The organism is Enterobacter pseudoroggenkampii, assembly GCF_026420145.1.
Classification (GTDB): Bacteria; Pseudomonadota; Gammaproteobacteria; order Enterobacterales; family Enterobacteriaceae; genus Enterobacter; species Enterobacter pseudoroggenkampii.
In genome coordinates, this window is the sequence record NZ_JAPMLV010000001.1 from 2,113,160 (window position 1) to 2,170,830 (window position 57,671).

Genomic DNA, 57,671 nt, shown 5'->3' on the forward strand with positions numbered 1-57,671 from the left:
TCATCCATACTCCAGAAGTCTGCCAACCGGCTTCTGGAGCAAGGATGATGAAAAACCCCACCCTGTTACAATGTTTTCACTGGTATTACCCTGCTGGCGGTGAATTGTGGCGAGAGGTCACGGCGTTAGCTCCCAATCTTAACGAAATCGGCATCAACATGATCTGGCTGCCACCCGCCTACAAAGGTGCGTCCGGCGGGTATTCTGTCGGCTATGACTCTTACGACCTGTTCGATCTCGGCGAGTTTGACCAGAAAGGCAGTATTGCCACGAAATACGGCGACAAAGCGCAGCTGCTGGAGGCCATTAACGCCCTCAAAAGCAACGACATTGCCGTGCTGCTGGACGTGGTGGTCAACCACAAAATGGGTGCCGATGAGAAAGAATCTGTCCGCGTTCAGCGTGTGAATGAACAGGACCGCACGCAAATCGATGACGAGGTCATCGAGTGTGAAGCCTGGACCCGCTATACCTTCCCTGCCCGCGCCGGGCAATATTCCCGGTTTATCTGGGACTACAAATGCTTCAGCGGCGTCGACCACATTGAAAACCCCGATGAAGACGGCATCTTTAAAATCGTCAACGACTACACCGGCGAAGGCTGGAACGATCAGGTTGATGATGAGATGGGTAACTTCGATTACCTGATGGGCGAAAATATCGACTTTCGCAATCACGCCGTGACCGAGGAGATCAAATACTGGGCCCGCTGGGTCATGGAACAGACGCGCTGCGACGGTTTTCGTCTGGACGCCGTTAAGCATATTCCCGCCTGGTTTTACAAAGAGTGGATTGAGCACGTCCAGGAAGTCGCCGACCAGCCGCTGTTTATCGTGGCGGAATACTGGTCCCACGAGGTGGATAAACTTCAGGCCTATATTGACCAGGTCGAAGGCAAAACCATGCTGTTTGATGCTCCCCTGCAGATGAAATTCCACGAGGCGTCACGTCAGGGTCGGGATTACGACATGAGCCAAATCTTCACCGGTACCCTGGTGGAAGCCGATCCATTTCATGCGGTGACCCTCGTCGCGAACCATGACACCCAGCCTTTACAGGCACTCGAAGCGCCGGTCGAAGCCTGGTTCAAGCCGCTGGCCTACGCGCTAATCCTGCTGCGGGAAAATGGCGTGCCGAGCGTCTTTTATCCGGATCTCTTCGGCGCCAGCTATGACGACACGGGAGGAGACGGTGAAACGTACCATATTGATATGCCGGTCATTGAGCAGCTTCACGAGCTGATCCTCGCGCGTCAGCGTTTTGCCCACGGCGTGCAGACGCTGTTTTTCGACCATCCTAACTGCATTGCCTTCAGCCGCAGCGGCACGGATGACGATCCCGGCTGCGTGGTGGTGATGTCAAACGGGGACGACGGTGAAAAAGTGATTTGTCTTGGGGAAAACTACGGCAACAAAACGTGGCGGGATTTTCTCGGCAATCGCGAAGAAACCATCACTACGGCGGCGGATGGCGAAGGCACTTTTACCTGCAAAGGCGGAAGCGTGAGCGTGTGGGTAATAGAGGATGCGCTTTAGAACAGGAAACGTGCGGCCTGATGCCCTCACCCCGTCCCTCTCCCACAGGGAGAGGGCGCAAACACCAAAAACGGCAACGAGGTTGCCGTTTTGCGTTTACCTTTAGGGCAGTTTACTCGCCAGCGGATTCTTGCTCAGGTAATCGGCACACTCAACCGTTGGACGATCGACCTTCTGCAGCTCCAGCCCGTCGTACTCAAGCGTCAAGCCATCGCGCTCCAGCGGATAGATATCGAGCTTACGCGTCACGTTGTAATAACTGTCTGAACGCAGCATGATTTTACCCGGCACGGCAATCACGCGCTGCCACTGACGGCAGTCCAGCGTATCGCCCTCCTCCGTCACCACCAGCGTGGCAATCGCATTCGGGCTGACCATGTTGCTCTGCGGCCCTTTCGACTGCCAGTATCCCGCCAGATGCGCCGGGACAGGATGCTTAATCACGTCGTTATAGTTATCGACCTGAACGCACCCGGTCAGTGCCAGCAGCGCGCCAGCAATTGCTATTTTTTTCATCATCTTTCCTGCATTCGAAGAAAAAAATATTGTGGCATTAAAGCGCTGCGGCTGCCAGCGAAGATCGACAGGTCTTAAACCTGCATTCCCATGACCTCTTGATAGGCCGACACCAGCTTGTTACGCACCTGGATCCCCATCTGCAGGGAAACCGAGGCTTTTTGCAAATCGGTCATCACATCATTCAGCGCCACGCCCGGCTCACCGAGGGTGAACTTTTCTGCCTGAGTGCGCGCTGCGGTCTGGGTATCACTGATACGGTCAAGAGCGGCATGCAGTTGCCCTGCGAAGCTGATGCTCGGCTGCTGATCTGCCACATTCTGATTACGGGCCGTCATCGCCGTTGCCTGCAACTGACTGATTACCCCTTCAATGCCCTGTATAGCCATGACTTTCCCCTGGATGGTTTTTTACGCGGTCAAGACTAACAGCTTGTCAATAAGATAATGGCGGTAAATAGCATGAAAAAACCAGGTTATTTGACCCATAGAAAATCACGAATCATCAAATAATGGCAGGGCCATCAATATGGAACTTTTGTCGTGTTTGCCGACCCGGGAGTCAGTTTTGTTTCTCTACACGAATAACGTAAACCACCAGGATTTAAGAGGTGCGCAATGAGTGCAACAGCATCGACAGCGCCGCAGAATAAATCACTCGAGTGGATGAACCGCCTTCGCGCGAATCCTAAAATCCCGTTGATCGTGGCAGGCGCTGCCGCAATTGCGATCCTTGTAGCGATGGTCCTGTGGGCGAAAAGCCCTGATTACCGGACACTCTACAGTAACCTTTCCGATCAGGATGGCGGCGCCATCGTCACCCAGCTTACCCAGATGAACATCCCTTATCGCTTTGCCGATAATGGCGGTGCGCTTGAGGTACCGGCAGATAAGGTGCACGAACTGCGTCTGCGTCTGGCTCAGCAGGGGCTGCCGAAGGGCGGTGCGGTTGGCTTTGAGCTGCTGGATCAGGAAAAATTCGGTATCAGCCAGTTCAGCGAGCAGGTGAACTACCAGCGTGCGCTGGAAGGTGAACTGGCCCGCACCATTGAAACATTAGGCCCGGTGAAGAGTGCCCGCGTGCACCTGGCGATGCCTAAACCTTCTTTATTTGTCCGTGAACAGAAATCACCTTCGGCTTCCGTTACCGTGAACCTCGAACCTGGCCGCGCGCTGGACGAAGGGCAAATCAGCGCGGTGACGCATCTCGTCTCCAGCGCCGTCGCCGGTCTGCCACCGGGTAACGTAACGCTGGTTGACCAGAGCGGTCACCTGCTGACGCAATCCAACACCGCCGGTCGCGATCTCAATGACGCGCAGCTGAAATATGCCGCCGATGTCGAAAGCCGTCTCCAGCGTCGTATTGAAGCGATCCTCGGCCCGGTTGTGGGTAACAGCAACGTGCACGCGCAGGTTACCGCGCAGATCGACTTCGCGAATAAAGAACAAACTGAAGAACAATACAGCCCGAACGGCGATGCGGCTCAGGCGGTAATGCGTTCACGCCAGATCAATTCGAACGAACAGGTCGGCGGTGCATACCCAGGCGGCGTGCCGGGTGCGTTGTCTAACCAGCCGGCCCCGGCTAACGCGGCGCCGATCTCTACGCCTCCGGCCAATCAGCAGAACGGTCAGCAAAATAATCAGCAGACCACCTCAACGGCCAGTAACGCCGGTCCGCGTACCAGCAGTCGTAACGAAACCACGAACTATGAAGTGGACCGGACGATTCGCCACACTAAACTGAACGTGGGCGATATTCAGCGTCTTTCCGTTGCGGTAGTGGTGAACTACAAAACGCTGGCGGATGGCAAACCGTTGCCGCTGACCGCCGAGCAGATGAAGCAGATTGAAAACCTGACCCGTGAAGCGATGGGTTACTCCGAGAAGCGCGGCGATACCCTCAACGTGGTGAACTCACCGTTCAACTCGGTTGAAGAGACCGGCGGTGAACTGCCGTTCTGGCAACAGCAGGCGTTTATCGACCAGCTGATGTCCGCAGGCCGCTGGCTGCTGGTGCTGATTGTCGCGTGGCTGCTGTGGCGTAAGGGCGTTCGTCCGCAGCTCCAGCGCCGCGCTGAAGCCGAAAAAGCGGCTCGCGAGCAGATGAATGCGCGTCAGGAAACCGAAGAAGCGGTTGAAGTGCGTCTCAGCAAAGATGAACAGATGCAGCAGCGTCGTGCTAACCAGCGCATGGGCGCTGAGGTCATGAGCCAGCGCATTCGCGAAATGTCAGATAACGATCCGCGCGTCGTGGCGCTGGTCATTCGCCAGTGGATGGGTAACGAACATGAGTAATACGCTTACGGGCACCGATAAAAGCGTCATCCTGCTGATGACCATTGGCGAAGATCGCGCGGCAGAGGTGTTTAAACACCTCTCCCAGCGAGAAGTGCAAATTCTCAGTGCGGCCATGGCCAACGTGCGTCAGATCTCCAACAAGCAGTTGACTGAAGTGCTGGCAGAGTTTGAACAGGAAGCCGAACAGTTTGCCGCGCTGAACATCAACGCCAACGACTACCTCCGTTCCGTGCTGGTCAAGGCGCTGGGCGAAGAGCGTGCCTCCAGCCTGCTGGAAGACATTCTGGAAACCCGCGATACCGCCAGCGGTATCGAAACGCTCAACTTTATGGAACCACAGAGTGCCGCCGACCTTATTCGCGACGAGCACCCGCAGATTATCGCCACCATCCTTGTCCACCTTAAACGTGGTCAGGCGGCCGATATTCTGGCGCTGTTCGAAGAGCGCCTGCGTCACGACGTGATGCTGCGTATCGCCACCTTCGGTGGCGTCCAGCCTGCCGCGCTGGCGGAGCTGACCGAGGTGCTGAACAACCTGCTCGACGGCCAGAACCTCAAGCGCAGCAAAATGGGCGGCGTGAGAACGGCGGCGGAAATCATCAACCTGATGAAAACGCAGCAGGAAGAGGCTGTCATTACGGCGGTTCGCGAATTCGACGGCGAGCTGGCCCAGAAAATCATCGACGAGATGTTCCTGTTCGAGAACCTCGTCGAAGTGGACGACCGCAGCATCCAGCGCCTGCTCCAGGAAGTGGATTCCGAGTCGCTGCTTATCGCCCTCAAAGGCGCCGAGCAGCCGCTGCGCGAGAAATTCCTGCGCAACATGTCTCAGCGTGCGGCCGATATCCTGCGCGACGATCTTGCCAACCGCGGCCCGGTTCGTCTGTCTCAGGTGGAAAACGAACAGAAAGCCATTCTGCTTATTGTTCGTCGTCTGGCGGAAACCGGCGAGATGGTGATTGGCAGCGGAGACGACACCTATGTCTAATGAGCTGCCGTGGAAGCGCTGGACGCCGGACGATCTGGCTCCTCCCCTCTCCGAGTTCACGCCAGCCGCGCTCCCGACAGAGGAGCTTGACCCGGACGTCGAGCAGCCCGAGCTGAGCGAAGAAGAGCAGCAAGCTCAAATGCTGGCTCAGCTGCAAATGCAGGCGCACGAGCAGGGCTACAATGCCGGTCTGAACGAAGGCCGGCAGAAAGGCCATGAGCTGGGGTATCAGGAAGGCCTGTCGAAAGGGTTAGAGCACGGTATCGATCAGGCGCGCCAGCAGCAGGCGCCGATCCATGCCCGCATGCAGCAGCTGGTCAGCGAGTTTCAGCACACGCTGGACGCGCTGGACAGCGTGATTGCCTCGCGACTGATGCAGATGGCGCTGGAAGCCGCGCGTCAGGTGATCGGCCAGACGCCCGTGGTGGATAACACGGCGCTTATCAAACAAATTCAGGGCCTGCTGCAGCAGGAGCCGCTGTTCAGCGGGAAGCCGCAGCTGCGCGTCCATCCGGACGATCTGCAGCGTGTGGAAGAGAGCCTGGGCGCGACGCTAAACCTGCACGGCTGGCGCCTGCGTGGTGACCCGTCGTTACATCACGGCGGCTGCAAAGTCTCTGCCGATGAAGGTGACCTGGATGCCAGCGTCGCCACCCGCTGGCAGGAACTGTGCCGCCTGGCGGCACCGGGAGTCGTCTGATGACTGCGCGCCTCACCCGCTGGCTCACCACGCTCGACAACTTTGAGACGAAGATGGCGCAACTGCCATCTGTTCGTCGTTATGGGCGACTGACGCGCGCCACCGGTCTGGTACTGGAGGCCACCGGCCTGCAGCTGCCGCTGGGCGCGACCTGCGTGATCGAGCGTCAGGACGGTCTGGAAACGCGTGAAGTGGAAAGCGAAGTAGTCGGGTTCAACGGCCAGCGCCTGTTCCTGATGCCGCTTGAAGAGGTGGAAGGCATTCTGCCCGGCGCGCGCGTGTATGCCAAAAACACGTCTGGCGACGGGCTGCAAAGCGGGAAGCAGCTGCCGCTTGGCCCTGCCCTGCTGGGCCGCGTGCTGGACGGCAGCGGGAAGCCGCTCGACGGACTGCCCTCCCCGGACACCACCGAAACCGGCGCGCTGATCACCCAACCGTTTAACCCCCTGCAGCGAACCCCTATCGAGCATGTGCTCGACACCGGCGTGCGCCCGATTAACGCCCTGCTGACCGTGGGACGCGGACAACGTATGGGCCTGTTCGCCGGGTCAGGCGTGGGTAAATCCGTCCTGCTCGGCATGATGGCGCGCTACACGCAGGCTGATGTGATCGTTGTAGGTCTGATTGGCGAACGTGGTCGTGAAGTAAAAGACTTTATTGAAAACATTCTGGGAGCGGAAGGCCGCGCCCGCTCGGTGGTCATCGCCGCGCCGGCGGACGTGTCGCCGCTGCTGCGTATGCAGGGTGCCGCGTATGCCACCCGTATTGCCGAAGATTTCCGCGACCGCGGCAAGCACGTGCTGCTGATCATGGATTCCCTGACCCGCTACGCGATGGCACAGCGTGAAATCGCGCTGGCCATCGGTGAGCCACCGGCGACCAAAGGCTATCCGCCTTCGGTCTTCGCCAAACTCCCTGCCCTCGTTGAGCGCGCGGGGAACGGCATCAGCGGCGGCGGTTCCATCACCGCGTTCTATACGGTACTGACCGAAGGCGATGACCAGCAGGACCCGATTGCCGACTCCGCGCGCGCGATCCTTGACGGCCATATTGTGCTGTCGCGTCGTCTCGCCGAAGCCGGACACTATCCGGCCATTGATATTGAAGCCTCTATCAGCCGCGCAATGACGGCGCTGATAACCGAGAAGCACTACGCCCGCGTGCGTAACTTTAAACAACTCCTCTCCAGCTTCCAGCGCAACCGCGATCTGGTCAGCGTGGGGGCGTATGCCAAAGGCAGCGACCCGATGCTCGACAAAGCGATTACCCTGTGGCCGCAGCTGGAGGCATTTTTGCAACAAGGCATTTTTGAACGCGCCGACTGGGAAGATTCAATTCAGGCACTGGAGCTGATTTTCCCGCAGGTGTAACACAGGTGGAGGGCGAAGGTCATGGCGCAAAACAGCGCGTTATCAACGCTGAAAGATCTGGCTGAAAAAGAAGTTGATGATGCCGCATTGCAGCTTGGCGCAATGCGACGCGGGTGCCAGCAGGCTGAAGAACAGTTGAAGATGTTGATCGACTATCAGCATGAATATCGCACCAACCTCAATACCGATATGACACAGGGCATTGGAAGCCAGCGCTGGATTAACTATCAGCAGTTTATCCAGACGCTGGAGAAGGCGATAGATCAGCATCGCCAGCAGCTTAACCAGTGGACCCAGAAAGTCGATACCGCGCTGAATTTCTGGCGTGAGAAGAAGCAGCGGCTGCAGGCCTGGCAGACTTTACAGGACCGACAGATCGCGGCAACTACCCTGGCGGAAAACCGTCTGGATCAGAAGAAAATGGATGAGTTTGCCCAGCGCGCATCAATGAGGAAACCGGAATGATCACACTGCAACAACTGCTGATGAGCGACAGCGACCTGTCAGGCGGCACGCAGACAGGGAAAGGCACCGACGGTGCACAGGACTTTCTCTCTCTGCTGGCGGGCGCCCTATCGGACGCAACGGGCAAGGGCAAAGATGCGCCGCTGACCCTGGCTGACCTGAAAGCCGCCGGCAGTAAGCTGTCAAAAGTGGCTCAGGACGCCAAAGGGGATACCACCCTGCAGGACAAAATTGCCGACCTGCTCTCGCGCCAAACCGCGTTGAATGGCAATGAAACGTCGCCCATCAACTCGCTTGATACGCTGGTTTCCGGGCTGGTTCCGCTGTCTAAAGGTGACGCACTGAAGACGCTCAATGCGGCAAACAGCAAGGATGACGGTAAAAGCGAGCTGAGCGAAGAAGAACTGGCCGGATTGAGCGCCCTGATGGCGATGCTGCCGCACCAGCAAACTACCGCCTCTCGCGTGGCGGGCAGTGACGGCGTTTCGGTCACCGCAACGCTGAATTCCGCGACGCTTTCGCACAATGGTGCGGACCAACCGTCCCTGAACGCGCCTGCAGGAAGCCATGATAAAGCGCAGAATTCTACGCCTTATCAGAGCCAGGTTAAAAATCACGAACCTGCCCTGTCGGGCAACGCGCCGACAACCCCGGCCCTGGCCGCAGCGGCAGAGAAGCAGGAGCTCGCCAGTTCCTCCTCCTCAGCCTCCCCAACGGCTACCCTGGCACCGATTATGTCCAGCCATGTGACCAGTCAGACGGCCGCCACCGTCGCCACCGCGCCGGTGTTAAGCCAGCCTCTGGGCACCCACGAATGGCAGCAATCCCTGAGCCAGCACATCACCCTGTTCACTAAGCAGGGCCAGCAGACAGCCGAGCTGCGTCTGCACCCGGAAGATCTGGGTCAGGTGCAAATTTCGCTTAAGCTGGATGATAACCAGGCGCAGCTGCAGATGGTCTCTGCGCACAGCCATGTTCGTGCGGCGCTGGAAGCCGCGCTGCCGGTACTGCGGACCTCACTGGCGGAGAACGGCATTCAGCTTGCGCAGAGCAGCGTCAGCAGCGAGAGCTTTGCCGGGCAGCAGCAGTCCTCATCCCAGCAGCAGCACCAGGCTTCGCGTTCCGGCAACGCCGGCGGTTTTAATGAAGAGAGCGATGAACTACTGCCTGTTCCTGCTGCCCTGCAATCCGCCGCACGCGGTAACAGTGCCGTAGACATCTTCGCCTAAACGCCAGAGGTAGCGTGATTATCCCCGTCTTTTCCACGCTTTGACGACAGCAGGACACGGGATAATCACCTTATTAAGCTGTACCGAAACAGGAAGCTCGTATCAGATGACTGACTCCGCTATCACCAAAAAAAGTAAGCGCTCCATCTGGATCCCGCTGCTGGTGTTGATTACGCTCGCCGCCTGCGCCACCGCGGGCTATAGTTACTGGCGTATGCAGCAGAAACCTACCACCGCTGCAGCCAAAGCTGAAGCGCCTCCTCCGCCGGCTCCAGTTTTCTTCCCGCTGGATACCTTCACCGTCAATCTGGGTGATGCGGATCGTGTGCTTTATGTTGGCATTACGCTGCGCCTGAAAGATGAAGCCACTCGTTCACGTCTGAACGATTACCTTCCGGAAGTGCGCAGCCGCCTTCTGCTGCTGTTCTCTCGTCAGGACGCTTCGACGCTGGCCACCGATGTGGGTAAGCAAAAGCTGGTCGACGCCATTAAACAAACGCTGGCGACCCCGCTGGTAAACGGCCAACCTAAGCAGGAAGTCACTGACGTTCTGTATACAGCATTCATTCTGCGGTAACGACATGGGCGACAGTATTCTTTCTCAGGCAGAAATCGATGCGCTGCTCAACGGCGACAGCGATAACAATGATGATCCTAAACCGGGTATTGGCGGCGATAGCGATATTCGTCCCTATGACCCGAATACCCAGCGTCGCGTGGTACGTGAACGTCTGCAGGCGCTGGAGATCATTAACGAACGTTTTGCACGTCAGTTCCGTATGGGGCTGTTTAACCTGCTGCGTCGTAGCCCGGATATCACGGTCGGTGCGATCCGCATTCAGCCGTATCATGAGTTTGCCCGCAACCTGCCGGTGCCAACCAACCTTAACCTGATTCATCTGAAGCCGCTGCGCGGCACCGGTCTGGTGGTGTTTTCCCCAAGCCTGGTGTTCATCGCGGTGGATAACCTGTTCGGCGGCGACGGGCGTTTCCCGACCAAAGTAGAAGGTCGTGAATTCACCCACACCGAACAGCGCGTCATTAACCGCATGCTGAAGCTGGCGCTGGAGTCTTACAGCGACGCGTGGAAAGCGATTAACCCGCTGGAAGTGGAGTACGTCCGTTCTGAGATGCAGGTGAAATTTACCAATATCACCACCTCCCCGAACGATATCGTCGTTAACACCCCGTTCCACGTGGAGATCGGTAACCTGACCGGCGAGTTCAACATCTGCCTGCCGTTCAGCATGATCGAACCGCTGCGCGAGCTGCTGGTTAACCCGCCGCTGGAGAACTCCCGCAACGAGGACCAGAACTGGCGTGAGAACCTGGTCCGCCAGGTCCAGCATTCGCAGCTTGAGCTGGTGGCGAGCTTCGCCGATATCCCGCTGCGGTTATCTCAGATCCTGAAATTACAACCCGGTGATGTTTTGCCGATAGAAAAACCCGACCGCATTATTGCCCATGTGGATGGTGTCCCCGTGCTGACAAGCCAGTACGGCACGATTAACGGTCAGTATGCGTTACGCGTTGAGCACTTGATCAACCCGATTTTGAATTCGCTGAATGAGGAACAGCCCAAATGAGTGACATGAACAATCCGTCCGATGAAAACAGCGGAGCACTGGACGATCTGTGGGCTGACGCGTTAAACGAGCAAAAAGCGACCCCGGCCAAAAGCGCAGCGGATGCCGTATTCCAGCAGCTCGGCGGCGGTGATGTCAGCGGCACGCTGCAGGACATCGACCTGATTATGGATATCCCGGTTAAGCTGACCGTTGAACTGGGACGCACCCGCATGACCATTAAAGAGCTGCTGCGCCTGACGCAGGGCTCCGTGGTAGCCCTTGACGGTCTGGCCGGTGAGCCGCTGGATATTCTGATCAACGGCTATCTGATTGCTCAGGGTGAAGTGGTGGTGGTGGCCGATAAATACGGCGTACGTATCACCGATATCATTACCCCGTCTGAACGTATGCGTCGTCTGAGCCGTTAAGCATGAAAACCCAGGCAACACTATCGCAACCTTCTGCCGTTCCCGGCTCGCCTCTGCTCCAGGTGAGCGGGGCGTTGTTCGGTATTATTGCCTTTATTCTCATCGCCGCCTGGCTGGCGAAGCGCTTTGGCCTGGCGGGTAAAACCGCCGGTGCCCGCGGTCTGAAGGTCAGCGCCAGCACCACGCTGGGGCCACGCGAACGCGTGGTCATCGTCGAGGTGGACGACGCGCGTCTGGTTCTGGGCGTAACGGCCTCAAACATCAGCGTATTACATAAACTGCCGCCCGCCCCTGCTGTGGTGGACGAGCGCGCAGACGCCCCTGCGGATTTTCAGTCCGTCATGAAGAGTTTGCTTAAGCGTTCCGGGAGATCCTGATGCGCCGTTTGTTATCCCTGACGCTTGCGGGCGTTGGCCTGTTTGCTCCCGCGGTTTATGCACAGCTGCCCGGTCTGGTCTCCACCCCTCTCGCGGGCGGCGGACAAAGCTGGTCCCTTCCGGTCCAGACGCTGGTATTCATCACCTCGCTGACGTTTATTCCGGCCATCCTGCTGATGATGACCAGCTTCACCCGCATTATCATCGTCTTTGGTCTGCTGCGAAACGCGCTGGGCACCCCTTCCGCACCGCCAAACCAGGTTCTGCTTGGGCTGGCACTGTTTTTGACCTTCTTCATTATGTCGCCGGTGATCGATAAGATTTATACCGACGCCTACCAGCCGTTCAGCGAAGATAAAATATCCATGCAGGAGGCGCTGGATAAAGGCGCGCAGCCGCTGCGAGAATTTATGCTGCGCCAGACGCGCGAAGCCGACCTGGCCCTCTTTGCCCGCCTGTCCAACACCGGTGAGCTGCAGGGACCGGAATCAGTGCCAATGCGTATTCTTCTGCCTGCCTATGTCACCAGCGAGCTGAAAACCGCGTTCCAGATTGGCTTTACCATCTTTATTCCGTTCCTGATTATCGACCTGGTGATCGCCAGCGTCCTGATGGCGCTCGGGATGATGATGGTGCCGCCCGCGACCATTGCCCTGCCCTTTAAGATCATGCTTTTTGTACTGGTCGACGGCTGGCAGCTTTTGGTCAGCTCGCTGGCGCAGAGTTTCTACAGTTAAGGAACGGCAATGACACCCGAATCGGTCATGATGATGGGCACGGAGGCGATGAAAATCGCGATTGCCGTTGCCGCTCCGCTGCTGCTTGTCGCGCTGGTTACCGGTCTGATTATCAGTATTCTGCAGGCCGCCACGCAGATTAACGAAATGACGCTGTCGTTCATCCCGAAAATCATCGCCGTGTTCGTGGCGATTATCGTGGCCGGACCGTGGATGCTGAACCTGCTGCTGGACTATATGCGCAACCTGTTTACCAATCTGCCGTACATCATCGGCTGACCTGACGATGCTGCACTTCACCAGCGACCAGTGGGTTCAGTGGCTCGGCGTCTATTTCTGGCCGATGCTGCGCATCATGGCACTGATCTCTACCGCCCCCATTCTTAGCGAGAAATCGATACCCAAGCGCGTCAAGGTGGGGCTGGGCATTATCATCTCCATTATCGTCGCGCCCTCTCTCCCCCCTGTGGATATTCCGATCTTCTCGGCGAACGCGGTGTGGGTCGCCCTGCAGCAGGTGATGATTGGCGTCGCCGTCGGCTTTACCATGCAGCTCGCCTTCGCCGCGGTGCGTACCGCAGGGGAACTGATCGGTCTGCAGATGGGGTTATCGTTCGCCACGTTTGTTGATCCCGGTAGTCATCTCAACATGCCCGTGCTGGCGCGCATTATCGATCTGCTCGCCATGCTGCTGTTCCTGTCGTTCAACGGCCATCTGTGGCTTATCTCCATGCTGGTGGATACGTTCCATACGCTGCCGATTGGCGAAAATCCGGTGAACAGCAACGCTTTCCTGGCGCTCACCCGCGCGGCGGGGCTGATCTTCCTGAACGGGCTGATGCTGGCGCTGCCGATCATCACCCTGCTGCTGACCGTCAACCTGGCATTAGGTTTACTGAACCGAATGGCGCCGCAGCTTTCGGTGTTTGTCATTGGTTTTCCGCTGACGCTGACGGTTGGAATTTTATTAATGTCATTACTGATGCCACTTATCGCTCCCTTCTGTGAACATTTATTCGGCGAGATATTCAACTTGTTAGCGGATATTGTCAGCGAACTGCCTCGTAAATAATAGCCCGCACTGTTGCTACTGTCTTTCTGAGGATATTCCTAAAATAAAACACGAAAAACATCTTCCAGGATATATCTGACGCGGTTTAATTGTTTCTAACCATCTCACAATACTTAATATTTACTTTACTTTAAGAAGATTCCTGGCAAATTATACGTAACTTTACGGGATAGTGAGTCCGCCTGAAAGTCTTTGTCATGCTCACAGGTTTATTATTTTTTTCCATCCCGTATGGCTGTTTTGAGCTCTCAGGCAGATGGTGAATTATCGTTACGCATTGAGTGAGGGTATGCCATGTCAACGATCATTATGGATTTATGCAGCTACACCCGGCTAGGGTTAACCGGGTACCTGGCAAGCAGAGGGGTAAGAAAGAGAGACATCAACGATGCACACACCGTTGACGAACTCGCAGCCGCTTGTGACGAACTAAAACCAGGCGTGGTGTTTATTAATGAGGACTGTTTCATTCACGATCCAGCCAACAGTCAGCACATTAAGCAAATCATTAATCAGCATCCTAAAACCCTGTTTATTGTTTTTATGGCGATCGCGAATATCCATTTCGATGAGTATTTGTTGGTCCGTAAAAATTTATTGATCAGTTCTAAATCGATTAAACCCGAGTCGCTGGATGACATTCTGGGTGATTATTTGAATAAAGAAGTTAAGAATGTAGGAGCGGTTAACTTACCCACCCTATCATTAAGCAGGACTGAATCAAGTATGCTGCGAATGTGGATGGCGGGACAAGGAACTATTCAGATCTCGGACCAGATGAATATTAAAGCGAAAACCGTTTCGTCACACAAAGGAAATATTAAACGGAAAATTAAAACGCATAATAAGCAAGTGATCTACCACGTGGTACGCCTGACCGATAATGTGACGAACGGGATTTTCGTCAACATGCGTTAGTCGCTTAAGACCCTGTGCACCCTACCTTTGATCTCTGGCCTGGCCAGAGATTTTTGCTTCTATGAGGTTGTCGGGCACGCGCTGTGCTACCCGACGCCGTGCTAGTCAGCTTTCTCAACAAAAATGCCGTCCGGATGCCCCAGTTCGTTAAAAAACCAGATGCCGAGCGGGTAGTCTTCCAGTGATACCAGGTACATTGTACCTTCGCTAAACTCTTCAATTGCCAGCACCACGCCCGGGCGGCGTGGCCCACCGTCCGTTTTAACCGTTACCCGATCGTTGACCTTCATACATTCCTCCTCTGGTTTTGAGCCAGTGTAGAACAAAACGCAAAAACGCACATCGCCGCCCGGCGTGAATGGCGTTTTTATCTACAGTCTATACTTAGCGATGGACCCGGCTGAATGAGGAACCCCGCAATGAAGACCGATAAAGAGTACAGCGACACCATCAAGCGCGAAGTCGAGGTGGATGTCGATGCCCTGCTGGCCGCCATCAATGAGATCAGTGAGTCAGAAGTCCGCAGGACGGACGACAATTCGGACCACGTCATTGTTAACGGAAGGGATTATCACACCTATCGTGAGCTGGCCGAGGCCTTCGAGCTTGATATTCACGACTTTAGCGTGTCTGAAGCCAATCGGTAAGGCGAAAAAAATCCCGGTCATGGGGATGACCGGGATCAAAACTTGCTTATGCAAGAAGCACTTGAAAATTCGTTACACCAGGAAATCTGATGTACACGCCACACTATCCCCAACGAATTTGTCTGACAAGCATATATTCTTATGATGAATATAATATTTTTAACATAATGCTTTTTGTTATGAGCAATAACATACGCCGAATGCGGGTTTGCCAGGGACTGTTCCCATTTCTCCTGTTAACACTTCGGTCATTTTTTAGGAATTTTCTTAGAGCGCAACGCAGCTATCACGGGAGTCACTATGCCTTCACTGCGGGATACCTTGCTGATTTTTTCTGACCTGGATGGCTCGTTGCTGGATATTCATACCTATGAGTGGCAGCCAGCAATGCCCTGGCTGGACAGGCTACTGGATGATCAGATACCGGTTATTCTCTGCAGCAGCAAGACCGCGGCAGAGATGCTGGATATCCAGCAGGATCTGGGCCTGGAAGGCTTGCCGTTTATTGCCGAGAACGGCGCGGTAATTCAGCCTGACGTGCGTTGGGAGAAGGTTCAGCGCCAGATCAGGGGGATGACGCACCGGGATATTCGCCCGCGGGTCGAACACATTCGCCTGCAGACGGGCTTTAAGTTCACCACCTTTGACGACGTGGACGATCGCGTTATTAGCGAGTGGACCGGACTGACGCGCTACCGTTCGGCGCTTGCCCGCAAGCATGAAGCATCCGTCACGCTCATCTGGCGCGATACCGACGAGAAACTGGTTCAGTTTGAAGAGCAGCTGGCGCACAGCGGTCTGAAATGTCTGCAGGGAGCGCGCTTCTGGCATATTCTGGACGCCCGCTGCGGTAAGGACGTGGCGGTTAACTGGCTGATTGCGCAGTACCGCGAGCAGGAAGAGATCGAACCCACCACGCTGGGGCTCGGCGACGGCCCTAATGATGCACCGTTGCTCGACAGCGTTGACTTCGCGGTGGTCATCAAGGGTATTAACCGCCAGGGCATCACGCTACGGGACGATAACCCCGGGCGGGTTTATCACACCCGGCAGCCCGGCCCCGCGGGCTGGCAGGAGGGACTGGATCACTTCCTGTCCTAATCCCGCCAGACGACCCGGTTACGGCCGCACTGTTTGGCCTGATACAGCCGGGCATCCGCCACGGACTGCAGCTGTTCGAACTCGTAGTTACCCGCTTCATCCGCGCTGCTGACCCCCAGCGATGCGCTGATGCGCAGAGTCGTGCTCTTCTTCACCAGGATCTCCTTGCTGTCGATCCGGCAGCGAATGCGCTCGGCGACGCCTCTCGCCTCTTCCAGACCAATCCCTGGCAGGACGATGCAAAACTCTTCCCCGCCTACACGCCCTGCCACATCATTTTTGCGTAGCGCGCTGGCAATCAGTCCTGCTGTATGCGATAGCACCTTATCACCGGCCTGATGGCCGAAACGGTCGTTGATGTTCTTAAAATGGTCGAGATCGATCTGAATCACCGAGAACGGCAGCGACTGCTGGCGACAGGTTTCCGCCAGCAATTTGGCGCGATCGAACAGCGCGCCGCGGTTATTCAGCCGGGTAAGCGGGTCATGCCAGGCCTGCCACTGGAGCGAGTGCTGAAGCGTGTACATGTTACTCACCATCCGACGGATCACCAGCCATGAGATCAACAGCATGGCGGTAAAGAGCGCCCACAGCAGCGCCAGAACAATACTGATGCTGCCGAAGTCGTCCTGCACTCCTTCGTGCAGGGTGTGGATCCGCAGGACAACGCCATCGAAGTGATCGAGCCGCTCCCAGCTAACGAAACGGCTTCCGAGGCGGATCCCGCCGCCGGTAGCGTGCTCAATCGCCTGCGCAATCTGCGCCGTTTCGCGTTCGTCAAAATGGTTAACCGCGTTTTCCGCGTGGGCTGAGGTGGCAATCATATTGAGCCGGGTATCGTACAGCTGATACTCCCCCTCCGTTCGATCTTCCGTCGCATCGGCCAGCAGACGCTGCATCGTGCTCAACGTAAAATCCATCGCCACGACGCCATACCAGTAATGATCGAAATAGATGGGAACGCTGGCGGTGATCGTACGTTCATCATTGGTCCAGGATGAAGGGGTAGAGATAAACCAGCGCACCGCGCGAGTGCGATTGTTCCGTTCCGACTGCTGGGTAAACCAGGACTGCGTGACCAGATGATAATAGCGGGAGGTGATATCACCCGCCTGGTCAGGTGTATCCGTGGAAACGAAAAATCCGGCGCGGGACACGTAGATCACGCGCGCTTCCGTTTGCGCTCTCGATGACGCCAGCCTGAGCAGATACCCCACTTCGAGCGCGGCAGAAATTTCGTGGCTGAGGCGCTCGGCGTCACGATTCAGAAGCGTGGTTTTTTCGACGAACGCGTCCGAAACGCCATTAATGGGAAGGGTGCGTTTTTTATCAACGGCAAGCTGCCAGGTAGGGAGCGTGCGGACGGTGTTAAAGCGTGACACCGCGTTCTGTAATGCATCAAATGCCAGCGGCGTCTGGATTGCATCACGCATGCCCTGACGGAACAACAGCATCCTGTCCACGCTGTTCTGTAACTGCCTGTCCAGCGAACTGGCCACCGTATCCAGATGGTTGCGTTGGCTGGAGATATACGCCTCTTCGAGGACCACCACCTCACGCCAGGTCAGAAGCGTGGAAAACACCAAAACGACCAGAAAACAGAGATTAACAATCAACCCCGGATTGCTACGCTTATGCAGCCATTGCAAAAATGATTGTCTTACAACAAAGGTATCGCGCTGCACACACACTCCATGATGACGGCCTTACACCCGGTACGTGAGATAAAAACGCCCGGCAAAGCCGGGCGTTATGTGATTAAGCCTTGTCCCGCTGGTGCTGCCCGTCCCCCGGCTGAAGCTCATCTTCACGAAATGCTTCCCGCTTGATGCTATAGCCATCGTGCCACCGACATTCCACCATTCCGCTGGAATACCCGGTGACAATCATACGTGGGCCGCCCTTCTTAGGCTTAACTTCATCACTGACCAAAAAGACCATACCTGCCTCCTGTATCAGGGTGAAACTGTTTCAATTTAGACGAGGAATGGTCTTTTTGCATCCCACAACGGGTAACAATTAGTGCGATGTGCCGCGTATTTTTTCAACCAGCTTCACCGCCGCGACCACGATAGCGCCAATGATAAAGCCCAGCACCAGATTCAGCAGCGTGGGCAGAATCGCCGCGACAACGGCACCCTGCGTCGAGGAAAAATGTTCGATAGCATGGTGCAGCGGCGCAATGCCGTGAACCACGATCCCGCCGCCCACGAGGAACATCGCCAGCGTGCCCACTACCGACAAACTCTTCATCAGCCACGGAGCCAGCACCAGCAGGCTTTTGCCGATGCCTCTTGCCACCGCGCTCGATTTCTCCTCCAGCCAGTAGCCGATATCGTCCAGCTTCACGATCAGTCCCACCAGGCCGTACACGCCTACGGTGACCAGAATGGCGATGCCGGAAAGGATAAGAACCTGATTCAGGAGCGGAGCGTCGGACACGATGCCCAGCGTAATGGCGACAATCTCCGCGGACAGGATAAAGTCGGTCCGAATGGCGCCTTTGACCTTATCGCGTTCGAAGGTTTTCGGATCCTGCGCGGCCAGCGCTTCAAGACGCTGCTGGCGCACCTCCGGCGTATCGCTCTGCTTGCGCGCGCTAAAGGAGTGCAGAACCTTCTCAACGCCCTCGAAGCAGAGAAATGCCCCGCCAATCATCAGTAACGGCGTGATGGCCCAGGGAATGAATGCGCTGATCAGCAGCGCCAGCGGCACCAGAATCACCTTATTCAGGAAGGAGCCTTTTGCTACGCCCCACACCACCGGCAGTTCACGGTTTGCCCTTACCCCACTCACCTGCTGGGCGTTAAGCGATAAATCATCTCCCAGCACGCCTGCGGTTTTCTTCGCCGCCAGTTTTCCCATCACTGAAATGTCATCCAGTAAGGTGGCAATATCATCCAGCAATGTTAATAAGCTACTTCCTGCCAAAATCTTAATCCTTCATTTTTTGGTAATTAAGTGAATAGTATGGAGCAAAAGCGCCAACCCGGAAACAGGCACCTGACGTCAACAAAAAATTCACATCCGCTACACAATTAAAGGGCTCGCCAGCGCGATAGTTTTCGCGTTTACTATCAGCGAACTTTTTATTTCGTCGTGAGGGATTATGCGTTTCCGGCAACTGCTACCGCTCATCGGGGCACTCTTTTCGCTGTACATCATCTGGGGTTCAACCTACTTTGTCATTCGCATCGGCGTGGAAAGCTGGCCGCCGCTGATGATGGCGGGCATTCGCTTCCTCTCGGCGGGCATCCTGCTGCTGGCCTTCCTGCTGCTGCGCGGGCATAAGCTTCCCCCGCTGCGCCCGATGCTGAACGCCGCCCTGATCGGCCTGCTGCTGCTGGCGGTGGGTAACGGGTTTGTGACGATTGCCGAGCACCAGAAGGTCCCGTCCGGGATCGCCGCCGTGGTCGTTGCCACCGTACCGCTGTTTACCCTCTGCTTTAGCCGCCTTTTCGGTATCCGCACCCGCAAGCTGGAATGGCTGGGGATCGGTATTGGCCTGGCCGGCATTGTTCTGCTCAACAGCGGCGGTAACCTGAGCGGGAATCCGTGGGGCGCGGTGATTATCCTGATTGGCTCGATGAGCTGGGCGTTTGGTTCCGTCTACGGTTCGCGTATCGAACTGCCGACCGGCATGATGGCAGGCGCGATAGAGATGCTCGCCGCGGGGATTGTCCTGCTGCTAGCCTCCGCGCTGACGGGAGAAACGCTGACCGCGCTGCCGGACCTGTCGGGCTTTCTCGCGGTAGGGTATCTGGCGCTGTTTGGCTCTATCATCGCCATTAATGCCTATATGTTCCTGATCCGCAACGTCTCCCCGGCTGTCGCCACCAGCTACGCCTACGTCAACCCGGTCGTGGCCGTGCTGCTCGGGACAGGACTGGGGGGAGAAACGCTCTCACCTGTGGAATGGATTGCTCTTGGGATCATCGTGTTTGCCGTCGTGCTGGTCACGCTGGGCAAATATCTGCTGCCGGCAAAACCGGTCGTCACCCCTTGCGGGGTGGATAAACCGTAAGCAGGTGAATGCCCTGCGTGTCGATCTGCGCGGTCTGGCCGCCGCCGCAGATCCACTCTTCCAGCCGTTCGCTCAGATCGGCATCGTTCAGCTTTAATCTGCCTCTCAGCGCACACTCCCAGACGATCAGCACCCGCCAGCCCTGCGCCAGCAGCGTGGTCAGATCCCGCCTGTCGCGCTCGACGTTCTTGCCAATCTTATCCAGCCAGAAATCAGTGCGCGTCGCGGGGACTTTAAACAGGTAGCAGTCGTGGTGGTGCCAGAAACAGCCGTGGGTAAAGATGATGCACTGCCAGGCGTCGATGACGAAATCCGGCCGGCCCGCAAGCGCGGGATCCTGCACGCGGAAATCAAACCCCGCCTGCGTCAGCAGCCCGGCCAGTCGCTTTTCGATGGCGGTGTCACGCGTGCCGATGGCACGCATGTTTTTGCTGCGCGTCGCCTTATCGTGAACATCCGTCATTGACGGCCTCACCCTGACGGAGCGCCACCGCCTGTCTGATGCGCGAGGCCAGCAGTTTGGCCACAGCGGCGAACGCGGGAACCACCACCGAATTACCAAACTGGCGGTACGCCTGGGTATCCGAGACCGGAATGCGGAAGCGATAACCCTGCGGCGTTTCAAAGCCCATCAGCCGGGCGCATTCGCGGGGCGTTAAGCGTCGCGGACGGTGACGCTGATTATGCGGATCGTCAAAATCTTTTTCACCCAGCGCCTTGTCCCACCCTCTGTCGATCAGGATTTCCGCGCCGTCTTTGTAGTAGCGAGCAGACAGCGTGCGGGTCACGCTGTGCGGATCGTTCGGGTTTACCATCCCAAAACCGAAGCCGTTACCCTTTGCCTGATGTTTCTTGGCATAGCGGTAGAGGTATTTCCACAGCACCGGGGTGAGGATAAATTTCGCGTCAACGGCGGGTTCCAGCAGGTCGGCCACGGTAGGACGCCGCTCGGGATACAAAGACGGGATATCCCGCAGGGTGAAATCCCCCTTGAGATTGAGATCGCGGCGGAAACCCACCAGCACGATACGTTCGCGGTGCTGGGGCAGGAAATGTTTCCCATCAATGATTTTGGGATCGTCCGCGCCCATGTCCTGTGAATCGGCCACGTCATAACCCAGCTCATCCAGCGTTTGCATGATAATGCGGAAGGTTTTCCCGCCGTCGTGGCTTTTTAAGTTTTTGACGTTTTCCAGTACAAAAATGGCCGGACGACGGGCGTCAATAATGCGCGCCACGTCAAAAAACAGCGTTCCCTGGGTATCACAGGCGAAACCGTGGGCGCGTCCAAGCGCATTCTTTTTGGAGACGCCGGCCAGCGAGAACGGCTGACACGGGAAGCCCGCCAGCAGCACGTCATGCGCCGGGATCGTCTGGCGAATGTGCTCGGCGGCCTGCTCATCGCTCACGCCGCTTTTATGGCTCAGGGTGACATCGCGGATATCCGCGTTGAAGTGATGCTCGTGCGGATCGCAGTACCAGTTTGCCTTGTAGGTGCGCACGGCGTGCTTGTTCCACTCGCTGGTAAACACGCACTGTCCACCGATGGCTTCAAAACCGTGTCGGATGCCGCCGATACCGGCAAACAGATCGATAAACCGGAAGGCATAGTTCGGGTGCGCGGCAGAAGGACGCGGAAGCAGGTTTTGCAGATAACGAAATTCGCCTTCACTCAGGCGACGCCCTGCGCGGTCGCTGGTCAGCAGACGTTTAAGGATCGCCGGGCTCCAGTGGCTCTCGCCGTGCGCCACCAGCAGACTGGCCAGCGTTTTAGCATCATAGATATCCAACAGCTGGCGCAGTAAGGCCTGCACCGTTGCCGTTGATTTCTCAGCCTGCGCGGGCGCGGGCTCTGTCACTGATCGATTTTCCTGCATTCTTTTAACCGGAGAATAAAGACTGGGAACAGATTACCACAGTTCAGTTGCGCAAACTGCGACGGAAGCGGTTCAACACCTGGCTATCCAGCCCGATGCAGTCGCCGTGTAATTCGGCGCTGAGTTTCGCCATAAACTGGATCAGGAAATCGGCATTGTGACGTGCCAGCTCGCGGCCCATTTCCGTTTGCATTGTATCAGGCAATCTCAACAGCTTGGTCTGAAAATGGTCGAGGGCAAACGCACGGTCGTCGAGGGGACGCGCATCGGCAAAGGGATCGTCGGCGTAAAAAAGCGGCACGCCCAGCGCGCCCGAGACGGCAAAGACGCGCGCCAGGCCAATAGCGCCTAACGCTTCCAGCCGGTCAGCATCCTGCACAATTTTGGCTTCCATACTCTGCGGCGCAATCCCGGCGCTGAAGCTGTGTGCCTCAATCGCGTGCGCAACGGCGGCAGCGTGCTCTGGCGGAAAGTCCGGGAAGTCGCGGCGCAGAATGTCACCCGTCTTGCGTGCTGCCAGCTCTGATGACCGGCTGCGTTCGGGATGGTTTTTCGGCAGGCTGACAATATCGTGAAAATAGCATGCGGTCAGGATCACCAGCGGCTCCACCGTGTGGTGAACCATGATTTTTTGCGCCGTCATCCAGACCCGTCGAAAATGCGAAATGTCATGTGCGGTATCGTCGGTGCTGTGGTTTTCCTCGAGCCAGCGCTCAAATCTGTGCTGCCACCGGGCAAGTTCCATCGTCATGTCCTGTTTGTTTAATGAGAATGAAATATAAAATAGCTGAATTAAAACAATTTAAAAATAGAATTCCGAAATACTTAACAATAATTACACCATATAAATTCAATGAATTAATTCACTTGAATAATAAAGAGATTAATAGAAATATTTAGCAATATTTCATCGAATTTAATTACATTTATTTTTGAAACTAAATAACATCTTCTGGAATAGTATCGACCCTGTAATTACGGAGAGTGATTACATATATTCATATAAATTATCTTTTAAGGGAATATATAATGAAAAGAAAAGTTCTGGCAATTCTGGTACCCGCGTTATTAATGGCAGGCGCAGCAAATGCGGCTGAGATGTACAACAAAAACGGCAACAAAGTTGACCTGTACGGCAAAGTCGATGCGCGTCACACCTTCTCTGACAACCCTGGCGACGACGGTGACGAAACCTATGTGCAGATTGGTTTCAAAGGCGAAACCCAGATCGCTAACGACCTGATCGGTTACGGCCAGTGGGAATACAAAACCTACGCTAACGATACCGAAGGCGCGGGTGACAAATCCTTTAACCGTCTGGCATACGCTGGCCTGAAATATGGCGAATACGGTTCATTTGATTATGGCCGTAATTACGGCGTCGTGTACGACGTTGAAGCCTGGACCGATATGCTGCCTGTATTTGGCGGTGACTCTTACACATGGACCGATAACTTTATGAACGGTCGTGCGAACGGTCTGGCAACTTACCGTAACCAGGATTTCTTCGGCCTGGTTGAGGGGCTGAATTTCGCGCTGCAGTATCAGGGCGCGAACGAAGGCCAGGATGCAACAGAAGATCAGGAAGGCACGAAAAACGGTCATAAAGACGTACGCTTCCAGAACGGCGACGGCTTCGGCATGTCTACCTCTTATGACTTCTCTGGCGATCTCTCCGGCCTGAGCCTGGGTGCTGCGTACTCGTCTTCTGACCGTACTAACGCACAAGAAGCTGCGGGGGTGAATAATGCGCGCTTTGCCAGCGGTAAAACAGCAGAAGCATGGACCATTGGTGCGAAATATGATGCCAATAACGTCTACCTGGCGATGATGTATGCTGAAACCCGCAACATGACGCCATACGGTGATTATGGTATTGCAGATCAGACTCAGAACTTCGAAGCGGTAGCACAGTACCAGTTCGACTTCGGCCTGCGTCCATCCCTGGCATGGGTTTACTCCAGGGGCAAGGACATGACTTATCCAGGCAACGCCAGCAACCCTCAGGGTCAACATGGCGACATGGACCTGGTTAACTATATCGACCTGGGTATGACCTACAGCTTTAACAAGAATTTCTCTACCTATGTTGACTACAAAATCAACATGCTGGACAACGATGATAGCTTCTACGAAGCCAATGGTATTTCCACCGATGACATCGTTGGCGTAGGCATGACCTACCAGTTCTAATCTCCAAAAATATCAAAGGCCGCAATTGCGGCCTTTTTTATATCTTCACTTTATATTACGGCGCTTCCTGCAGCGCCACGCGGATAAACCCGTTATTCTGCGCCAGCAGTTCATGGGCTTTCCACGCATCCAGCCCAGTCAGCACCATCAATACCGCCGTTTTACAGTGATGGTTACAGCTCTCCAGCGCGGCTTTTGCCTCCGTCCTGCTGCATCCCCCCGCTTCCATCACAATCGCGATTTGTCGTTCAGCCCATTTGGTTGTGCCTGCCTCAAGATCCACCCGCAAGTTGCTGTAAACCCGTCCGGTTCGGACGGCCAGCCCGGTGGCGATCATCGAGAGGATCATTTTCTGCGCAATCCCCGCTTTGGTGTTGAGATAGCCTGCGACGACGTCGGCCCCCAGCTCCGGAGCGATAACCATGCTCGCCAGCTGTGCAGCTTCACTTTGCGCATCACCGGTAATAATGGCGACCGGTGAACCCAGCGACCACGCATGGCGCATTGCCCCCCAGACCCACGGCGTTTTTCCGCTGACGGTCACGGCCAGCATCATATCGTGTTCACCAAACTTGATGGCCTGCAAATCGGCAACGCCGCGCTCGTAGCTCCCTTCACCTTCTTGTGCCGTAACGGCCACCACCGGGGTTTTGCCCGGCGCATAATCATCGGCAACCTGTTGCGCAATGCGCCCTGACGGCCCAGCGCCAACGATGACCAGTCGACCGCCGTGGCTGAGCGTCGCGGCGGCGTTGTCCACCACGCGGGTGAGAGTAGGTAAACAGGGGGTAATCGCAGCAGAAATGAGTGCATCATCCTGGTGAATGACTTTCAGCATGTCCAGCGTGGACAATCTATCAATATTCATCGTGCTGGCGTGCCGTCTTTCCTTGACCGAACCGGTAAGCATAATGCTCATAAACAGCCTCCTTATTATGAGTACCCACACACTATAAAGTGTTTTATATAGATGACCTGCGAGGAGGGTCACGAAAAGAGGACCAAATCCACGCCTTTACATGGCTTTAAGAAAAGCGCGTCATCGGCGATAATTACCCCTTTCTTAATCATCGCGGAGTGTTGATGAGCGATTTGCAGCCTTTCCTTTCGACGCGCAAGCGCCCCATGAAACTGAACACGCTGGTCACGTTGATGGTGTGCGCGATTATTGCCTCTGTGCTGCTGGTGGTCTTTGCGCTCTACTCCGTACAAATCACCCGGGCGACCCGCGATGATGTTAAAGACACTGCGCTCGGCATTGCCCGCACCCTCGCCGACAGCCCCGAGATACAGCGCGGCCTGATGCAGGCACCGCAGGAGAATATTATTCAGCCCATCGCCCAGGCGGTGACAAAACGAAACGATCTGCTGTTCACCGTGGTCACCGATATGCGCGGGATCCGCTATTCACACCCGAACGAGGCGCTGCTGGGGCTGCATTTTATCGGCGATGATTTAACCCCCGCGCTGGAAGGCAAAGAGAACGTATCGGTTAACCGGGGCGCGCTCGCCGAAGCGCTGCGCGTTTTTACGCCCGTCTACGACGGCCAGCACGAGCAGATCGGCGTGGTGGTGGTCGGTATCTCCCTGAATAAGGTTGAAGAGCAAATTGCCCGCGGGCGGCTAAACGCCGTCTGGACCATTTTATTCAGTATTTTTATGAGCTCCATGGCAATTTGGGGCCTGGTGCGGGTACTGAAACGCATCCTGTTCGGACTCGAACCTTACGAAATTTCCGCCCTGTTCGAACAACGTCAGGCGATGCTACAGTCGCTTCGGGAGGGGGTGCTGGCCGTCGATATTCACGGACGGGTGACGATGATCAACCAGACCGCCAGAGAAATATTGCTTCTCCCCTCCGGCAAGCAGACCGAAAACGCCAGCGCGCCCCTGCTGGCCAGCCTGCGTGAAGTCTCAAAGACGGGCGTCGCGCGCCAGGATCAGGAGATCAGCTGTAACGGGCGTCTGTTGCTGTGCAATATGGTGCCCGTTAAAAGTCAGGATCGGGTGATCGGCGCCATCACCACCTTCCGTGATAAAACGGAAATCAGCCAGCTGATGCAGCGTATTGATGGCATGGTCAACTACGTCGACGCCCTGCGCAGCCATACGCACGAGTTTATGAATAAACTGCATGTGATCCTGGGCCTGCTGCACATGAAGCGCTACGACAAGCTGGAAGAGTACATCCTGCAGACGGCACAAAATTACCAGACGGATATCGGTACGATACAGAGCAAGGTAAAATCCCCGGTTATCGCCGGGTTCCTGCTGGGTAAAATCAACCGGGCGAAAGAAGCGGGCGTCACCCTGACGCTGGCAGATGAATGCCAGATACCGGATACAGCGAGTGAAGAGCAGGTCGCGGTGCTGATCACCGCGCTGGGTAACCTCATTGAAAACGCGCTTGACGCGATGGAAGGACAGCAGGAAGGTGAGATCGGCCTGCTGCTGCATTATCAGAATGGCTGGCTAAGCTGTGAAGTCAGCGACGATGGCCCCGGCATTGATCCCGCTCAGCTGGAGTCTATTTTTACCAAGGGCTTCTCAACAAAAGGTGAAAACCGCGGCGTTGGGCTGTTCCTTGCTCGCCAGCAAATCCAGAACCTCGGCGGCGATATCACCGTCGAGTCTGAGCCAGGCGTATTTACCCAATTTTTTGTTCACATCCCCTGGGATAGCGAGAGGAATATCGCGTGATAAATGTATTAATTGTCGATGATGACGCCATGGTAGCCGACCTCAACCGTCTGTATGTCAACCGTGTTGAAGGTTTTAGCTGCTGCGGCGTCGCCTCCACGCTAAACCAGGCCGAGGCCATCATTAATAACCCCGGGCAGCCTGTCGATCTGGTGCTGCTGGATGTCTATATGCAGCAGGATAACGGTCTGGATCTGCTGCCCGTTATTCGCGCATCCGGTCGCCCAATCGATGTGATTATGATCTCGTCCGCTGCCGACGCCGCCACGATCCAGACCTCCATTCATTACGGCGTGGTGGATTATCTGATCAAGCCGTTCCAGTTCCCCCGCTTTGAAGAGGCGCTGAACGGCTGGAAGGCAAAGCACAATCTGATGGGTTCGCACCAGTATTATGAGCAGGCCGACGTCGACCGGCTGATCCACGGCGGGGCGCCGGAACTGGCCGACAGTAAAAAGCTGCCGAAGGGGTTAACGCCGCAAACGCTGCGCACGATTTGCCAGTGGATTGACGCTCACCCGGAGACGGAGTTTTCTACCGATGACCTGGCAAACGCCGTCAATATTTCCCGCGTGTCCTGCCGTAAGTACCTGATTTGGCTCGCGCAAATCAATATTCTGTTCACCAGCATTCATTACGGCGCCACCGGCCGGCCGGTGTATCGCTACCGTCTCCAGCCGGAGCAAACCGGCCTGCTCAAGCAATACTGTCAGTAACGCGGTAGTCGTTATCCAGCAGAGTAAAGCGGAAGTGGTGCATCGAGGAGATCACCACTTCTTTTGTTTTGGTCACAAAGATGGCTTCAATATCGGGGCGCGCGCGCAGGACGGCACAGCCCTTCTCCACGCCCATGCCGTACATCAACGTGGTCCAGATATCACCGTCGATGGAGTCTTTCGAAATAATCGTCACGCTGTCCAGTTCGTTGTCCAGCGGATACCCGGTGCGCGGATCGAGAATGTGGTGATAGCGCCTGCCGTTTTGTTCGAAGTAGCGCTCGTACGTTCCCGACGTCACGACGGACAGGTTCTCTACGGTCATCGTGCCGATCAGCGCGTCACCGGCGAACGGTTTTTTCAGCCCCACGCCCCAGCCGCCTTCCGGCGAGCCTAACGTCTGGATGTTTCCGCCAAGGTTGATCAGCCCCAGCTCAGCCCCCTCTTTACGAAGGTAATCACGCACCCTGTCGGCGATATAGCCTTTGGCGATGGCCCCCAGATCGATCTCCATCCCCGCCCGGGTCAGAAACACGCTGCTGCTGGCCTCATCAAGGAGAACATCCTCTGGGCGGGTCATCGCCAGCAGCGACGCGATTTCATCGGCAGGCGGAACGCTGTCCCCCTGAAAACCAATCTTCCAGCGCTTCACCAGCGGACCGATCGCCAGATTAAAGGCGCTGTCCTTGAGCAGGCTTGCCGCTTTTGCACAGCGGATCAGCTCAAACACCGGTCGGCTGACGGTAACCGGATGCTGGCCGGCCGCGTGATTGATATCCATCACCTGCGAGTGCGCGCGGTTAACGGTAAGCAGGTCTTCGTACTGTTTGATCAGGCGAAACACGCGGGACGCGAGGGCTTCGTCATGGGAGAAGAGCTTCAGGAGGATGGGTGAGCCCATCAGGACGGCGGAGTAGCTGTAAACGCGATGGCTATCAGGCATGGTATGAGTCCTCAGATGTAGCCCCGGCAAGCACCGCGCCGCCGGGGAAAATGCCGGATAGCGCTGCGCGCATCCGGCCTACATAGCAGGTGCCTTACCTCTTTTTCGAACGCAGAGCCGCCTGATGTCCTGCAAGGGTACCAAAAATAATGATATCTGCCACCGCGTTACCGCCGATACGGTTGCCGCCGTGGATCCCGCCGACCACTTCACCGGCCGCAAACGCCCCTGGCAGCACGTTGTGGTTGCTGTCCAGCACGCAGGTTTCGGTGTTGATGGTCACGCCGCCCATGGTGTGGTGCACGCCCGGCGCAATCTGAATGGCGTAGAACGGCCCTTCGTTGATCGGTGCACGCAGTGCGGTGGTACGACCAAAATCGTCATCGTGCTGTTTCTCAACGAAACCGTTGTAACGTTCCAGGGTCGCGAGGAAAGCGTGGTAATCCATGCCGAGCGCTTCTGCCAGGGCTTTAGGCGAGCTGGCGCTGGTCACGAAGCCTTTGGCAATGTACTCATCCGCGGCTTTGTTTTTGGCGCGTACGTGCTCGTCAAAGACGATGTAAGCGTATTTCTCCGGCAGCGCGATGATTGATGCCGAGACTTTATCGCGGGTCGACATTTCGTTGTAGAAGCGCTCCCCTTTCTGATTGACCAGAATCGCCCCGCCGCCGCGGATGGATTCGGAAATCAGGTACGAGGTTTTCTGCTCGACGGTTGGGTGAATTTGGATTTCGCCCATATCCACAGTGCCCGCCCCGATGCGTTCCAGCAGCGCGATGCCGCCGCCGGTAGCCCCTTTGTGGTTGGTGGTGACGAACCCTTCCAGATCCGGACGGTATTTCACAACCATCTGGCTGTTGGCGCTGAAGCCGCCGGTTGCCACAATCACGCTTTTCGCTGCCACGGTGACGGTTTCGTTCTCTTCAGTGGTCAGACGTACGCCGGTCACTTCGCCGTTCTCGAAGAGAATGTCGCTGACGGAAGTATCCAGCATCACCTCGATGTTGCGTTTGTTGACGTTACGCACCAGGCCGCTAATCAGGTAACCGCCCACCGCAGAACCGTCTTTTGGACGGTGAGTACGGTCGATGCTCATCCCGCCGGTGGTAGTGATGTCGTTCAGCATAATGCCGCGGGTTGCCAGCCACTCAATTGCCTGTGGCGCGTTCTCGACAAAGCGGCGCAGCAGTTCCGGGTTGTTCTTGTTGCCGCCGCCTTTCAGGCTTTCCTGGTAGAACAGCTCTTTGCTGTCCTGAATGCCCTTCACGCGCTGGAAGCGGGTTTCGGCGGCATTCATACCGGCAGAGGCTTTAATGGTGTTCCCGCCGATGGTTGGCATTTTCTCGACAATCAGCACGCTCGCGCCTTCGTCGTGCGCCTGAATCGCCGCCGCCAGACCGGCGCCGCCGCTGCCGACAACCACCACATCCACGCTGCGGGTTTCATTCGGGTCAACGCCCTCTTCCGCTGCCAGCGCCTTGCTGGACTTCAGCATCGCTTTAGAGACCGCTTTCTTCACCGCTTCACTCTGGCTGGTTGCACCGGTGATGGCATCCACGTGCGGGGTATTAGCGTCCAGAATGCGGGTACGGATCTCTTCAAAGCTGGTCACAAACTCAACGTCTTCACTCGGGCCAGAGGCCAGCTCGATGTCCGCAATACGGTCGGTTTCCAGGCTGACGTTAATCACCAGTTCGTTAGCGTCATCCTGCACTTTCTCAGCAAAGGTACCCGGTTTGAATTTGGATTCGCCCATGCTCATGTCGCGGATCATCGCTTCTACCAGCGAGAAGCGCCACAGCGGTTCAGGAATGTTCAGCGCCTCGCGTTTGGTGCTGTCCATAAACAGCTCAAGGCTTTCGCCAGCCGCGATGCGGTCTGTCCAGTCCGGATAAGCGATGGTGGCGCGGCCCACGGCAATCAGGTCGTAACCGTGGTCAAGCGCTTCATTCACGTCTGAAGCATTCACCACGCCGCCCACGCCCATGACCGGAACCTGCGCCAGCGTTTCAGAACGCATCGCGCAGTATTTTTCGATAAGCGGCGTCGGGTCCTGGGTGTCGACAATGGAAGGACGCAGGGTCGCGCCGACGGAGAAGTGCAGGTAGTCCACGCCGCGTGCCGCCAGCTTTTCCAGCAGGTACATGGTGTCGTCAAAGCGGATGCCCGGGATTTCCATCTCTTCAGGGGAGAAGCGGTAGCCAATAATAAACGCGTCGTCCGCGTACTGGCGCACCATCTTATGGGTGATATCCAGCACCGCCAGCGGGAACTTCGCGCGGTTATCGCGGCTGCCGCCCCACTCGTCATCGCGCTGGTTTGAATTCGGTGAGTAAAACTGCTGAATCAGATAGGTATTCGCCCCGTGGATTTCCACGCCGTCGAAACCGGCCTGGATGGCGCGGCGCACGGCCTCACCAAACTTGCCGATCATGCCTTCCACTTCTTCAGCGGTCAGAGCTACTGGCGTTGCGGCACCTTCACGCGGCGCAGCTACGGCGCTCGGGCCAACCGGGGTACGGCCACCAATCAGTTTCGGGTCAACCATGCGGCCGCCGTGGTAGATCTGCAGCAGCGCCTTAGAGCCTTTGGACTTAATGGCCTCTGCGATTTTCGCCAGCCCGGCAATTTTCTCGTCATTATCAATACCGATTGCGCCCGGGAAGGCAAGGCCGAGATCGTCGACGAAGCAGCACTCCACAATGATGGTGCCGATACTGCCGGAACGGGCACGATAGTACTCCACCAGTTCACTGGTAACGGTGCCGTCGTAATAGCCGGTACAGGTGGTCATAGGGGCCATTAACAAACGGTTTTTCAGTTCAGTACCATTCGGTAATGTGAAGGGGCTAAGAATGCGTTCGTTAGTGCTCATAATAGAAACTCCAAACTTTAAAAATTAAGAATTCGTTATCGGATTGGTTTTTTAGTTCGTCGTTATTTGCCGATGTCATGATATTAATATAATGATTTTTTTAGTTTCTAAAGTTATTACGTTAGTTAAAAAACTATTTAATCCCTGCAATAACACAAATAACACATTGGTGTTAGCGGATGTAATTCAGTCATTCACAATAATTTAAAATTCGTTAAATAATCAATGGTAAAACCATTTCACCGAAACACATTAAAATCATTTAAAATCAATACAATAGAAAATAACAAAAGGTAAAAATGTTACAAGAATGATAAAATTTACTCATAAAATACGCAATACCCACATACGCCTGAGTGGTTATTAATAAAAGCATAAAAATAACGCTGCAATTCTGTTTTTTTGATCCCGATCAATAGTTATGGCATCCAAAAGCGCAATATAAAAACATCATCATTTTTTAATTTAGCGCCTCAATAAAAGCGTTAAATTGCTATTACTGAAAATACAAAACAGCATCTTTAATAACTAAAAAAAGCAAAGAAACTTAAGAAAGTGATTTTGTTTTTTCAGTACGACCGAATCTTTGACAACTTAAGACGTGAAACTATGAATACAAAAACTGCTGTAACGCCCCCTGTGGCGAACCAGGCATCAAATGGAAACGCAAAACGATTGCTGATGATGGCGTTACCCATCATCGTCGCCGTACTGCTGCTGTTTGTTCCGGTACCGGAAGGACTGCCTCCTTACGCATGGCACTACTTCGCCATCTTCGTCGGCGTGATCGTCGGTCTGATCTTCGAACCGCTGCCGGGCGCGGTGATCGGTCTGACCGGCGTGGTCGCCATTGCCCTGTGCAGCCAGTGGGTGCTGTTCAGCCCTGAGCAGCTGGCTGATCCGAAATTCAAGCTGGCAGGCGCCTCCTTTAAGTGGGCGGTGAGCGGGTTTGGTAACTCGACCGTCTGGCTGATTTTCGGTGCCTTCATGTTCGCCGCAGGCTATGACAAAACCCGCTTCGGCCGCCGTCTGGCGCTGATTCTGGTGAAATACCTTGGCCGTCGCAGCCTGACGCTCGGTTACGCGATTACGTTTGCTGACCTGCTGCTGGCACCGTTCACCCCATCCAACACCGCGCGCAGCGGCGGGACCATCTACCCGATTATCGCTAACCTGCCGCCGCTGTACGGTTCAAAACCGAACGACCCAAGCGCGCGTAAGATTGGTTCTTACCTGATGTGGGTGGCGATCACCGCGGCCTGTATCACCAGTTCAATGTTCCTCTCCGCCCTCGCGCCAAACCTGCTGGCTCTGGCACTGGTGAAAAGTACGGTTGGTATCGACATCTCCTGGGGCACCTGGTTCCTCGCCTTCCTGCCGCTGGGTATCCTGCTGATTCTGGCCATGCCGCTGCTGGCCTACTGGTTCTACCCACCAGAAGTGAAGGTGAACAACGAAGTGCCGCTGTGGGCGACCCGTGAGCTGGAAAAACTGGGCAAACTGTCCCGCAATGAAATCCTGCTGTTGGTGTTCGTGTGCTGCGCGCTGCTGATGTGGATCTTCGCCGCTGCGTGGATTGAACCCGCTATGGCTGCCCTGCTCATCGTGGGCCTGATGCTGTGGACCGGCGTGCTGGAGTGGAACGATATCACCGGTAACAAAGCCGCATGGAACACCTTCGTCTGGTTCGCGACCCTGGTTGCGCTGGCGGATGGCCTCTCCTCTACCGGCTTTATCAGCTGGTTAGGCAAAGAAGGCGGTCTGTTGATGAGCGGTATCTCTCCGGGCGTGGCGACCATCGTCCTGCTGCTGGCGTTCTACCTGCTGCACTACCTGTTTGCCAGCACCACCGCGCACACCACGGCGCTGCTGCCAGCGATGCTGACCATCGCCTCCACCATTCCGGGTATGAATATGGAAGTGTTTGTCCTGCTGATGGTCACCTCGCTGGGCGTGATGGGGATCATCACCCCGTACGGTACTGGCCCAAGCCCGATTTACTATGGTAGCGGCTACCTGCCAACCAAAGACTACTGGCGCCTCGGCACCATCTTCGGTGCCATCTTCCTGGCGGCCCTGCTGCTGATTGGTTATCCGTGGATGTCCATGATGTTCTGATTCCTGACCGCCGGACTTCTCCTCCGGCGGTTTTATTTTTGTGGAGCAATACGCTATGTCAAACAAACCGTTTATCTACCAGAACCCCTTCCCTCTTTCGCATGACGACACCGAATACTACCTGCTGACCAAAGAGCACGTCTCCGTTGCCGAGTTCGAAGGCCAGGAGATCCTGAAAGTGGAGCCGGAAGCGCTGACTCTGCTGGCGCAGCAGGCCTTCCACGACGCCGCATTTATGCTGCGTCCTTCCCACCAGAAGCAAGTTGCCGCCATCCTCAACGACCCGGAAGCCAGCCAGAACGACAAGTACGTTGCCCTGCAGTTCCTGCGCAACTCCGAAATCGCGGCCAAAGGCGTGCTGCCGACCTGCCAGGATACCGGCACCGCTATCATCATGGGTAAAAAAGGCCAGCGCGTCTGGACCGGCGGCGGTGACGAAGCGGCCCTGAGCCAGGGCGTGTATAACACCTACATTGAAGATAACCTGCGCTACTCGCAGAATGCGGCGCTGGACATGTATAAAGAGGTCAATACCGGCACCAACCTGCCCGCGCAGATCGATCTCTACAGCGTGGACGGGGACGAATACAAATTCCTGTGCATGGCAAAAGGCGGCGGTTCTGCCAACAAAACCTATCTGTACCAGGAAACCAAAGCGCTGATCACCCCGGCAAAGCTGAAAAACTATCTGGTTGAGAAGATGCGCACTCTGGGAACTGCGGCCTGCCCGCCTTACCATATCGCGTTTGTGATTGGCGGTACGTCAGCGGAAAGCACGCTGAAAACCGTGAAGCTGGCCTCCACGCGCTACTACGACGCGCTGCCAACCGAAGGTAACGAACACGGCCAGGCATTCCGTGATGTTCAGCTCGAACAAGAGCTGCTCCAGGAAGCCCAGAACCTCGGCCTCGGCGCGCAGTTCGGCGGTAAATACTTCGCCCACGACATCCGCGTGATCCGCCTGCCGCGCCACGGCGCCTCCTGTCCGATCGGCATGGGCGTCTCCTGCTCTGCAGATCGCAACATCAAAGCGAAAATCAACCGCGACGGGATCTGGATTGAAAAACTGGAGCACAACCCGGGCCAGTACATTCCTGAATCACTGCGCCAGCAGGGTGAAGGCGACGTGGTGAGCATCAATCTGGACAAACCGATGAATGAGATCCTGGCGCAGCTCTCCGCTCACCCGGTCTCTACCCGCCTGTCGCTGAACGGTACCATCATCGTGGCGCGCGACATCGCCCATGCGAAGCTGAAAGAGTTGCTGGATAACGGTGAGGAACTGCCGCAGTACGTCAAAGATCATCCGATCTACTACGCAGGCCCGGCCAAAACGCCGGAAGGCTACGCGTCTGGCTCACTCGGCCCAACCACGGCGGGACGTATGGACTCGTATGTGGACTTACTGCAGTCCCACGGCGCGAGCATGATCATGCTGGCGAAAGGCAACCGCAGCCAGCAGGTAACCGACGCCTGCCATAAGCACGGCGGCTTCTACCTGGGCAGCATTGGCGGCCCGGCGGCGGTGCTGGCGCAAAACAGCATTAAGAGCCTGGAATGCGTCGCGTATCCGGAGCTGGGAATGGAAGCCATCTGGAAGATCGAAGTGGAGAACTTCCCGGCGTTTATCCTGGTGGATGACAAAGGCAACGATTTCTTCCAGCAGATCCAGAACCAGCAGTGTAAAGGCTGTTCACAGCGCTGAGTAAGAGATGCCGGGCGGCGCAACGCTGCCCGGCGGTAACTGGTTACTCTGCGTCTGCGTTATGTCACAAAACCGAGATATCAGCCACTTAGCCACATTAGGTGAATAAAAAATCAATTAGTTGTTAAGTTATTGTTGCCATTAATTGTATTTGTCCGGCGAATAATATTCATGCACGAAATGCATCAGCCGATGCGGCATTTGCGCTTATCTATTTCCTCATCCTGATCCAGTTTTCAGAAACAGACGCGTAAAACGTCAACAATAAACTGGAGATAACCATGTTTTCCTCAACCTCACCTGCAACCGTACGTTCGAAGGCGGGCGCGATACTTCGCGTGACGTCCGGCAACTTTCTTGAGCAGTTCGATTTCTTTCTGTTCGGCTTCTATGCCACCTACATCGCCCACACGTTCTTCCCGGCGAGCAGTGAATTTGCGTCGCTGATGATGACCTTCGCCGTCTTCGGCGCGGGATTTTTAATGCGTCCGATCGGTGCAATCGTGCTTGGCGCGTATATCGACAAGGTGGGGCGCAGAAAGGGGCTGATTGTCACGCTGTCCATCATGGCGGCGGGGACATTCCTGATTGTGCTTATCCCCTCTTATCAAAGCATCGGCCTGTGGGCGCCGCTGCTGGTGCTGACGGGGCGTCTGCTGCAGGGCTTTTCCGCCGGTGCCGAGCTTGGAGGCGTCTCAGTCTATCTGGCTGAAATCGCCACGCCGGGCCGCAAAGGGTTTTACACCAGCTGGCAGTCCGGTAGCCAGCAGGTCGCCATTATGGTCGCCGCGGCGATGGGCTTTGCCCTGAATGCCCTGATGGAGGAGAGTGCTATTCGCGAATGGGGCTGGCGCATCCCGTTCCTGTTCGGCTGTTTAATTGTGCCGTTTATCTTCTTCCTGCGCCGCAAGCTGGAAGAGACGGAAGAGTTCAGCGCGCGCCGCCATCATCTGGAGATGCGTCAGGTCTTTAAAACGCTGCTTGGCAACTGGCAGGTGGTGGTCGCGGGCATGCTGATGGTGGCGATGACCACCACCGCGTTCTATCTGATCACCGTCTACGCACCCACCTTTGGCAAAAAGGTGCTGATGCTGAGCGCCTCGGACAGCCTGCTGGTCACGCTGCTGGTGGCAATCTCTAACTTCATCTGGCTGCCGGTGGGCGGTGCCCTGTCGGACCGTTTCGGGCGCAAGCCGGTGCTGATTGCCATGACCCTGCTGGCGCTGGCGACCAGCTACCCGGCCCTGACGCTGCTGGCGAGCGCACCCAGCTTCTCGATGATGCTGAGCGTGCTGCTGTGGCTCTCCTTCCTCTACGGCCTCTATAACGGCGCAATGATCCCGGCTCTGACGGAAATTATGCCGGCTGAAGTGCGCGTGGCGGGCTTCTCGCTGGCTTACAGCCTGGCAACGGCGGTCTTTGGCGGCTTTACCCCGGTCATGTCCACCGCGCTGATTGAATACACCGGTGACAAAGCCTCGCCGGGCTACTGGATGAGCTTCGCTGCGGTATGTGCCCTGCTGGCAACGCTCTACCTCTACCGCCGCCGCGCGGTATCGCTGCAAAACACCGTCAAGTCAGAGGGGGCAGTATGAAACGCACTTATCGCTATACCGCCAGCGCGCTGGCGCTGACGTTCCTGAGCGTCAATGCCTTTGCCCAAGACGTGAAGGTGATGATCTCAGGCGGTTTTAAAGCCGCCCTTGAAAAGCTGGCCCCGGAATATGAACACCGGACCGGGGATAAAATCGTGATCATCCCCGGCCCCTCAATGGGCAATACGCCGCAGGCGATCCCAAACCGACTGGCGCGCGGCGAGAAGGCCGACGTGGTGATTATGGTGGGCGATGCGCTGGAGAAGCTCGAAAAAGCCGGCCAGACCCAGCCGGGTTCGCGAACGGAACTCGCGGATTCTCCCGTTGGCATGGTGGTAAAAAAAGGAGCGAAAGTACCGGATATCAGCAGCGACGCGAAACTGCGTGAAACGCTGCTGCAGGCCAGCTCCATCGCCTACTCTGACAGCGCCAGCGGCAGGTACGTCAGCCAGGCATTATTCAAAAAGTTGGGAATAGAAAAAGAGGTGGCGGGTAAAGCGACAAAGGTCGAGCGTATTCCGGTCGCCTCAGAAGTGGCGAAAGGAAAATACGCCGTGGGCTTCCAGCAGGTCAGCGAGCTGCTGCCGGTTCAGGGCGTCACCTTTATCGGCAAAATCCCTGATAGTCTGCAATACATCACGCGCTTCGCGGGCGCGGTTACCCGCCATGCAGAACATCCCGAGGAGGGGAAAGCGCTGTTGACCTATCTTGCCTCACCGCCCTCAAGGGCCGTCATCACGGAGACGGGGATGATCCCCGTTACGTCCGGCGATACTGCTCGGTGATCTGCTTTTCCAGTTCAGCCGCAATGTAAGACTGGATGCGCCCCCGGCGCCGGATAAGCCCCACGGTGCGTTTCACTTCCGGCGCCATCAGCGGCAGATGCGTCAGCAGCGTGTGCTCTGAGGTCGGCATCGACATGGCGGGAACGGCAGCGATGCCGATCCCCGCCTCTACCATACCGAGCATCGTGGTGACGTGGCGTGTTTCGCAGACGCTGGGGCGCTCGGGAACGATATCCCCCAGCATCCGATCGAGCAGATTGCGGTTGCCTGACGTTTTATCGAGGGAGATATAATCCTGCTGGTAAAACGTCTTCCACGTCAGGTGACTCTTCTGCGCCAGAGGATGATCCTTTCTGCACGCCGCAACGTAGACATCCTCCACCAGCGGGAAAAATTCGATTTCAGACGGCAGGTTTCCTGCAAAGCAGATACCAAAATCCGCCTGGCCGCGGGCCACGGCGTCAATCACATTGCCCGCACTGCTGTCGATGAGCTTAATGCGAACGCGCGGATAGCGAGACTGAAAACGCCGGATCACGTCAGGCATAAAGTAACAGGCCGCGGAAGGGACCGTGGCAACCGTGATCAGCCCCGTCCGCTCTTCGCTGGCCTTATCGACATCCGCCAGCATTGACTCAACGCTGTCGAGCAGCTGCGCGGAGCGCTCGGCAAAGTTTTGTCCGTAGAGCGTCAGCGCCACGCGGCGGGTGGTGCGATCGAACAGCCTGTTTCCCAGCGCGGCTTCCAGCTTTTCAATCCTGCGGCTCAGCGCCGACTGGGATAAACAGATAGATTCAGCGGCGACACGGAAGTTACCGTATTCCACTAACGCTCTGAAAGCATAAAGATCGTTAAGGTCAAAATTCACGGGCATAGCGTCTGGATGTCCTGTCAGGGAATACGCAACAAAGTCAAAAATAATAGCGTCTTATTGACCTGCCGCAACCGCCCAGGCGTTGAAATACCAATCAGAGGTCGTTGAGATGCAGGCGGACGTACCCGGCGCGGTCTGCAATGGCCTGCCGATCCTCTTCCGTCATGTCCGCTAGCTGTTTAAAGACAATGCCCAGGCGGGGATTGTTACCGAGACGCGCCTTATTGCGCGCAAAGAAGTCCCAGTAAAGGGCATTGAAGGGGCAGGCCTGCTCTCCGGTACGCTGGTTGTGTTGATACCGGCACCCCTGACAGTAATTACTCATCTTATGAATATATGACGCGCTCGAGATGTAGGGTTTACTCGCCAGTAACCCGCCATCGCCAAACTGGCTCATGCCGAGGGTGTTGGGCAGCTCCACCCACTCAAAGGCATCAATATAGACTCCCAGATACCATTCATGGACCGCCTGCGGCGACAGGCCGCTGAGCAGGCTAAAGTTGCCAATGACCATCAGGCGCTGGATATGGTGGGCGTAAGCCTCGGTGAGCGACTGCCCAACGGCATGCGCCAGGCAGCGCATCTGCGTCTTGCCCGTCCAGAACCAGTCCGGCAGCGGGGCATGCTGGTCTAAGGCATTCAGCTCCCGATAGCCCGGCATCTGCGACCAGTAGATCCCACGCACATACTCCCGCCAGCCGAGAATTTGTCGGATAAACCCTTCAACGGCAGGCAGCGGCGCGTGGCCCGAACGCCACGCCTGCTGGGCGGCCGCGACCACTTCCCGCGGATTCAGCATTTTAGCGTTCAGCGCAAATGAAATTAACGAGTGGAAAAGAAAAGGTTTCTCCGCGTGCATCGCGTCCTGCCAGTTTCCAAACTGCGGGAGCACGTGCGCGATAAAATCATCCAGCCTGGCTTTGGCTTCCGCACGGTTGAGCGGCCAGCGAAAATTGTCGGCCTGCGGTTCGCCGAAGGTCTTTACGCCGCAGCGTTGGATCTCAGCCCATAAGGCGGAACGATCGTGGCAGGGACGCGCGTCCACCGGCGCGGGAGGCTCGCCGGACCAGCGCTTGCGGTTTTCAGCATCGAAATTCCATTTCCCCCCTTCCGGCTCGCCTGCTGAGGTCAGCAGTACGCCGTGCTGACGACGCATTTCCCGGTAAAAGTACTCCATTCGCCAGCTTTTGCGTGACGCAAAGAACGCGCTGACCTGTTCCCGAGTGGTGAAAAAATGCTCGCTGCTGACGCAGGCCGTTTCAACGGAGACCGTTTTCGCCCACGCCTGCAGCTGCGTATCAAGACGCCATTCGTCGGGCTCCTGCCATGTCACTCTGCCAGCGCCGTAATGCGCGACAAGCGCGTTGAGATTGTCTTCCAGCGCGCCGCGGTTTGAGCTGTCAGAAAGTCGGACATACCTCACCCGATGCCCCTTCTCCTTTAATGCAGAGGCAAACGCGCGCATGGCGGCGAAGATAGCGATAACTTTCTGGGCGTGATGAAGCACATAGGCGGTTTCGGCCCGGAGTTCCAGCATCACGTAAATGATGTTCGGACTGGAGGTATCAAACCAGCTGTGATGCGGATTAAGCTGATCGCCCAGGATCAGACGCAGCTCGGTCAACGGTGGCTCCTGCGGCAACGCTCAGAACAGTATTTAACCTCATTCCAGCATTTCGCCCATTTCTTGCGCCACGTCATGGGCCGCTGGCAGTGCACACACAGTCGACTGGGCAGGTCCTGCTTGTTACCTTTGAAATCGCTCATCTTTTCAATACCGCACTGATTAATTCACCCCACCTGCGGATAAAGGCCACGACAGACTTCACAAAATGAAGGTGATGCCCGCAAACCGCTACCCACCGCTACGTACGAAATGATAGTTTATTCAGGCTGGATTTGTCGCAGTGAGCGATTTTCTGGCATCTTAACCGAACCTGACTTTCCCATTTTTGTTCAAGTGACGAGTTTGCGAGCAAAGCGATGATAAAGTGGCCCTGGAAAACGAATGAGGCTGGCCGGGATGTGGCGCTGCCATGGGATGACGCGCTGACGATCCCTGTTCTGGCTAATCTAAACCCGGATGAACAATCGAAACTGGTTCAACTGGCGGATCGTTTTTTGCAGCAAAAACGCCTGGTGCCACTGCAGGGGTTTGAACTCGATCCCCTGAAAAACGCCCGCATCGCCCTGCTGTTCTGTCTGCCGGTGCTTGCACTCGGCATTGAGTGGCTGGACGGTTTCCACGAAGTGCTTATCTATCCCGCACCGTTCGTGGTGGATGACGAATGGCAGGACGATATCGGGCTGGTGCACAACCAGCGCGTGGTGCAGTCCGGACAAAGCTGGCAGCAAGGGCCGATAATCCTCAACTGGCTCGATATTCAGGACTCGTTCGACGCCTCCGGTTTTAATCTGATTATCCATGAGGTGGCGCACAAGCTGGATACCCGCAACGGAGATCGCGCCAGCGGCGTACCGCTGATCCCGCTTCGCGAGGTGGCGGGCTGGGAGCACGACCTGCACGCGGCGATGGATAACATCCAGGATGAAATAGACCTGGTCGGCGAAAGCGCGGCCAGCATTGACGCCTATGCGGCAACCGACCCGGCCGAATGCTTCGCGGTGCTCTCGGAGTATTTCTTCAGCGCGCCCGAGCTTTTCGCGCCCCGCTTCCCGGCGCTGTGGCAGCGTTTCTGCCAGTTTTATCAGCAGGATCCCCTGCAGCGTCTGCGGCAACATGCGGAGTCTGGCGGCCATGCCTCCCGCCAGATCCATTAAGGTTTTTCAGCAGGGGGACGCTCGGTTGACCGTACCCCTATGCTCAGGGCTAAAAACAGCACCGCCATTCCCCATGCGGCCACCGTTAAAGACTGCTCCCCGTAAAAACGCGTCACCACAGGCACCAGCAGCGCGCTGACGCCGTAACCTAACGTGTGGCTGGTGGCGATGACGCCCGCCCCTTTCCCGGTGGTCAGCCTGTCGTTCAGCAGCAGCTGGTAGCCCGGCGTGGCCATCGCCGCCCCGAGTGACGTGATAACAATCCCTACGTAGAACAACGCTAAACCGGAGACAGACATCAGCCCAAGCCCGGCCACCATCAGCACCGCCGCGATACAGAGCAACGTCACCGGGCTGAAATGCTGCGGGCGGACCACCAGAAACTGCGCCGCGAGCGTGGCCAGCGCGGCCAGGCTCAGCAGGAGCGCGACATGATGGCTGATCTCCCGGGCGTTACCGTCCAGCAACGGGCTAAGATGCGGTGACAGGCCAATCTGCATCAGGCTCACCAGCGCCGCCAGCAGCAGCGCCAGCAGCAGGAACGGCAGCATGGAGGCCTGCAGGCGGGTTGCCTGGTGGGCTACCGGCGGCAGCGGCGGGTCAGCGACTTCGCGAAGCACCAGCAGCAGAGCGATAAGCGGCGCAACCGCCATCAGCCAGAGCGGCGCAACCGGATTAACGCTGAGCATCAGCGCCGCCAGCGGTGGGCCGAGCAAACGCCCGCAGCTGAGGCCGGAGCTTATCGTCGCCAGCGCCGCCATTCTTTTCTCCAGTCCCGCACGCTGAATCGCCCACGTCTGGGCCGCAGGCACCAGCCCCGAGACCGTCAGTCCATAGAGCAGGCGCGAGAAAATAAGCCCCGCCAGCCCCCAGACCGTATCCAGCCTTCCGGCCGCCATCGCCCAGACCACCAGCGCCATCACGGCAAAACTGGCCAGATAGCCGCTCAGTGAGGCCACCATGACGGCCTTACACCCCCGCCGCTCGCTCTGGCGTCCCCACCAGGGCGATGCCGGTAAAAAGAGCATGGATCCAAACATCAACAGTCCGGCCCAGACCGAGAGCGACAGCCCGGTCTGGGTGACCAGCTGCGGGAGCATCACCAGCAGGCCGTTTTGACCGATGCCCAGTAAACCCGCAGATAGCGCCAGGGGCCAGTTAGCTTTTGAGGTGACGTTTTCGGTCAATATTTCAGAGTCAGTGCGCATGAGAATGTGAACATAGTGTCAATAAATGTGTGGAAATTATGAAGTTTATGAAAACAAATATTGCAAAAATGGTTGCGACTGTAAACAGAATGAATATCATAACGAGAATTATTATCAATCATGGAATGAGGTACATCTATGCGTGCTCTGCTCCGCGCCGCCGGTACAGACGTTGCAGCCCAGTGTTTTTTAAACGCCCTGTTGCGCGAAACGAAGGACTGGCGCTATCTCCCCGCTACCGATGCGGATGCGCTATCTGAGATCCATATCCCGCTTTCCCAAACCCAGGCGCTTCGGGTGCCGGTACGCTATTTCTCTCCCACCCAGCATCATCAGTACCGTTTCCCGGCAACGCTTATTCAGAGCAATAGTGATAACGGTGACGCCGTCACATTCTGTCAACTGGTTGATTTAATTCTTAAAAAACCGTCCGTAAAAGGCTCGCTGGATGCCGATACGCTGGCGCGTTTTAAGCAGCGCGTTCTCGAAAGCCATGTCCACACCTGGCAGGCGATCGATCTGCGTCACAGCTGGGCAACCCTGCGCGATAAGCCGCTGACGTTTGCCGACGCGGAACAGGCGCTGCTGGTCGGCCATGCGTTTCACCCGGCACCGAAGTCGCACGAGCCGTTCAACGAAACCGAGGCGCGTCGCTATCTGCCCGATTTCGCCTCCCGCTTCCCGCTGCGCTGGTTTGCCGTTGAGAGCACGCTCGTTGCCGGCGACAGCCTGAACGTCTCCCTGCGTGAACGTCTGCTGCGCTTTGCGGCCCAGAGCGCGCCCGAGCTGCTCGGCCACTTCACCGACACCCGTTGGCTGCTGCCGATGCACCCGTGGCAAGCCGACTATCTGCTGGAGCAGAACTGGTGCCAGCGTCTGGCGAAAGACGGTTCACTGCAGGATCTGGGTGAAGCGGGCGCACAGTGGCTGCCCACCAGCTCCTCCCGCTCGCTGTACAGCGAGACCAACAGCGACATGATTAAGTTCTCCCTCAGCGTGCGCCTGACCAACTCCGTGCGCACGCTGTCGGTGAAGGAAGTTAAGCGCGGCATGCGCCTGGCGCGCCTTGCGAAAACGGAACGCTGGCAAGATTTGCAGGCGCGCTACCCGACCATGCGCGTGATGCAGGAAGACGGCTGGGCGGGACTGCGCGATGACAGCGGCGTCGTTCAGGAAGAGAGCCTGATGGCCCTGCGCGTTAATCTGCTGTTCGATACGCCAGACACCCAGACCAACGTGCTGGTGAGCCTGACGCAGGCCGCGCCGGACGGCGGTGACAGCCTGCTCGCCGCGGCAGTGCGCCGTCTGAGTCAGCGTCTTGATTTACCGCTCGCCCAGGCCGCCCGCTGCTGGCTGGACGCCTACTGCAACCGCGTATTGCTTCCGCTGTTCAGCGCCGAGGCGGACTACGGTCTGGTCCTGCTGGCGCACCAGCAAAATATCCTCGTTGAGATGCAGCAGGATTTCCCGGTCGGGCTGATCTATCGCGACTGCCAGGGCAGCGCGTGGACCGAAGGCGCCGACGCGTGGCTGAAAGAGGCGGGTGAAACTGAGGTGGAAAACCGCTTCGGTGAGAGCCAGCTGCTGCGCTACTTCCCTTATTACCTGCTGCTGAATTCTACCTTTGCCGTTACCGCCGCCCTTGCTGCCGCCGGCTTTGACAGCGAGGAGAGCCTGATGTCCCGGGTGCGCGACGCGCTGGCCGAACTGCGCAAGACGGTAGCGCAGACCCGCTGCCTCGACTACGTGCTCGACAGCCCGATCTGGAACTGCAAAGGCAACTTCTTCTGCTACCTGCACGATCGCAATGAAAACACCATCGCCGATCCGGCGGTGATCTATTTCGACTTTAGCAACCCGTTCTACAAGGAGAAGGCGTGATGGCTATCGCGAATATCGTCCATTCCGGCTACGGCTTTCACTGCACCGCAACGGATAGCACCCTGCCGCTGGCGTTGGGTCTCGACGGCAGCGCGGTGCTGGAGCGTCTGAAGGGGTTCCCGGACGGCTGGCTGGTGGAAGCCCTGGATCAGCTGTTTGTGGCCGCCCCCGCGCTGACCGGCATTACGTTACCCTGGGCGACCTGGCAGGATGAACCCCAGGCGCAGGCGCTGTTTCGTCTGGCAAGCGGGGATTATCTGGCGCGTGAAACCTTCTGGCAGCTGCCGCTGTGGCTGAAAGGCGAACGTCCGCAGGCCAGCGGCGGGATGCAGTATAACGAGAGCCGTCAGCTGTACTTCCCGCTGCGCCCTCGCCGTCCGCAGGGCGAAGTGTACCGCCGTTACGATCCGCAAATTAAGCGCACCCTCAGCTTCCGCGTCGCCGACGTGGCGCTGGACGGCGAACGTTTTACCCGCTGGATGAACAACCCGCGCGTAAACGCCTTCTGGGAGATGGCGGGCCCGCAGGCCGAGCAGGAAAACTACCTGCGCCGTCAGCTCGACTCGACCTACTGCTACCCGGTTATCGGCTGCTTCGACGACCAGCCGTTCGGCTATTTTGAACTCTACTGGGCGGCGGAAGACCGTATTGGCCGCCACTACCGCTGGCAGCCGTTTGACCGCGGGCTACACATGCTGGTGGGCGAAGAAAACTGGCGCGGTGCGCAGTATATCCGCAGCTGGCTGCGCGGTCTGAGCCACTACCTGTATCTGGATGAACCGCGCACCACGCGGATTGTCGCCGAGCCGCGCTTCGATAACCAGCGCCTGTTCCGCCATCTGGACTCTGCCGGTTTCGACACGGTGAAAGAGTTCGACTTCCCGCACAAGCGCTCGCGCCTCATCATGAGCCAGCGTCACCGCTTCTTCAGCGAGGTGGGCCTGTGAACGCGCAGTGGGAAAAAGTGAACCGCGAGATGGTGGCGAAGATCCTCGCCGAGCTGGAGTATGAACGCACCCTGCGCGCCGAGCCGCTTGCGTCTGACGCCTGGCGCATCACCATGGGCAACGAGTCCTGGCAGTTTAGCGCCACGCGCGGGATCTGGGGCTGGTTGCATATCGACCCGGACAGCCTGACCACCGCCAGCGGTGCCGCCGTGGAGGCGGAGCGCGCGCTGCTGCAGCTGGCGAAGGTGCTGGAGATGAGCGACGCGCAGACGGCGGAGCACATGGAAGATCTCTACGCCACGCTGCGCGGCGACATACAGCTGCTGCAGGCGCGTGAAGCGCTGGACGCGGACGCGCTGATCCACCTCGACCCGGACGAATTACAGTGCCTGATGCGCGGTCACCCGAAGTTTATTTTCAACAAAGGCCGCCGCGGCTGGGGTCTGGACGCGCTGCGTCAGTACGCGCCTGAGTATCGCGGACGTTTTCGTCTGCACTGGGTTGCCGTTCAGCGGGAGCATCTGGTCTGGAGCAGCGACGTCGATTGCGATATCAGCGCCCTGCTGGCCAGCGCCATGGACAACACCGAGCGCGCCCGCTTTGACGCCCGCTGGCAGGCGCTGGGTCTCGACGACAGCTGGCTGCCCGTGCCGCTGCACCCGTGGCAGTGGCAGCAGAAGATCGCCATTCATTTCCTGGCGCAGCTGGCGCGCGGTGAGATGGTTGAGCTGGGCGAGTTTGGCGATGAGTACCTGGCGCAGCAGTCTCTGCGCACGCTCACCAACGCCAGCCGTCGCGCGCCGTTTGACATCAAGCTCCCGCTGACCATCTACAACACATCCTGCTATCGCGGTATTCCGGGCAAGTACATTGCCGCCGGACCGCTGGCCTCGCGCTGGCTGCAGCAGCAGTTCGCCACCGACGCCACGCTTGCCCGCTCTGGCGCACAGGTGCTTGGCGAACCCGCCGCCGGATATCTGTCGCATCCCGGCTATGCGGCGCTGCCGAAAGCGCCCTACCGCTATCAGGAGATGCTGGGGGTGATCTGGCGCGAGAACCCGTCCTGTTATTTAGAAGACGGTGAACAGGCGGTGCTGATGGCGGCGCTGATGGAAACCGACAACGCCGGGCGCCCGCTGATCGACGCGTGGATTAAACGCTCGGGCTTAAGCGCCGAAGCGTGGCTGGAAAAGCTGTTTGAGGCATCGGTGATCCCGTTCTATCACCTGCTCTGCCGCTACGGCGTGGCGCTGATCGCCCACGGCCAGAACGTGACGCTGGTGATGAAGGACTCTATTCCGCAGCGCATTCTGCTGAAAGATTTCCAGGGCGATATGCGCCTGGTGGATGAAGATTTCCCGCAGGCCCAGAGCCTGCCGGAGCAGGTGAAGGCCGTCACGGCGCGCCTGAGCGCGGATTACATTATTCACGACCTGCAAACCGGTAACTTTGTGACGGTGCTGCGTTTTATCTCACGCCTCACGCTGCAAAGCGGCGTCAGCGAAACGCGTTTCTATCAGATCCTCGCCGGAGTGCTGCACCGCTATATGGCCGCGCACCCCGAGCTTGCCGATCGCTTCGCGAAGTTCGACCTGTTTAAGCCGCAAATTATTCGCGTGATCCTCAACCCGGTCAAACTGACCTTCTCCGAACACGACGGCGGCAGCCGCATGCTGCCGAACTACGTCACCGACCTTGATAACCCTCTTTTTCTGGCCTCCCGGGAGTCAGCGCAATGAAAACCTATGATTTCATCGGCATTGGTATCGGCCCGTTTAACCTCAGCATAGCCGCGCTGGCGGAAGGGCTGGACGGCTTTAGCTCGCTGTTTCTTGAGCGTAAACCGCACTTCTCCTGGCACCCCGGCATGATGGTGCCGGACTGCCACATGCAGACCAGCTTCCTGAAGGATCTGGTCAGCGCCGTGGAGCCGACCAACCGCCACAGCTTCCTGAACTACCTGGTGCAGCGCAAAAAATTCTATCGCTTCCTGACCACCGAGCAGCGCACCGTTTCGCGGGAAGAGTTTGCCGATTACCTGTGCTGGGCGGCGGACAACCTCACTAACCTGTCCTTTAGCCAGCAGGTGCAGCAGGTGAGCTTTGATGAGAAAAACGGCCTGTTTGAGGTGGTGACCCAGCGCGACCGCATCCTGGCGCGGCACGTCTGCGTAGGGATCGGTAAGCAGGTCAACCTGCCCGACTGCGTCACGACGCAGGACGATACCTGCTTCCACGCCAGCGAGATGATGCTGCGCACGCCGGATCTTACGGGCAAGCGCGTCACCGTCGTCGGCGGCGGCCAGAGCGGCGCCGACCTGTTCCTGAATATCTTCCGCGGTGAATGGGGCCAGCCGCTGAGCCTGAACTGGGTCTCGCGCCGCAACAACTACAACGCGCTGGATGAAGCCGCCTTTGCTAACGAGTATTTCACGCCGGAGTACGTGGACAGCTTCTCCACGCTGGATGAAGAGGCCCGTCGTCAGATGCTGCACGAGCAGAAGATGACCTCCGACGGTATCACCACCGAGTCCCTGCTGGCGATTTACCGCGCCATGTATCACCGCTTCGAAGTGCTGCGTGAAAAACCCTGGGCGCATCTCCTGCCGTCCCGCTCGGTGACGTCCCTGACGCGCCAGGAAAACGGGCATCGTCTGAGCGTTCAGCATCACCTCGACGGCGGTCGCGAGCAGCTGGAGAGCGACGTGACGATCTTTGCCACCGGCTATCGCGCCGTGCAGCCTGCGTTCCTGGCGCCGCTGTCTCACCGCCTGCATCTGGATACGGACGAAGCCTTCTGCATCAACAACGATTTCACCCTCGAATGGGACGGCCCGCAGAGCAACCGCCTGTTTGCCGTGAATGCCGGGATGCACCGTCTCGGCATTGCCGAACCCCAGCTCAGCCTGATGGCCTGGCGTGCGGCGCGCATTCTGAATCGCGCGCATGCCGACGAGCCGTTTGAGCTGGCTACCACCCCTGGCGTTATCCACTGGCGAAGCACCACCAGCCCGGAGAACAGTCAGGTTTTTAAATCATTAGCAAAAACCACCGAGTACTGACACACACAATCAGGGTCAATATAACAATGAAACGTTCTCATCTTTGGGTTTTAAATCCTTGTTTGCTTGCAATGCTTTCTACCTCTGCGTGGGCGGAAGAACAAAAGGAAGAAAATATCGTGGTCTCCGCCAGCCGCGCGCACCGCAGCGTGGCGGAGATGGCGCAGACTACCTGGGTCATTGAGCGGGCTGAAATTGAGCAGCAGGTTCAGGGCGGGAAAGAGATTAAAGAAGTGCTGGCGCAGCTGATCCCGGGCATGGACGTCAGCAGCCAGGGACGTACCAACTACGGCATGAACCTGCGCGGCCGCTCCATGATGGTGATGGTGGACGGCGTGCGCCTGAACTCGTCCCGCAGCGACAGCCGCCAGCTCGACTCTATCGATCCGTTCAACATTGACCGTATCGAAGTCATCTCCGGTGCCACCTCACTCTACGGCGGCGGCAGCACCGGCGGCCTGGTGAACATCGTCACCAAAAAGGGCCAGCCTGAGACCGAAGTCGAGTTCCAGACGGGTGCTAAAAGCGGGTTCAACAGCCACAACGACCATGATGAGAACGTGTCGGCAGCGGTCAGCGGTGGCAACGATAACGCTTCCGGTCGTCTGTCGGTGTCGTATCAGCGCTACGGCGGCTGGTATGACGGCAACGGCGACGAGGTGATCATTGATAACACCCAGACCGGCCTCCAGTATTCCGACCGTATCGATGTGATGGGCACAGGCACCATCAACATTGACGATCATCAGCAGCTGCAGCTGACGACGCAGTACTACAAGAGCGAGTCCGACGGCAAGCATGGGCTGTATCTCGGGAAAAACTTCTCGGCGGTAACGGGGGATGCGACCGCCTACAACAAAGGTAACCTCGATTCTGACCGCGTGCCGGGTACCGAGCGCCATCTGATCAACCTGCAATACTCCAATACCGACTTCTGGGGCCAGGATCTGGTCGCGCAGATTTACTATCGCGACGAGAGCCTGACCTACTATCCGTTCCCGACCCTGACCAAAGGCGTGGTGAGCAGCATCGGCGCGTCGCAGCAGAAAACCGATTTCTACGGCGGCAAGCTGACGCTGAACAGCAAGCCGGTGGACGATTTAACGCTGACCTGGGGTATGGATGCCGACCACGAAACCTTCGACGCCAACCAGCAGTTCTTTAACCTGAGCAAAGCCGCGGCGAGCGGCGGCATGGAGCTGGATAACGCCTACAACGTGGGCCGCTACCCGGGCTACAGCATCACCAACCTCGCCCCGTTCCTGCAGGCCAGCTACGATATTGACGCCATCACCCTGAGCGGCGGCGTGCGCTACCAGTACACCGAGAACAAGGTAGACGATTTTGTCGGCTACACCCAGCAGCAGGCCATCGCCACCGGGAAAGCCACCTCCGCCGACGCGGTGCCGGGTGGGAAAACCGATTACAACAACTTCCTGTTTAACGCCGGGATCCTTGGTCGCCTGACCGAACAGCAGCAGGTATGGTTTAACTTCTCCCAGGGCTTCGAAATTCCGGACCTGGCGAAGTACTACGGCTCTGGCACCTATCAGCTCAGCAACGGTCACTATCGCCTGCTGAACAGCGTCAACGTGAACGACTCGAAGCTGGACGGTATCAAGGTCAACGCTTATGAGCTGGGCTGGCGCTACACCGGGGATAACCTGCGCACGCAGGTTGCGGCGTATTACTCGCTCTCGGATAAAACCATCACCATCAACAAGACGGACATGACCATCAATCTGGAAGACGACAAGCGTCGTATCTACGGGGTGGAAGGTCAGGTGGACTATTTCTTCACCGACAGCGACTGGAGCACCGGGGCGAACTTTAACGCCATTAAGTCGGAAACCCGCGAAAACGGGAAATGGGAGAAGCTGACGGTCGACAGCGCCAGCCCGTCGAAAGCCAGCGCGTGGGTCAACTGGGCGCCGGGCGACTGGACCCTGCGCGTGCAGAGCACGCAGACCTTTGACGTGTCAGACTCCGACGGCAAGAAGATCGATGGCTATAACACGGTCGACTTCCTGGGCAGCTACGCCCTGCCGGTGGGTAAAGTCAGCTTCAGCGTGGAAAACCTGCTGGACAAAGACTACACCACCGCCTGGGGCCAGCGCGCGCCGGGGCTGTATAGCCCAACCTACGGTGCACCGGGTCTGTATACCTATAAAGGGCGCGGACGGACGTTTGGTCTGAACTACTCCGTACTGTTCTGATCCTGCGCGCCGCCTGCGGGCGGCGCATTTTGTTGTGTAATTTCAACGCGAATTTGCTATAAAATCAGCGATTTGCTGAAATTGTCGGCAAACGAACGAAAAGTGCGTTTTCACCCTTTGACAAGGCGTACCGAGGTCGCTACTATGCGCCTCGTTCACACGATTCCTCTGTAGTTCAGTCGGTAGAACGGCGGACTGTTAATCCGTATGTCACTGGTTCGAGTCCAGTCAGAGGAGCCAAATTTGAAAAGCCTGCTTTTGAAGCAGGCTTTTTGCTTTTCATTATTCCCATGCTAGCTCAAGATAGCTTCTCGTCAGGCAGGCCCTTCATTTGCAGCACCATAAGAATGCGTTCCAGTTGTTTGAACGCTAATTCCTCTCAGTAAAACTGGAAAACATATTAGCCGCTGTTACTCATATTGTATTTCCATACAAAGATGCCCCCTTTGGTAGGGTTAAAATATCTGCCTCTGTGTTATTCTCTAACCATTAATTTCAGGGAGATACTCAGGTTAAGGCTCTTTTAGCATGATGCAAAACTCGTCTAAAGATATCCTTTCAGCGTGGCATGATTATGTGAAATTCAGTGGCGCAGAAAAGAGTAAAATACCGGCCAGCAAGGTGCATGAGCACCAACAACTCATGCTCGGTATAAATAACTGTGAAGAAAACCAGAGCGGCGTAATACTCCGTGTTACGCCTGAAATGCGCAACCACTGGCGCCAGCGTTTCGTCGAATATGACGAAAAGGGTAGAATTACCCATATTGAGCCTGTTAACCTGCTTTTTCCGGTACTGCGCTGTATCGAAAACGAGCGAGGTAAGGCCAATGTAAAATACCTTCCGCTGTTCTCTTTCCCCCTCCCCAAATCATTTTTTGAACAGAACGAAAACACCCTGCTAGTTCCCGTCAAAGATGGACAACTTGTTAGCGCATTCCCCTTCGCTTTTCGCGAAATGTTTGGTATTCAGCTGGATGAGCTCGGTGAAAACCGTCATATGATGAGTATCGTTAGCGCGCTCACGGGATGTAAATATGACACGTTCCTTGAGGCGTTTAAGGCTCTTCAGAAATGGGTCACTCAGCAATCAAACAGTAAATATCAGGGGCTGGAAACTGCGTTTAATGCCCTGGTGGCTCCGCTGCATAATGAGGATTACAACCTCAAGCGTGATGCGGAAGATTTCACCTGGCTGTGTAATAACGCAGTTGGTGATTTCCCGTTACTGGAGCAGTATCTCAGCCATATCCATAGTGACGAGAAGGCCCCACATATTCACGAAGTGGTGACTGGCGGTTTGTTTGAAACACAATATCCTCTGGGCCATGGGCAGATGGCGGCAATACAGGCGATTAATCAGGATGAGCGCCTGGTTGCTGTACAAGGCGCGCCTGGTACGGGTAAAACCACGCTATTCAAGTCACTCATCGCACAACAACTGGTTGCCAGAGCACTGGCGATTGCTGATGGAAAGGACCAGAATTTCGGCATGCTGGTCACGTCCACGGCAATAAAAGCGGTGGAGAATATCATTGACGATCTGCGCAGTGACCCTGCAACTGAGGATCTAGACTGGTTATGGTTTCATAGCGGCTCGAACGAACAGGTTCAGCATGAGCTTACCCGGCTTGAGAAACTGATTGGTCGTTGGCGACAGGAAAGCTATGACCAACAGCAGCAGCACGATTTTTTAGCGGTTTTACTCAAGCATCGTGACGAGATGAACGCTTGTTACCGGGCGTATCTGAATGAAAAGGCAGTAGCGATACAATCTGTTGTGGATTGTGGTCTGGACACCCAACTAGCAAAAGAGCTACCAGCTCGTTTCATGGAAAAAATTCCCTCGCTCGCCGCTCATGCACAGGTACTCGGAATTGATGTTTCGCTTCATCGCCCCGACGACCTGGATACCTTAGCCTGTCAGTTAGAACAGCGCCTGCAGGAAATTAGGGAGATAAAAACGCAGCGTCTACAGGCCAGCAGAATTTACCAGACGTTGCAGGCGACATGGCCGCAGCAGCATAGTCTGGAGCAGATACTTAGCTGGATGGATTCACCGCTACGCCCAGCCCTGGAGCTGCATTACCGCGACTACCCGCGTAAAGGGATAAAGCGTTATCTGGCTCGTTTTTTCGAGAGGAAATATCCAGCAAGGTTGCAACAGATGAGCCTGGCTGCACCGGAGGACTTTCTCAAATTCAGTCTTTCTTCCCTTCCCCATCGTCAGCTGGCTGCTCTGGCTGATGCTGGGGAAATGCTTTCACAGCAGTTAGATAGCCTGGCGCTACTGGCGCTGCTCCTGCATGCGGAACCCGAAGCTCAACAGGAAGTTGACCTGCTGACTCTTAATACTGAAGTAGAAGAATTGCAGGCACAATGGCGTCAGGTCATCCGGGCGCAACAGCTAACGGCACAGTATCAACAGCGTTATCCGGAAGGTAACTGGTGCGACATTTTGCGTAAACGCTTTATCAGGCAACACCGGGAAATGTTCGAAGCCGCTATCGGTTATCTCTGGCAGGAACAACTGAAACGGAAAATTGAGCTTGAAGAGGTGCTGACCCACTGGCGGGCCCTGATGAGTAAGCGTCGCAGTGCGGGCTACTATCGCTGGCTGGATAAGCTAGATGATTTCTATCGCGCACTGTCTCTTGTATATCCAGTAATGGCGACCACGCTGGTTTCCGCGTGGAAGGTTGCTGGTTATCGTAAGCTCGATGAACTCAAGGGGCATAAACCATGGCACCTGGCACTGTGCGACGAAGCGGGCATGATTTCGCTTGAATCCCTCGTGCCCCTTTTGAGTCGCAGTGAGAAAGCGATGATTGTTGGCGATCCTCTGCAAATTGAACCCATTAGAAACCTGTCAGAAAACATGCAAACACAGTTGCGTGAGCGTCATTTCGCCAGCAACAATACGTTGTATGAGCGTGTTTCACCTGCAAGCGTCACGGGCTGGCACCGTGCTGCTGGTACGCTTTCCGGCAAGGTAGACGATACGGGTAATGGCATCATTCTCGATGAGCATCGCCGGTGCCAGCAAGCTATTGCCGACCTTTTCATCCGACTGGCGAACTACCATGGCGTCAGCGTGGAAACTGCCCCCCCTTCCAGCCGTATTGCCAGCGCGTTTGAGAAATCAGGCGGGCATCATTTGATGTTCTACAGCGTAGAAGGCCAGAAAGGCGATACGGTTAACACTAATCTGGATGAAGTTGATGCTATCGAGCTATTGCTGGATAAGCTGGAAGAAGCTGGTTACGATCTGACTGCCGATGTTGGCATCGTCACTCCCTATAGCAATCAGAAGTCATTGTTGATTAAACGTCTTGCGCAACGAATGAATCACTGGCAGAAAAACTGCATTGGTACAGTGCATCAGTTTCAGGGCGTAGGCTTTGAGGTCATCATTTATAGTCCGGTTATTTTTCATCCTCTTGATAATCCGAATTTTCAAAACGACGCACCAAACATGCTGAATGTCGCGGTTTCACGCGCAAAGCAGCAATTTATCGTCGTAGGTAACCATCATCGATTGCGGCAAGCAGGTGGATACCTGAAAGTCCTTGCAGATAGCGTTGCCGAAAGCTTCCTGCTTGAACAGGGTAGCCAGCATCCGAATTTTGCCAGTCTAAGCCAGACTCCCCGTCTACAGCGTTATTATCGCGACTGCGAACATATTGCCGCATTTAGCGCTCTGGCCAGCCAGTGTGAACAGGAGCTGGTTATCATCGCTCCGTGGATCCGTCGAGGAGGTAAGAATTATCAGAGGCCGGAGCTGGCGCAGTTGGTAGCCACGCAGCGGCGTGGTGTCAGGGTTAAAGTTTATTACGGCTACTATCACCAGTGCGTGGATCGTGCGGAAGATAATGATGAGACTCTGGTTGCCGAGTACCGCGAACAACTAGGAAAAGAGAATATTATCCGGTTGACGGAAGGGACACATGAAAAGGTAATGATGATCGATGGCCGCTACATTGTTCTCGGGAGTTGGAACTGGCTATCTCATGGTTATCACCATAGCTGCGAGCGCAGTAAACAGTTCACTAATGCGATTCGTCATGAGATCAGTGCAGAGCTGGATGATGCATCGCTGGTGAGGGAGCTTAGGGAGAGGTTGCGGCTGGAATAACAGACTCATTGAATGCTCCCAGTCTGATGAGACAAATTTGAAAAGCCTGCTTTTGAAGCAGGCTTTTTTATTTTTCTCCTCCACATCAAAAGAATTACGAAGTCATGATGAGGTCCCCCGTTCATGGCTTCATAACGATACGACCAAGCGGTTTCGCTGTCTCAGCGTATTCATGGGCCGCGGCGGCGTTAGCCAGGGGGAAGACACGGTCAATGACAACCCTGATGTGCCCTGCAGCCACAGCCTGCAACATGTCGTCCACGCTTGTCCGAACGCCAGGCCTTTCAAAAAGTGGCCCCATAAATACCCCCATGAGGGTCTGGTTAGACTGCATTGGCGGCCACAGGTCGACGGTCAGGCTGCCACCGCCCGCATTACCGACGAAGACGAGACGTCCTTCCGGAGCGAGTGCAGAAAGCGAAGCTGGCAACGTCGTCCCTACCGGATCGATGACGAGGTCAACCCCGGCGCCATGGGTGTACTCTCGTACACTGTCCACGACGTCATGCTGTGCACGATCCACGACATGATCGGCACCAAGTTCCAGCAGCCGGTTTATTCGCTGCGTTCCGCTTGCCACGGCGATGACCGTCGCGCCTGCCTGTGAGGCAAGCTGAACGGCCGCGAGCCCCACGCCCCCCGCTGCTGCCTGAATCAGGACGGTTTCTCCGTGCCGGAGCATGCCTCGTATGAACAGGCAATGATGTGCGGTTCCAAAAGAGATCGGTACCACCGCCGCTTCTGCTGCATCCACCCTGTCCGGTATAAGCCAGGTACGTTCCGCGAGCACGGCCCAACTTTCCGCATGCGATCCCTGCATGCTAAAAGCAGCCACTCTGTCTCCAACCTTACGGCTACGGACTTTCGATCCGACGGCAACCACTGTGCCCGCGGCCGCGTAGCCGACGACCCATGAAGGGCCAGGCGGCGGAGTTGAGCGGCGGTTGATCAAATCTCCCCCTTCAATCGAGATAGCCTCGACAGAAATCAGGACATCGTCAGGCCCTGCGACCGGATCCGGGACATCGATATATCGCAGGACGCCGGGAGCGCCTTCCACGTCATAAACCGCTGCTTTCATCAATTTACCTCTGTCTTATCATGACTCGTGGGCAGCCGGGCAATCACCTTAATCTCAAACTGGAATCCGTACAGCCACGTCACGCCGATCCCCGTCAACGTCGGGTAAGGCGCTTCCCCCCAATATTCTGGCAGGATACTCCAGATAGCGTCGAGGTTTGACTCGGGATCGACGACAAAGAGGGTCACGTCAACCACGTCACTGAACGTGCAGCCCGCAGCCGTGAGCACAGCATTAAGGTTATCGAATGCCAGCCGGACCTGCGCATTGAGATCCTCTTCAGGCGAACCATCCTCCCGGCTACCCACCTGCCCCGAAACAAACAGGAAGCCGTTAGATTTGATGGCGGGTGAATACCGATTGCGCTCATAGAGCGCCTGGCGTCCGAAGGGAAAAACGGCTTCGCGTGTTGTCATGTTTGTACCTTTGCAATAAGGCGAAATCTGCCCGGTGAATATAAAGACACTTTACAGGCGCCACATCGGACGGATAAACAAGCGACTTTGTCCATCATTGTTTGTAATATCCAAACAATCGGTGAAAAGAGAGGACAAGGGATGGATCGTTTCGATGCGATGCGCGCCTTTGCTCGCGTGGTGGAAGCAGGCAGTTTCACAAAGGCTGCCCAAACGCTTCATATGAGCAAAACCACGGTGACGCAGCTTATTCAGCAGCTGGAAGCGCGCCTGCGCGTCAGGCTGCTCCATCGCACTACCCGCAGGCTCGGTGTGACTCCTGATGGCGCGGTCTACTACGAGCGCGTAATCCGTCTGCTGGCGGACATGGAGGATGCTGAAAACAGCCTCTCCAGTGCGACGATGACCCCCAGGGGACGCCTGCGGATAGATGTGCCCACTCCGCTCGCTCGCCTGTTGCTGGTGCCCGCGCTACCGGCTTTTCATGCACGCTACCCTGATATCCAGTTCGACATGGGCGTGAGCGACCGGGTGGTGGATCTGATCGGCGACAATGTGGATTGCGTCCTGCGCGGTGGCGAAATCAACGACCAGTCCCTGATCGCACGCCATGTCGGCGATTTGCAAATCGGTGTTTACGTCGCCCCGAGTTATGTGGAACGCCTCGGCGCCCCTGCGCACCCGCAAGAGCTGGAAAACACCAACCATCGCATAGTGGGATTCTTGTCCTCACGCACCGGTAAGGTTGATCCTCTGGTACTGCGCAGTGAGAGTGAACATATTGAAATCACTGGCAGCTATGTGCTTGCCGTGGATGATGGCAATGCTTACCTCGAAGCTGGATTAGCCGGGCTAGGCGTGATTGCGCTACCCGCCTATATGGCGGCAGCACATCAGGCTTGTGGCTCCTTGATTCCGCTATTTGAACAATGGCGGATTAAGCCAATGCCCCTGTACCTGGCGTTTCCGCCGAACCGCCATGTCAACGCCAGACAGCGCGTTTTTATTGATTGGATCGTTGAATTGATGCAGCAGCATGTCCCTATTTCCAATAATAAGTCACTCCCTCCCAGCCCCTGATTCGCTCATTAGGGTTGGTTACTTTCCACAGCACTCACCGCTCGCCGCCAGGCCGCCACTTCCTCCTCCAGCCATGCCTTAAAGAGTGTCACCTCCGGCTTCACCTCCGTAGACTGCGCCGTTACCAACCAGTAAGGCCAGGGATATGGTGCGGTGATGGAGGTTAGCTGGACCAGTTCACCTCGGGTGATGGCATCCTGAACCAGAGAGCGACGCTCCAGCGCGATACCTTTCCCGAGTCGAACGGCTTCGATAATGATATTGGAGTCGTTAACGCATAAACCGTCAGGCACGATCTCTTTCTCAAGACCCGCATTCATGCACCACGTTTTCCACGACTCCATAGAGAAAATAATATGACTCTTTGCAATCTCCGCTGGCGTAGCGGGCAGCACGCCCCCGTTAAAGCCCGGTGCGGCCACCACAATAAGCTCATCGGAAAAAAGGTAATGGCTTTCACTCCCTTCCCAGTTCCCCTGCCCCATCCGTATCGCGATGTCTATCCCTTCC

The 57,671-nt window shown here is 56.5% G+C and carries 51 protein-coding genes, 1 tRNA gene and 1 pseudogene (1 of these 53 cut by a window edge); 34 read left to right on the plus strand and 19 right to left on the minus strand.

Annotation, left to right across the window (positions count from 1 at the left end; all coding sequences use genetic code 11):
* The first annotated feature begins 47 nt into the window (after nucleotides 1–47).
* A complete protein-coding gene (gene amyA, locus OTG14_RS10400; RefSeq protein ID WP_024909766.1) occupies nucleotides 48–1,535 on the plus strand; it encodes an alpha-amylase in 1,488 nt (495 codons plus the stop codon).
* Between the two features lie 102 nt (nucleotides 1,536–1,637).
* Here amyA and yedD read toward each other — a convergent pair whose 3' ends face one another.
* A complete protein-coding gene (gene yedD / locus OTG14_RS10405) occupies nucleotides 1,638–2,051 on the minus strand; it encodes a lipoprotein YedD (RefSeq protein ID WP_024909765.1) in 414 nt (137 codons plus the stop codon).
* 74 nt (nucleotides 2,052–2,125) lie between these two features.
* Nucleotides 2,126–2,440, minus strand: a complete 315-nt coding sequence (fliE, locus tag OTG14_RS10410) for a flagellar hook-basal body complex protein FliE (protein WP_008500329.1) — start codon at nucleotides 2,438–2,440, stop codon at nucleotides 2,126–2,128.
* 228 nt (nucleotides 2,441–2,668) lie between these two features.
* On the opposite strand from fliE, the gene fliF reads away from it, so the two are divergent.
* The 14 genes and pseudogenes from fliF to rcsA all read left to right on the plus strand — a co-directional run bounded on the left by fliF (nucleotide 2,669) and on the right by rcsA (nucleotide 14,203).
* On the plus strand, nucleotides 2,669–4,348 hold the full coding sequence (fliF, locus tag OTG14_RS10415) for a flagellar basal-body MS-ring/collar protein FliF (RefSeq protein WP_024909764.1): 1,680 nt from the start codon (nucleotides 2,669–2,671) through the stop codon (nucleotides 4,346–4,348).
* Entirely contained in the window at nucleotides 4,341–5,339 is a 999-nt protein-coding gene (fliG, locus tag OTG14_RS10420) for a flagellar motor switch protein FliG (protein ID WP_023312301.1), read from the plus strand. Before fliF ends, fliG begins: the two co-directional genes overlap by 8 nt.
* Nucleotides 5,332–6,039, plus strand: a complete 708-nt coding sequence (gene fliH, locus OTG14_RS10425; protein ID WP_061714848.1) for a flagellar assembly protein FliH — start codon at nucleotides 5,332–5,334, stop codon at nucleotides 6,037–6,039. Before fliG ends, fliH begins: the two co-directional genes overlap by 8 nt.
* Entirely contained in the window at nucleotides 6,039–7,409 is a 1,371-nt protein-coding gene (fliI, locus tag OTG14_RS10430) for a flagellar protein export ATPase FliI (protein WP_008500325.1), read from the plus strand. The genes fliH and fliI overlap by 1 nt, the downstream gene beginning before the upstream one ends.
* A 21-nt stretch (nucleotides 7,410–7,430) precedes the next feature.
* Entirely contained in the window at nucleotides 7,431–7,874 is a 444-nt protein-coding gene (gene fliJ, locus OTG14_RS10435) for a flagellar export protein FliJ (RefSeq protein WP_023312304.1), read from the plus strand.
* Entirely contained in the window at nucleotides 7,871–9,103 is a 1,233-nt protein-coding gene (gene fliK, locus OTG14_RS10440) for a flagellar hook length control protein FliK (protein ID WP_267215027.1), read from the plus strand. The genes fliJ and fliK overlap by 4 nt, the downstream gene beginning before the upstream one ends.
* Before the next feature lie 106 nt (nucleotides 9,104–9,209).
* Entirely contained in the window at nucleotides 9,210–9,680 is a 471-nt protein-coding gene (gene fliL / locus OTG14_RS10445; protein WP_024909761.1) for a flagellar basal body-associated protein FliL, read from the plus strand.
* Nucleotides 9,681–9,684: 4 nt separating this feature from the next.
* Nucleotides 9,685–10,689, plus strand: coding sequence for a flagellar motor switch protein FliM (fliM, locus tag OTG14_RS10450; RefSeq protein ID WP_023336184.1), 1,005 nt, complete (start codon nucleotides 9,685–9,687; stop codon nucleotides 10,687–10,689).
* A complete protein-coding gene (fliN, locus tag OTG14_RS10455; RefSeq protein ID WP_008500318.1) occupies nucleotides 10,686–11,099 on the plus strand; it encodes a flagellar motor switch protein FliN in 414 nt (137 codons plus the stop codon). Before fliM ends, fliN begins: the two co-directional genes overlap by 4 nt.
* Before the next feature lie 2 nt (nucleotides 11,100–11,101).
* Entirely contained in the window at nucleotides 11,102–11,476 is a 375-nt protein-coding gene (gene fliO, locus OTG14_RS10460; RefSeq protein WP_032641435.1) for a flagellar biosynthetic protein FliO, read from the plus strand.
* Complete coding sequence (fliP, locus tag OTG14_RS10465; RefSeq protein ID WP_024909733.1) at nucleotides 11,476–12,213, plus strand: flagellar type III secretion system pore protein FliP; 738 nt, start codon at nucleotides 11,476–11,478, stop codon at nucleotides 12,211–12,213. The genes fliO and fliP overlap by 1 nt, the downstream gene beginning before the upstream one ends.
* A gap of 9 nt (nucleotides 12,214–12,222) precedes the next feature.
* Nucleotides 12,223–12,492 (plus strand): flagellar biosynthesis protein FliQ, encoded by a 270-nt coding sequence (gene fliQ, locus OTG14_RS10470; protein WP_008500315.1) that lies wholly within the window; start codon nucleotides 12,223–12,225, stop codon nucleotides 12,490–12,492.
* A 7-nt stretch (nucleotides 12,493–12,499) separates the two neighbouring features.
* Nucleotides 12,500–13,292: pseudogene (gene fliR / locus OTG14_RS10475) on the plus strand (flagellar biosynthetic protein FliR); the annotation flags it as partial.
* Between the two features lie 287 nt (nucleotides 13,293–13,579).
* Complete coding sequence (gene rcsA, locus OTG14_RS10480; protein ID WP_008500313.1) at nucleotides 13,580–14,203, plus strand: transcriptional regulator RcsA; 624 nt, start codon at nucleotides 13,580–13,582, stop codon at nucleotides 14,201–14,203.
* 101 nt (nucleotides 14,204–14,304) lie between these two features.
* On the opposite strand, the gene dsrB is transcribed toward rcsA, so the two are convergent.
* A complete protein-coding gene (gene dsrB / locus OTG14_RS10485; protein ID WP_008500312.1) occupies nucleotides 14,305–14,493 on the minus strand; it encodes a protein DsrB in 189 nt (62 codons plus the stop codon).
* A gap of 129 nt (nucleotides 14,494–14,622) precedes the next feature.
* On the opposite strand from dsrB, the gene yodD reads away from it, so the two are divergent.
* Together yodD and OTG14_RS10495 are read left to right on the plus strand one after the other, a co-directional pair.
* The gene (gene yodD / locus OTG14_RS10490; protein ID WP_148769029.1) at nucleotides 14,623–14,850 is read left to right on the plus strand and encodes a YodD family peroxide/acid resistance protein; all 228 of its coding nucleotides are present in this window, start codon (nucleotides 14,623–14,625) and stop codon (nucleotides 14,848–14,850) included.
* Nucleotides 14,851–15,150: 300 nt separating this feature from the next.
* The gene (locus OTG14_RS10495; protein WP_267215028.1) at nucleotides 15,151–15,951 is read left to right on the plus strand and encodes a mannosyl-3-phosphoglycerate phosphatase-related protein; all 801 of its coding nucleotides are present in this window, start codon (nucleotides 15,151–15,153) and stop codon (nucleotides 15,949–15,951) included.
* Here the strand turns inward: OTG14_RS10495 and dgcQ are convergent.
* The 3 genes from dgcQ to OTG14_RS10510 form a co-directional block, all read right to left on the minus strand.
* Nucleotides 15,948–17,636: a cellulose biosynthesis regulator diguanylate cyclase DgcQ gene (dgcQ, locus tag OTG14_RS10500; protein ID WP_248272607.1), complete on the minus strand. Its 1,689-nt coding sequence runs from the start codon at nucleotides 17,634–17,636 to the stop codon at nucleotides 15,948–15,950. The genes OTG14_RS10495 and dgcQ overlap by 4 nt on opposite strands.
* Nucleotides 17,637–17,709: 73 nt before the next feature.
* Nucleotides 17,710–17,892, minus strand: coding sequence for a YodC family protein (locus tag OTG14_RS10505; RefSeq protein ID WP_023618677.1), 183 nt, complete (start codon nucleotides 17,890–17,892; stop codon nucleotides 17,710–17,712).
* Between the two features lie 78 nt (nucleotides 17,893–17,970).
* A complete protein-coding gene (locus OTG14_RS10510) occupies nucleotides 17,971–18,882 on the minus strand; it encodes a DUF808 domain-containing protein (RefSeq protein ID WP_032646386.1) in 912 nt (303 codons plus the stop codon).
* 178 nt (nucleotides 18,883–19,060) lie between these two features.
* On the opposite strand from OTG14_RS10510, the gene yedA reads away from it, so the two are divergent.
* Nucleotides 19,061–19,975: a drug/metabolite exporter YedA gene (yedA, locus tag OTG14_RS10515; protein WP_267215029.1), complete on the plus strand. Its 915-nt coding sequence runs from the start codon at nucleotides 19,061–19,063 to the stop codon at nucleotides 19,973–19,975.
* Here the strand turns inward: yedA and OTG14_RS10520 are convergent.
* The 3 genes from OTG14_RS10520 to OTG14_RS10530 all read right to left on the minus strand — a co-directional run bounded on the left by OTG14_RS10520 (nucleotide 19,947) and on the right by OTG14_RS10530 (nucleotide 22,597).
* A complete protein-coding gene (locus tag OTG14_RS10520) occupies nucleotides 19,947–20,438 on the minus strand; it encodes a very short patch repair endonuclease (RefSeq protein WP_267215030.1) in 492 nt (163 codons plus the stop codon). The two genes, yedA and OTG14_RS10520, sit on opposite strands and share 29 nt — an antisense overlap.
* On the minus strand, nucleotides 20,419–21,834 hold the full coding sequence (locus tag OTG14_RS10525; protein WP_148769021.1) for a DNA cytosine methyltransferase: 1,416 nt from the start codon (nucleotides 21,832–21,834) through the stop codon (nucleotides 20,419–20,421). Before OTG14_RS10525 ends, OTG14_RS10520 begins: the two co-directional genes overlap by 20 nt.
* 61 nt (nucleotides 21,835–21,895) lie before the next feature.
* Nucleotides 21,896–22,597: a phosphohydrolase gene (locus OTG14_RS10530; RefSeq protein ID WP_248165094.1), complete on the minus strand. Its 702-nt coding sequence runs from the start codon at nucleotides 22,595–22,597 to the stop codon at nucleotides 21,896–21,898.
* A 284-nt stretch (nucleotides 22,598–22,881) separates the two neighbouring features.
* Between OTG14_RS10530 and ompC the strand changes: the two genes are divergently transcribed.
* Nucleotides 22,882–24,045, plus strand: coding sequence for a porin OmpC (ompC, locus tag OTG14_RS10535; protein ID WP_024909742.1), 1,164 nt, complete (start codon nucleotides 22,882–22,884; stop codon nucleotides 24,043–24,045).
* A gap of 55 nt (nucleotides 24,046–24,100) precedes the next feature.
* Here ompC and OTG14_RS10540 read toward each other — a convergent pair whose 3' ends face one another.
* Nucleotides 24,101–24,964 carry an N-acetylmuramic acid 6-phosphate etherase gene (locus tag OTG14_RS10540; protein WP_061714839.1) on the minus strand — a complete coding sequence of 288 codons (864 nt, stop codon included), beginning with the start codon at nucleotides 24,962–24,964 and terminating at the stop codon, nucleotides 24,101–24,103.
* Nucleotides 24,965–25,128: 164 nt separating this feature from the next.
* On the opposite strand from OTG14_RS10540, the gene OTG14_RS10545 reads away from it, so the two are divergent.
* The gene (locus OTG14_RS10545; RefSeq protein WP_048990629.1) at nucleotides 25,129–26,745 is read left to right on the plus strand and encodes a sensor histidine kinase; all 1,617 of its coding nucleotides are present in this window, start codon (nucleotides 25,129–25,131) and stop codon (nucleotides 26,743–26,745) included.
* Entirely contained in the window at nucleotides 26,742–27,461 is a 720-nt protein-coding gene (gene dcuR / locus OTG14_RS10550) for a two-component system response regulator DcuR (RefSeq protein ID WP_023336197.1), read from the plus strand. Before OTG14_RS10545 ends, dcuR begins: the two co-directional genes overlap by 4 nt.
* On the opposite strand, the gene OTG14_RS10555 is transcribed toward dcuR, so the two are convergent.
* On the minus strand, nucleotides 27,442–28,404 hold the full coding sequence (locus OTG14_RS10555; RefSeq protein WP_048990630.1) for an FAD:protein FMN transferase: 963 nt from the start codon (nucleotides 28,402–28,404) through the stop codon (nucleotides 27,442–27,444). The two genes, dcuR and OTG14_RS10555, sit on opposite strands and share 20 nt — an antisense overlap.
* Nucleotides 28,405–28,498: 94 nt before the next feature.
* A complete protein-coding gene (locus OTG14_RS10560) occupies nucleotides 28,499–31,279 on the minus strand; it encodes a flavocytochrome c (RefSeq protein ID WP_267215031.1) in 2,781 nt (926 codons plus the stop codon).
* Between the two features lie 609 nt (nucleotides 31,280–31,888).
* On the opposite strand from OTG14_RS10560, the gene OTG14_RS10565 reads away from it, so the two are divergent.
* The 4 genes from OTG14_RS10565 to OTG14_RS10580 all read left to right on the plus strand — a co-directional run bounded on the left by OTG14_RS10565 (nucleotide 31,889) and on the right by OTG14_RS10580 (nucleotide 37,482).
* A complete protein-coding gene (locus tag OTG14_RS10565) occupies nucleotides 31,889–33,397 on the plus strand; it encodes an anion permease (protein WP_075201615.1) in 1,509 nt (502 codons plus the stop codon).
* A 55-nt stretch (nucleotides 33,398–33,452) separates the two neighbouring features.
* Nucleotides 33,453–35,102, plus strand: a complete 1,650-nt coding sequence (gene fumA, locus OTG14_RS10570) for a class I fumarate hydratase FumA (protein ID WP_048990634.1) — start codon at nucleotides 33,453–33,455, stop codon at nucleotides 35,100–35,102.
* 281 nt (nucleotides 35,103–35,383) lie between these two features.
* The gene (tcuC, locus tag OTG14_RS10575) at nucleotides 35,384–36,697 is read left to right on the plus strand and encodes an MFS transporter (RefSeq protein WP_048990635.1); all 1,314 of its coding nucleotides are present in this window, start codon (nucleotides 35,384–35,386) and stop codon (nucleotides 36,695–36,697) included.
* Nucleotides 36,694–37,482 carry a substrate-binding domain-containing protein gene (locus OTG14_RS10580; protein WP_248165102.1) on the plus strand — a complete coding sequence of 263 codons (789 nt, stop codon included), beginning with the start codon at nucleotides 36,694–36,696 and terminating at the stop codon, nucleotides 37,480–37,482. The genes tcuC and OTG14_RS10580 overlap by 4 nt, the downstream gene beginning before the upstream one ends.
* On the opposite strand, the gene psrA is transcribed toward OTG14_RS10580, so the two are convergent.
* The 3 genes from psrA to OTG14_RS10595 form a co-directional block, all read right to left on the minus strand.
* Nucleotides 37,457–38,356 (minus strand): L-proline-binding transcription factor PsrA, encoded by a 900-nt coding sequence (gene psrA, locus OTG14_RS10585; RefSeq protein ID WP_267215032.1) that lies wholly within the window; start codon nucleotides 38,354–38,356, stop codon nucleotides 37,457–37,459. The genes OTG14_RS10580 and psrA overlap by 26 nt on opposite strands.
* A gap of 94 nt (nucleotides 38,357–38,450) precedes the next feature.
* On the minus strand, nucleotides 38,451–39,980 hold the full coding sequence (locus tag OTG14_RS10590) for a cryptochrome/photolyase family protein (protein WP_267215033.1): 1,530 nt from the start codon (nucleotides 39,978–39,980) through the stop codon (nucleotides 38,451–38,453).
* A complete protein-coding gene (locus OTG14_RS10595; protein ID WP_071530926.1) occupies nucleotides 39,977–40,123 on the minus strand; it encodes a DUF2256 domain-containing protein in 147 nt (48 codons plus the stop codon). Before OTG14_RS10595 ends, OTG14_RS10590 begins: the two co-directional genes overlap by 4 nt.
* Before the next feature lie 216 nt (nucleotides 40,124–40,339).
* Between OTG14_RS10595 and mtfA the strand changes: the two genes are divergently transcribed.
* Nucleotides 40,340–41,137: a DgsA anti-repressor MtfA gene (gene mtfA / locus OTG14_RS10600; RefSeq protein WP_267215034.1), complete on the plus strand. Its 798-nt coding sequence runs from the start codon at nucleotides 40,340–40,342 to the stop codon at nucleotides 41,135–41,137.
* Here mtfA and OTG14_RS10605 read toward each other — a convergent pair.
* On the minus strand, nucleotides 41,134–42,345 hold the full coding sequence (locus OTG14_RS10605; protein WP_267215035.1) for an MFS transporter: 1,212 nt from the start codon (nucleotides 42,343–42,345) through the stop codon (nucleotides 41,134–41,136). The genes mtfA and OTG14_RS10605 overlap by 4 nt on opposite strands.
* Nucleotides 42,346–42,483: 138 nt before the next feature.
* On the opposite strand from OTG14_RS10605, the gene OTG14_RS10610 reads away from it, so the two are divergent.
* The 7 genes from OTG14_RS10610 to OTG14_RS10640 all read left to right on the plus strand — a co-directional run bounded on the left by OTG14_RS10610 (nucleotide 42,484) and on the right by OTG14_RS10640 (nucleotide 54,584).
* Nucleotides 42,484–44,226, plus strand: a complete 1,743-nt coding sequence (locus tag OTG14_RS10610; RefSeq protein ID WP_267215036.1) for an IucA/IucC family protein — start codon at nucleotides 42,484–42,486, stop codon at nucleotides 44,224–44,226.
* On the plus strand, nucleotides 44,226–45,173 hold the full coding sequence (locus OTG14_RS10615; RefSeq protein ID WP_267215037.1) for a GNAT family N-acetyltransferase: 948 nt from the start codon (nucleotides 44,226–44,228) through the stop codon (nucleotides 45,171–45,173). Before OTG14_RS10610 ends, OTG14_RS10615 begins: the two co-directional genes overlap by 1 nt.
* Nucleotides 45,170–46,912: an aerobactin synthase IucC gene (gene iucC, locus OTG14_RS10620; RefSeq protein ID WP_342453696.1), complete on the plus strand. Its 1,743-nt coding sequence runs from the start codon at nucleotides 45,170–45,172 to the stop codon at nucleotides 46,910–46,912. Before OTG14_RS10615 ends, iucC begins: the two co-directional genes overlap by 4 nt.
* Nucleotides 46,909–48,234, plus strand: a complete 1,326-nt coding sequence (locus tag OTG14_RS10625; protein ID WP_267215038.1) for a lysine N(6)-hydroxylase/L-ornithine N(5)-oxygenase family protein — start codon at nucleotides 46,909–46,911, stop codon at nucleotides 48,232–48,234. Before iucC ends, OTG14_RS10625 begins: the two co-directional genes overlap by 4 nt.
* Before the next feature lie 26 nt (nucleotides 48,235–48,260).
* Complete coding sequence (locus OTG14_RS10630; protein ID WP_061714827.1) at nucleotides 48,261–50,450, plus strand: TonB-dependent siderophore receptor; 2,190 nt, start codon at nucleotides 48,261–48,263, stop codon at nucleotides 50,448–50,450.
* A gap of 164 nt (nucleotides 50,451–50,614) precedes the next feature.
* Nucleotides 50,615–50,690: transfer RNA gene (locus OTG14_RS10635), tRNA-Asn, on the plus strand.
* 288 nt (nucleotides 50,691–50,978) lie between these two features.
* The gene (locus tag OTG14_RS10640; RefSeq protein ID WP_267215039.1) at nucleotides 50,979–54,584 is read left to right on the plus strand and encodes an AAA domain-containing protein; all 3,606 of its coding nucleotides are present in this window, start codon (nucleotides 50,979–50,981) and stop codon (nucleotides 54,582–54,584) included.
* Nucleotides 54,585–54,705: 121 nt separating this feature from the next.
* On the opposite strand, the gene OTG14_RS10645 is transcribed toward OTG14_RS10640, so the two are convergent.
* Together OTG14_RS10645 and OTG14_RS10650 are read right to left on the minus strand one after the other, a co-directional pair.
* Nucleotides 54,706–55,665 carry a quinone oxidoreductase family protein gene (locus OTG14_RS10645; RefSeq protein WP_267215040.1) on the minus strand — a complete coding sequence of 320 codons (960 nt, stop codon included), beginning with the start codon at nucleotides 55,663–55,665 and terminating at the stop codon, nucleotides 54,706–54,708.
* Complete coding sequence (locus tag OTG14_RS10650) at nucleotides 55,665–56,081, minus strand: RidA family protein (RefSeq protein WP_267215041.1); 417 nt, start codon at nucleotides 56,079–56,081, stop codon at nucleotides 55,665–55,667. The genes OTG14_RS10645 and OTG14_RS10650 overlap by 1 nt, the downstream gene beginning before the upstream one ends.
* 141 nt (nucleotides 56,082–56,222) lie before the next feature.
* Between OTG14_RS10650 and OTG14_RS10655 the strand changes: the two genes are divergently transcribed.
* Entirely contained in the window at nucleotides 56,223–57,161 is a 939-nt protein-coding gene (locus tag OTG14_RS10655; RefSeq protein ID WP_061714824.1) for a LysR family transcriptional regulator, read from the plus strand.
* Between the two features lie 8 nt (nucleotides 57,162–57,169).
* Here the strand turns inward: OTG14_RS10655 and gcvA are convergent, their stop codons facing one another.
* Nucleotides 57,170–57,671 carry the 3' portion of a transcriptional regulator GcvA gene (gene gcvA, locus OTG14_RS10660; RefSeq protein WP_267215042.1) on the minus strand. The gene runs 410 nt beyond the window's last position, so the window shows 502 of its 912 coding nt (coding positions 411–912); its start codon lies off the right edge, out of view; the stop codon is at nucleotides 57,170–57,172.

Excerpts from the sequence above, each read along its gene's own strand:
- amyA (WP_024909766.1), top strand. The coding sequence starts at position 48 with ATGAAAAACCCCACCCTGTTACAATGTTTTCACTGGTATTACCCTGCT.
- yedD (WP_024909765.1), bottom strand. The coding sequence starts at position 2,051 with ATGAAAAAAATAGCAATTGCTGGCGCGCTGCTGGCACTGACCGGGTGC.
- fliE (WP_008500329.1), bottom strand. The coding sequence starts at position 2,440 with ATGGCTATACAGGGCATTGAAGGGGTAATCAGTCAGTTGCAGGCAACG.
- fliF (WP_024909764.1), top strand. The coding sequence starts at position 2,669 with ATGAGTGCAACAGCATCGACAGCGCCGCAGAATAAATCACTCGAGTGG.
- fliG (WP_023312301.1), top strand. The coding sequence starts at position 4,341 with ATGAGTAATACGCTTACGGGCACCGATAAAAGCGTCATCCTGCTGATG.
- fliH (WP_061714848.1), top strand. The coding sequence starts at position 5,332 with ATGTCTAATGAGCTGCCGTGGAAGCGCTGGACGCCGGACGATCTGGCT.
- fliI (WP_008500325.1), top strand. The coding sequence starts at position 6,039 with ATGACTGCGCGCCTCACCCGCTGGCTCACCACGCTCGACAACTTTGAG.
- fliJ (WP_023312304.1), top strand. The coding sequence starts at position 7,431 with ATGGCGCAAAACAGCGCGTTATCAACGCTGAAAGATCTGGCTGAAAAA.
- fliK (WP_267215027.1), top strand. The coding sequence starts at position 7,871 with ATGATCACACTGCAACAACTGCTGATGAGCGACAGCGACCTGTCAGGC.
- fliL (WP_024909761.1), top strand. The coding sequence starts at position 9,210 with ATGACTGACTCCGCTATCACCAAAAAAAGTAAGCGCTCCATCTGGATC.
- fliM (WP_023336184.1), top strand. The coding sequence starts at position 9,685 with ATGGGCGACAGTATTCTTTCTCAGGCAGAAATCGATGCGCTGCTCAAC.
- fliN (WP_008500318.1), top strand. The coding sequence starts at position 10,686 with ATGAGTGACATGAACAATCCGTCCGATGAAAACAGCGGAGCACTGGAC.
- fliO (WP_032641435.1), top strand. The coding sequence starts at position 11,102 with ATGAAAACCCAGGCAACACTATCGCAACCTTCTGCCGTTCCCGGCTCG.
- fliP (WP_024909733.1), top strand. The coding sequence starts at position 11,476 with ATGCGCCGTTTGTTATCCCTGACGCTTGCGGGCGTTGGCCTGTTTGCT.
- fliQ (WP_008500315.1), top strand. The coding sequence starts at position 12,223 with ATGACACCCGAATCGGTCATGATGATGGGCACGGAGGCGATGAAAATC.
- rcsA (WP_008500313.1), top strand. The coding sequence starts at position 13,580 with ATGTCAACGATCATTATGGATTTATGCAGCTACACCCGGCTAGGGTTA.
- dsrB (WP_008500312.1), bottom strand. The coding sequence starts at position 14,493 with ATGAAGGTCAACGATCGGGTAACGGTTAAAACGGACGGTGGGCCACGC.
- yodD (WP_148769029.1), top strand. The coding sequence starts at position 14,623 with ATGAAGACCGATAAAGAGTACAGCGACACCATCAAGCGCGAAGTCGAG.
- OTG14_RS10495 (WP_267215028.1), top strand. The coding sequence starts at position 15,151 with ATGCCTTCACTGCGGGATACCTTGCTGATTTTTTCTGACCTGGATGGC.
- OTG14_RS10505 (WP_023618677.1), bottom strand. The coding sequence starts at position 17,892 with ATGGTCTTTTTGGTCAGTGATGAAGTTAAGCCTAAGAAGGGCGGCCCA.
- yedA (WP_267215029.1), top strand. The coding sequence starts at position 19,061 with ATGCGTTTCCGGCAACTGCTACCGCTCATCGGGGCACTCTTTTCGCTG.
- OTG14_RS10520 (WP_267215030.1), bottom strand. The coding sequence starts at position 20,438 with ATGACGGATGTTCACGATAAGGCGACGCGCAGCAAAAACATGCGTGCC.
- OTG14_RS10530 (WP_248165094.1), bottom strand. The coding sequence starts at position 22,597 with ATGGAACTTGCCCGGTGGCAGCACAGATTTGAGCGCTGGCTCGAGGAA.
- ompC (WP_024909742.1), top strand. The coding sequence starts at position 22,882 with ATGAAAAGAAAAGTTCTGGCAATTCTGGTACCCGCGTTATTAATGGCA.
- OTG14_RS10540 (WP_061714839.1), bottom strand. The coding sequence starts at position 24,964 with ATGAGCATTATGCTTACCGGTTCGGTCAAGGAAAGACGGCACGCCAGC.
- OTG14_RS10545 (WP_048990629.1), top strand. The coding sequence starts at position 25,129 with ATGAGCGATTTGCAGCCTTTCCTTTCGACGCGCAAGCGCCCCATGAAA.
- OTG14_RS10555 (WP_048990630.1), bottom strand. The coding sequence starts at position 28,404 with ATGCCTGATAGCCATCGCGTTTACAGCTACTCCGCCGTCCTGATGGGC.
- OTG14_RS10560 (WP_267215031.1), bottom strand. The coding sequence starts at position 31,279 with ATGAGCACTAACGAACGCATTCTTAGCCCCTTCACATTACCGAATGGT.
- OTG14_RS10565 (WP_075201615.1), top strand. The coding sequence starts at position 31,889 with ATGAATACAAAAACTGCTGTAACGCCCCCTGTGGCGAACCAGGCATCA.
- fumA (WP_048990634.1), top strand. The coding sequence starts at position 33,453 with ATGTCAAACAAACCGTTTATCTACCAGAACCCCTTCCCTCTTTCGCAT.
- tcuC (WP_048990635.1), top strand. The coding sequence starts at position 35,384 with ATGTTTTCCTCAACCTCACCTGCAACCGTACGTTCGAAGGCGGGCGCG.
- OTG14_RS10580 (WP_248165102.1), top strand. The coding sequence starts at position 36,694 with ATGAAACGCACTTATCGCTATACCGCCAGCGCGCTGGCGCTGACGTTC.
- psrA (WP_267215032.1), bottom strand. The coding sequence starts at position 38,356 with ATGCCCGTGAATTTTGACCTTAACGATCTTTATGCTTTCAGAGCGTTA.
- OTG14_RS10595 (WP_071530926.1), bottom strand. The coding sequence starts at position 40,123 with ATGAGCGATTTCAAAGGTAACAAGCAGGACCTGCCCAGTCGACTGTGT.
- mtfA (WP_267215034.1), top strand. The coding sequence starts at position 40,340 with ATGATAAAGTGGCCCTGGAAAACGAATGAGGCTGGCCGGGATGTGGCG.
- OTG14_RS10605 (WP_267215035.1), bottom strand. The coding sequence starts at position 42,345 with ATGCGCACTGACTCTGAAATATTGACCGAAAACGTCACCTCAAAAGCT.
- OTG14_RS10610 (WP_267215036.1), top strand. The coding sequence starts at position 42,484 with ATGCGTGCTCTGCTCCGCGCCGCCGGTACAGACGTTGCAGCCCAGTGT.
- OTG14_RS10615 (WP_267215037.1), top strand. The coding sequence starts at position 44,226 with ATGGCTATCGCGAATATCGTCCATTCCGGCTACGGCTTTCACTGCACC.
- OTG14_RS10625 (WP_267215038.1), top strand. The coding sequence starts at position 46,909 with ATGAAAACCTATGATTTCATCGGCATTGGTATCGGCCCGTTTAACCTC.
- OTG14_RS10630 (WP_061714827.1), top strand. The coding sequence starts at position 48,261 with ATGAAACGTTCTCATCTTTGGGTTTTAAATCCTTGTTTGCTTGCAATG.
- OTG14_RS10640 (WP_267215039.1), top strand. The coding sequence starts at position 50,979 with ATGATGCAAAACTCGTCTAAAGATATCCTTTCAGCGTGGCATGATTAT.
- OTG14_RS10645 (WP_267215040.1), bottom strand. The coding sequence starts at position 55,665 with ATGAAAGCAGCGGTTTATGACGTGGAAGGCGCTCCCGGCGTCCTGCGA.
- OTG14_RS10650 (WP_267215041.1), bottom strand. The coding sequence starts at position 56,081 with ATGACAACACGCGAAGCCGTTTTTCCCTTCGGACGCCAGGCGCTCTAT.
- OTG14_RS10655 (WP_061714824.1), top strand. The coding sequence starts at position 56,223 with ATGGATCGTTTCGATGCGATGCGCGCCTTTGCTCGCGTGGTGGAAGCA.